The sequence below is a fragment of the Bacillus sp. CH140a_4T genome (assembly GCF_008923725.1).
Lineage (GTDB): Bacteria > Bacillota > Bacilli > Bacillales > Bacillaceae_G > Bacillus_A.
Map to the genome: position 1 here is coordinate 1 of NZ_WBPF01000022.1, position 56357 is coordinate 56357.

Consider the following 56357-nt stretch of genomic DNA (forward strand, 5'->3'; position numbering starts at 1 on the left):
AGCCAGGATCAAACTCTCCAATAAAGTTAGTTTGTCTAGCATCTAAAAATAAAAATTGACGTTTCACGTTGTTTGTTTCGTTCAGTTTTCAAAGAACTGCTTGGTCGCTCATTTGCGACTTCCTTATGTTAACATCTTCGTTTTTCGATGTCAACTAAGTTTTTCAATTTCTTTTTTGTCGTTTTCTGCGTTTCTGCATCAGCGACGGTTATTAATATATCATGGTGAAAAATGAAATGCAACACCTTTTATAAACTTTTTTTAAAATCACCCACATCTCTTTTTTAATATCATATACTTAAACGAATTATCTCTTTCATGTATAAATAATTTCTACATATATTCTATATAAAGTCACCCTACCCAAAAACATTTCTTTCTATAATAAATGTTTTATTCATATACCATATCATACAAGGAGGAATACATATGGACTATACCGATTTATTAATCAAACTAGGTCTCTCGGCTATTTTAGGGTTCGCTATCGGTTTAGAGCGCGAATTAAAACGGAAACCTCTTGGTTTAAAAACTTGTTTAGTTATTTCTATCATTAGTTGCCTCCTAACAATCGTTTCTATTAAAGCAGCTTACACCTTACCACATACCGATCATATAAATATGGATCCGCTTCGCCTTGCTGCTCAAATTGTTTCTGGCATTGGTTTTTTAGGTGCTGGTGTTATTTTACGTAGAGGAAATGATAGTATTGCGGGATTAACTACCGCAGCTATGATTTGGGGTGCTTCTGGTATTGGTATTGCCGTTGGAGCCGGATTTTATATCGAAGCAATTTTCGGGATGTTTTTCCTTATGATTAGTGTAGAACTTATACCATTAACAATGAAATATATAGGCCCTAGGTCATTTCGCCAACGTGATATCGCTGTGAAACTTGTTGTACGAAATATGGACAATATCCCAATTGTAATTGAAGAAATAAAAGAAATGGATATAAAGGTTAAGAATATGAAGCTCAAAACATTGGAGAATGGCTCGCACTATTTGCATTTGAAATTATGTATCGATCAAAAACAACATACTGCTGATGTTTACTACGCTCTCCAGCATCTGGAAAGTGTTCAACAAACTGAAGTGGAAAGTATGTAACGCAAAACAAACTCTCTTTTAAATTAGAGAGTTTTTCTTTTTTCTATAATGGTAACAATGAATGTAGTCCTGCAAAATAAGGAGGAATAAGAGTTTGAAATCCCGTCCAAATTTAGTAGAAACATTTCGTGATTCCATTATTTTTCGTTTAATCTGTTTTATCATTGTACTTACTGCTTTCTCCGGCTTTCTTATACATAGACTAGAGCCATCACACTTTACTACATGGTTTGATGGAATTTGGTGGTCAATCGTTACCATTTTCACTGTTGGCTATGGTGACTTTTCCCCTCATACAACAATAGGAAAACTTATCGGTATGGGTATTATTTTATTTGGAACCGGTTTTTGTTCTTATTATATGGTTTTATTCGCCACTGATATGATTAATAAACAATATATGAAAATTAAAGGAGAAGAAGCTGCAACTTCTAACAGTCATATGATTATCGTCGGTTGGAACGAACGGGCAAAGCGCGTTGTAAAACAAATGCATATCTTACAACCGAACCTTGATATCGTTTTAATTGATGAAACACTTTCTTTACTTCCGAAACCATTTCATCATTTAGAATTTATAAAGGGATGCCCCCATCACGATCAAATTTTATTAAAAGCTAATATTACAACAGCCCATACTATATTAATAACAGCTGACAAAGAAAAAAATGAAAGCTTAGCAGATACACAGTCCATTTTAAACATTTTAACTGCAAAAGGGCTCAATCCAAACATTCACTGCATCGCTGAACTTCTTACTTCTGAACAAATACAAAATGCAACGAGAGCTGGCGCATCAGAAATTATAGAAGGAAATAAATTAACGAGCTATGTCTTTACCGCTTCTCTCTTATTCCCTTCCATTTCAGGCGTACTATTCTCACTTTACAATGAAATCTCTGATAATAAATTACAGCTGATGGAGCTTTCTCCGGCCTGCACTGGACAAACTTTTGCAAATTGCAGCTATACTCTTTTAAAACAAAACATTCTCTTACTAGGTATAAAGCGTGACGAACAATATATGATTAATCCAGTCCATTCCTTTATTCTCATTGAAAGCGACATACTCATCGTTATTCACCATTAAGAAAATGTTTTTCTAGTTCCTGCATGAGCACTTTCCCAATATTGATATATTTTCTTTTCACATCTCCATCTGGATCTTTCGGCTCAGCAAATTGATCCATTCCACTTGTTCCGGCTGTTAAAGTATTTACATGATCATCTAGTTCGTCTTGATATACGTGCGAAAGAATATACGGCGTTTCAAGACGAACGATTACGCCCGGCACATCTAGTTCACCATTCACCGCTGTAAATGGTACTCGCAGAAATTGATAGCCATCTTCTTCATCGATTTTGTAATCAAAACATCCTTTATCATAATCCCAATTGCCACCAATGCTATATCCGAGTGGCTTCATTATTTCTTCTAACTTATATAACGCATATGTACGTCCTTCTAAATTGGATTGAATTGGAATCAAACCCATCCCTCCTAGACTTTTTCTTTAGCATACCCACTCTAGTTTGAATATACTGATGGACTTTTCCATAAAATAATAAAAAGCGACCGGAATCCGGTCGCTTTTTATTATTTTAAACGCTCTTCTAATTCTGCTTTTAACTCTTCAAATCCTGGTTTACCAAGTAAAGCAAACATGTTTTTCTTGTATGCTTCTACTCCTGGTTGGTCAAATGGATTTACGCCTAGTAAGTAGCCGCTCATCGCACATGCTTTTTCGAAGAAGTATACAAGGTAACCGAATGTGTACTCATTTAATTCAGGGATATTTACGATTAAGTTTGGTACTCCACCATCGCTATGTGCAAGTAATGTACCTTCGTATGCTTTTGTGTTTACGAAGTCTACAGTTTCACCAGCAAGGTAGTTTAATCCATCTAAATCATTTTCTTCTGATTCGATTGTTAGTTCATGTGTAGATTTACCTACTTTCAGAACTGTTTCAAATAAGTCACGACGACCTTCTTGAACGTATTGACCTAATGAGTGTAAGTCAGTTGAGAAGTTTGCTGAAGATGGGAAAATACCTTTTTGATCTTTTCCTTCACTTTCACCAAATAACTGTTTCCACCATTCAGAGAAGTATTGAAGCGCTGGCTCATAGTTAACAAGCATTTCAATTGTTTTTCCTTTATTGTATAAAGCATTACGAACTACTGCATATTGGTAAGCTGGGTTTTCTTCTAGTTCTGATGTACCGAAGTCACCATGACCAGCAGCTGCACCTTGCATCATCTCTTCAATATTTAAGCCACTAACTGCGATTGGTAATAAACCAACTGGCGTTAATACAGAGAAACGGCCTCCAACATCATCTGGAATAACGAATGTTTCGTAACCTTCGTTATCTGCTAATGTTTTTAATGCACCACGTGCTTTATCTGTCGTTGCATAAATACGTTTGCGAGCTTCTTCTTTTCCATATTTCTCTTCTAATAGCTTACGGAAAATACGGAATGCTAGTGCAGGCTCTGTTGTTGTACCTGATTTTGAAATAACGTTAATAGAGAAGTCTTTATCTTCTAATACGTCCATTAAATCTTTCATGTAAGTGGAGCTAATGTTTTGTCCAACAAATAGCACTTGTGGAGTTTTACGTTGTTCTTTAGAAAGTGTGTTGTAGAAAGAATGGTTTAACATTTCGATTGCTGCACGTGCTCCTAAGTAAGAACCACCGATACCTACAACAAGTAAAATGTCAGAGTCATTTTTAATTTTTTCTGCGCATTTTTGAATGCGAGCAAATTCTTCTTTGTCATATTGAAGCGGAAGGTCTACCCACCCAAGGAAATCGTTCCCAGCTCCAGTTTTTTCGTGGATTGCATGATGTGTTACTTTCACTGCATCACGTAAATAAGTGATTTCATGTTCACCGATGAAGGATAACGCTTTAGAATAGTCGAACGTTACATGTGTACTCATCTTTTTCCCTCCAATAATGTATATGTATTTCTGTATTCACTTTAGCGAAACTGAAGTTGTAAATCAAGCGATTCAACAATTGTAAACGTAACCAAAATATATTTTTTAGAAAAAGTTCATTTTTTGCATAAAAATTCGCATTTTTCGGTATAGATGTATATACATCCTTTTTCTTATATTTTTTATGTATAAAAACGACATAACTACACCATTCTATAAAAGAGTTAATTAACTCATCGCTTGCTCATGCTTCACAATTAAGGGGGGGCTTTTTCATGAGTACTCTGCAACGTATCGCATTAGTCTTTACCGTAATTGGTGCTGTGAACTGGGGGCTAATCGGGTTCTTCCAGTTTGACTTAGTGGCAGCCATTTTCGGTGGACAAAACTCAGCTCTGGCACGTATTATTTACGGCATCGTCGGTATTTCTGGGCTTATCAATCTTGGTTTACTCTTTAAACCATCAGAAAATCTTGGCACTCACCCAGAAACGAACGAAATCCACTAGTCAGTATGTCTGTATTTCACCTCCGACATACGAATATGATTGCATGCAATCATATTTGCAAATATATATCATAAGACAAAGTAAAAGAGGAACGCTCATATGCGTTCCTCTTTTACTTTGTTAACTCGGACTCTTCAATCCATTCTGTTAGCTTTTCTCGCAGCGTATTGAATCCGTTCTCAGATGGATTCGGTATAAGAATCCGTCCTTGTTTTCTTTTCGCCGCTTTTAACGATAAACTCATTTTTCTGTGTTCTTCATCAATTGAAAGTACTTTTACTTCTACTGTATCGCCGACTTTTAAAAAGTCATGAATATCCTTTACATATCCATTTGTAATTTCAGATATATGCACAAGCCCTTGTGTTTCCGCATCTAACGCTACAAATGCACCGTAATCTTGAATCCCAGTCACTTTCCCTGTTACAACTACTCCTGTTGTATATTGTTCTGACATATGAAACACTCCCATACGTTTACCATTTTCTCTACAATTGTAGATAGCAAAGCAGATGATTTATTGTTAAATATCCGATTAGTTAGTACGTACCCTAAGTAAAGCGACTCAAGATACGCATACCTTATATTAGTAAATTATACCACTATGACAGAACTCATTCAAAATTCATGAAAAATTTTCCTTAAGTAAGTATAATTCTCCAATATTAGGATAGAATACTAACACATGGCTTTCTAGTATTCCCCCCCTTTTATGGACAAAACGTATTGTGTTTTGTCCTTTTTTTATTCTCTATAAACCGTTCCATTCTCTTCATCGCTTCCATAAGCTGTTCAAGCGATGTTGCATACGAGCAACGAATAAACCCTTCACCACTTTCGCCAAATACACTTCCAGGTACAACAGCCACCTTTTCTTCTAATAATAACTGTTCTGCGAATTCTGCCGAAGATAGTCCAGTTGAAGAAATAGAAGGAAAGACATAAAATGCTCCGCCAGGCACATGACATGTTAATCCCATTTCATTGAAAGATGTCGTCATAAAATTACGGCGTTTCTTATAACTATCTCTCATCCGAATTACTTCATCATTCCCCGCGCGTAACGCTTCAAGAGCTGCGAACTGAGACATCGTCGGTGCACACATCATGGAATATTGGTGAATTTTGAGCATTAATTCTGAGAAATGAACAGGAGCTGCAATCATACCGAGGCGCCATCCTGTCATCGCAAATCCTTTTGAAAATCCTGAAATTAAAATCGTATGCTCGCGCATATTTTTAATACTCGCGAAACTTGTATATATTTCGTCGTATACAAGTTCTGCATAAATTTCATCAGATAATACGATTAAATTGTACTTCTCAACAATCACTGCTATTTCTTCAAGCTCAGATTTATTTAACATTGCACCTGTTGGGTTATTTGGTGAACAAAGTAAAATTGCCTTTGTTTTCGCTGTAATAGCTGCTTCAATTTGCTTTGGTTGTACTTTAAACTCATTTTCTAAAGTAGTCGCGACCGGAACCGGAACTCCTCCAGCTAATGTTACAAGCGGTGCATAAGAAACGAAACTCGGTTCAATAATGAGTACTTCATCATCAGGATTTATAATGGCACGCATCGCTACATCTAACGCCTGACTCGCTCCAACTGTAACAATGATTTCATCCTTTGGATCATAAGATACTGCAAATTGTTTTTTTAGATACTTTGCTATTTCTTGACGGAGCTCCAATAATCCTGCATTTGCTGTATATGACGTATATCCTTGTTCTAACGAACGGATACACGCTTGCCTTACATTCCAAGGTGTAACAAAGTCAGGCTCTCCTACTCCAAGAGAAATAACACCCTTCATATTTGCTGCTAAATCGAAAAACTTTCGAATACCAGATGGTTGTAAAGATTCTGCCGTTCTAGATAGTTCAAATTGCTTCATGGTGTCACCACAATGCGCTTATCATCATCGTTTTTTTCGTAGATAATTCCCTCATGTTTATACTTCTTCAAAATGAAATGCGTTGTTGTAGAAACGACAGATTCAATTGTTGCTAATTTCTCAGAAACAAACATCGCTACTTCTCCCATTGTCTTTCCTTCTAATGTAATAGAAAGATCGTATGTCCCTGACATTAAATACACAGATTTCACTTCTGAATAACGATAAATTTGTTCAGCAACCGCATCGAACCCAACGCCGCGCTTTGGCGTAACTTTCACATCGATCATCGCCGTTAAACCTGTATGTTCTTTCACCTTCGTCCAATCGATATGTGTTACATAATCCACAATAATCTTTTCCGCTTCTAATTTTTCAACCATTTTCTTTACTTCTTCTACTTCTATATTTAACAGCTTCGCTAATGTATCTACAGATAATCGACTACTTTTCTCAAGACAAGCTAATAATTCTAATTCTTTTTCTGTCACCATATAAATCATCCTTCCTTTTCGTTTGTGTCTAAATTATACAAATACCCTTTCCAGTTTGAAAAGAAGATTTTTTTAGTGAATTATGTAAAAATAGAGTGAAACTTTAATCCGCGGAAAAATGCGTGATAAAGCGAAAGGGGATGGAACCGTGAAACCAAAAGTTTATATTGCTGAACCAGTTCCAACATTTGTAGAAAACTATTTATTAGAACACTGTGATTATGAAAAATGGGAGCAAAATGAGAAGGTACCTCGCGATGTCCTATTGGAGAAAATACAAGATAAAGATGGTTTATTAAATTTTGGATCTACTATTAATGAAGAATTATTGGATGTAGCTCCTAACTTAAAAGTAGTGAGCAACATTTCTGTCGGTTACGATAATTTTGATTTACAAGCGATGAAAAAGCGAAATGTAATCGGAACGAACACACCATACGTACTAGATGATACAGTAGCTGACCTTGTTTTCGCTCTTATGTTATCTGCTGGTCGCCGCGTCTGCGAACTCGACTGCTACGTGAAAAATGGTGAATGGAACGACGAAATTAGAAAAGAGCACTTCGGACTGGATGTACACCATAGTACAATCGGTATTATCGGAATGGGCCGAATTGGAGAAGCCGTTGCAAAACGGGCAAAATTCGGATTTGATATGAATGTTCTTTATTATAACCGTCGCCGTAAAGAAGAAGCAGAGCAAAAATTTGGTGCTACATATTGTGATTTACAGGCGCTAATAAAGCAATCTGACTTTATTGTTCTTCTTACTCCATTAACAGATGAAACATATCACCTTATCGGAGAAAAGGAATTTTCATTAATGAAAGAGACAGCGATCTTCATTAATGCTTCTCGCGGGAAAACAGTAGATGAAGAAGCGTTAATCCATGCCTTAACAGAAAAGAAAATCTTTGCAGCAGGCATCGATACGTTTACACAAGAGCCAATTCAAAAAGATAATCCGCTCTTATTCTTACAAAATGTTGTGACTTTACCGCACATCGGATCTGCAACATTAAAGACTAGACAGCAAATGGCTATGACAGCCGCTGAAAATTTAGTTGCAGGGTTACAAGGAAAAACACCGCCTCATATTGTTCGTGGGTAATACTGAATAAGCGAAAAGCAAGATGACATCGTCATCTTGCCTTTTTTTGTTAACATATTTTTTTCTACCTTGGAGATGATATGAACAAAAATCAATGGAGTGACAAAAAATGAATCACGAATATACTTGTCCTTATTTCACTTTTTCCACTCGCGGCACTACTATTCATTACGAATTATATGAACATGACAACAAAACGGAACGTCCTACTTTCGTACTCGTTCACGGCTTTTTATCTTCCTCATTCAGTTACCGCCGCCTCATTCCTTTATTATCGAAAGCAGGAACAGTACTAGCTCTTGATTTGCCACCGTTCGGAAAAAGTGATAAGTCTCATCTCTTTAAGTATTCTTATCATAATTTAGCAACGGTTATTATTGATTTAATTGAACATTTATCTCTCTCAAATATTGTGTTAGTTGGGCATTCTATGGGTGGACAAATTTCTCTCTATGTAAACCGTATACGCCCTGAATTAATCTCAAAGACGATTTTACTATGTAGCTCTAGCTATTTAGCACGCGCAACCTTACCTTTACTGTACTCTTCTTATTTACCGTTCTTTCATTTATACGTAAAGAACTGGATTATACGGCGCGGGATTGTTCATAACTTAATGAATGTCGTTCATGATCACTCATTAATTGACGACGAAATGAAGGAAGGTTACTCCGCTCCTTTTTATGACAACCGTATATTCCCGGCTTTAACTCGTATGATACGAGACCGTGAAGGTGATTTATCTTCAACTGAATTACAAAAAATCGAAACACCTACGCTACTCATTTGGGGCGAAAAAGATCGCGTCGTCCCTGTACATGTAGGTCATCGGCTACACAAAGATTTACCAAATTCGAAATTTATTTCTTACGAAAATACAGGGCATTTACTACCTGAAGAAAAACCTGAACATGTTTATGAAGAAATTATCGCTTTTTCTGCGCAATAATATAAAGTGAAACTTTAATTAGTGGGGGGCTTCATCCTCCACTGATTATTAGTTGAACCAATCGGGTATTTACGGGCAGTGGATCTCCCCCTAACTTCTTTGCTCTACCCGAATTTTGAGGTGGGAGTTTTACTGCCCGTTAATGCGGGGCAAAAGGCTGTCGGAATATCCGACAGCCTATAATGAACAACTTCCGCCTTCTTTTATTACAAGTAATTCCACAGCTAACTTCTCACACTTTTCAAGCGCAGGTACTTCCTCAAAAGACATAAAGTATATATGTTGAATCTTCTTTGCGATGTATTTCGAATCATCAAACACACTTACGACGTTCACAACATCGCTCGCTTCTGTTTCATAAAACTCCGGTCCCATTTGAAACGGATCCCAATTCTTCACAACCTCTATCATCTTTTCATATGTACCCATTCGCTTCCCGCCTTTTCACTTTTTAATACTTTTCTTTATCCTATCACATCAGCTATTCTATAAGAAGAGAGAGAACTTTCATAACTTATCGGTTTTACAGAAGAAGGGGGCAAACTTATGCAACTATTTCATAAAACAGTCAATCGACGTGGAACTCATAGTACAAAATGGGATACGTATAAAAACGAAGAACTTCTCCACGCTTGGATTGCTGATATGGATTTTGAAGTACCACAACCAATTCAAGCCGCTTTAAAGAAACGTATCGCGCATCCTATTTTCGGTTATACACTTCCTCCCGAAAATATTGGAGATATTATTTGTAACTGGACAAAAAAACAGTACAACTGGGATATTCAAAAAGAATGGATTGTCTTTAGCGCTGGGATCGTTCCAGCTCTTAGTACGAGCATACAGGCCTTCACAAAGGAAAATGAATCTGTTCTCGTACAACCACCTATTTATCCCCCATTTTTCGAAATGGTCACAACAAACAATAGACAATTATGCGTCAGTCCATTACAGAAACAAAATGATACATATGTGATAGACTTCGAGCATTTAGAAAAGCAATTTCAACAAGGCATCAAACTCATGCTTCTTTGTAGTCCTCATAATCCAATCGGGCGTGTTTGGTCAAAAGAGGAACTCACACAACTTGGCACGTTATGTACAACATATAATGTAATCGTTGTCGCGGATGAAATTCATGCCGATATTATTTACGGAGATCGTACTCATACACCATTTGCTTCTTTATCTGAAGAATTAGCAGCGCGCACAATTACTTGTATGGCTCCGAGTAAAACATTTAATATCGCTGGATTACAAGCATCGATTATTATCATTCCAAACGAAAAACTCCGTCAAACCTTTACATCTATCCAATATAGACAAGGTTTCCACGGATTAAATACATTTGCCTATACAGCGATGCAAAGTGCCTATACAGAATGTAACGATTGGCTAAATGAAATTCGATTATATATAGAAGATAACGCTCAATTCGCTTGTGAATATATTAAAGACCACATACCCGCTCTTTCTGTAACGAAACCAGAAGGTAGCTTTTTATTATGGATTGATTGCTCTCGCCTACAGCTTTCTCAAAACGAACGCACCACATTGCTTGAGGGAAAAGGGAAAATCGTCGTTGAACCTGGTGAGAAGTACGGATTAGGCGGAGAAGAACATATTCGAATTAACATTGGCTGTCCAAGATCTGTTTTAGAAGAAATCTTAAAGAGACTGCGCCATACGTTTTCATAATAAGAGAGGAGGCCGTTTTGGGACAGCCTCCTTTGTCAGCTTTTGTCGGTAAATCGATATATTTTAAAAATCGCTGATATATTTTGAGTTATGGTCGATATATTCGAATAATCGCCGATATAATTTGAGTTGCAGTCGATATATTTCAATCTACGTTACACAAAAAAAGCTACCATGCACGGTAGCTTTTACTTTTTCTTCATATCCGATGCTTTTTTTACAATCACACCACAAGCAATTCGATCACCTGATTTACCTGCCGGTTGTGTCATACCATCATCAGCGTTTTCTGTAATAATAATAGACGCTCCATCTTTTCTATGAATCGTTGTTTTTCCTTCTTCAAGCGTTATGTGCGGCGCATCGATTTCTGCCTTGATCTTTCCAGAACCGTCTGCAATTACGTTCGGTAAATCACCGTTTTCTGCACCCTCCGGATTAAGAAGTCCATGTTTTTTATTATCAGGATTAAAATGATTCCCAGATGATTCAAAACGTGGTGCTTTACACTCACCAATTTCGTGTACATGTATGCCGTGCGAGCCTGGTGCAAAGCCTTCCCCTTTAATCGTAATTTTCACTCCGCTTGTTTGTTGCTCTACTTTCGCAGTCCCCACTTCATCGCCTGAAGCATTATGTAATTTCACGTCAATTTCTTTCGGCTTTCCTTGGTCACAACCTGCCATCAGAAATAATAAACAACAACTAAAAAAAAGCCGTTTTCTCATTCTATTCCCTCCAAAATATATTCTGCCCTTAGATTGTCCGAGCATAGAGGGAAACATACAAAAATGAGTTACTGTTTCTTTTCCGCTAAAAGTTTTTCTTCAACTTTCTGTAATCGCTCCGCTTCTCGTTTTGATACACGAATGAACATACGCCACGTAGCAACGGCACCAATGATAAATAGAACGCAAACAATCCCTGGAATAATATATTCTGTTTTATCTTCCGGAAAATATAAAGGCATCATACGGAACACTCCTTACTATAGGATTCAAAAAACCATCAGAATTTTCTGTTATATTATTTTAAATTATAGTTGAACCGATTCATATTCTCAAGGGGTCGTTCCGAAAGCGAATGATTTCTTTGACTCCGCCTCCTACTTTCCTTACTATAAACTTGAGGTGAAAAATATGAGAGAAACATTTGACATTGGAGAAATCGTTACTGGTATTTATAAAACTGGAAAATACATCGGCGAAGTTACAAATAGCCGCCCTGGCAGTTACGTCGTAAAAGTATTAGCTGTTTTAAAACATCCGGTGCAAGGTGACTTGCATAACGTAAAACAAGCTGACGTACCATTTTTCCATGAAAGACGTGCTCTAGCTTTCCGTGAACAGACGAACATTCCAGAGCAAATGGTGAAGAAATATGAAGGAGAAATTCCAGAGTATACAGAGTCACTCAAATTGGCATTAGAAACTCAAATGAATTCATTTTCTGAAGATGATTCACCTTTTGCGGTTCGTAGTCTAGAAACATTAGAGCAGTTAAAAAAAGACTACAAACTTTAAAAAACAAAACGACCAAATTACATACTGTGCAATTTGGTCGTTACTGTGTACTCACTTTCTTTAACACTTTTGAAAAATCAACGAGTTCTCCTAATGTTGGAGGTGCTGGTTTCACTAAATACTCTTTATCTTTTTCTACTAATTTAAAAATATTATACGTCGTCATCGCATCATCTAGCGCACAATGATGCTTACCCGTCCCTGCTTTTCCATACGCCTCAATTGCTTTCCACAATCCTGTTTGATTTCTCTCCCCAAAAAACTTCTTATACTCAAGTGATAAATCACGACACTGTCCTAAGAACGGAAAGTCTACTCTCGCCATTTCACAATTATGCTTCAACACTTTCATATCCATATTTCCCCACGTAACAATGGTTGGTTTACATCTCCTTTCATATTCTGCAAGTTTTTCAACGAGTTCCGGAAACGAAATTCCTTTATCTACGACTTCTTGTTTAATTCCTAAAAATTTCTTACATCGATCCGTTAAAGAAGGAAAAGTTTTCGGCCTAACATAAGCTGAATACGTGTCTTCTACCTTACAGCCAACAACCGAAACGAGTCCTACCTCAATGATTTCTGGGAAAAATCCTTTTGGTTTTTTTCTGTGCTGAGGCATCGTAAACTCAAAATCCAAAAATAAAAATCGTTGTTCATCCATACAATCCCTTCCTTATCATCTTTGTCATTCCTTTCTATTTGACACTCTTACACGAACAAGCTCGAATGCTAATTCCATTTTAAATATTCAGATTGGATGTATCTTATATATATGTCAAATGCCCACAAATATTTTTAAAAATACGAAAAAATGACCTTTGCAGAAAATATAACAAAATAAGCCCTTTCATTTACATCCGACATTTTTCTACTTTATAATGACGTTATGTGTGTTTCATCTAGTTAATTTTTTGACACACTAAGAAAAGTGAATGAAAGGAGATGAGAGTTTTGCACGAAACAACGCAAGAGCTCGCAAACTGGCAGTATTATTTTGCTATCGCAGTCTTTTTAGTTACATATGCCATTATTATTTCTGAAAAAATTAATCGCGCTGTCATCGCACTTCTTGGTGCAGCACTCATGGTAATTATGGGGGTCGTTGATTTACACAACGCCTTTACGAAACATATTGAATGGGGGACGATTACACTACTCATCGGTATGATGATTCTGGTAAACATTACGAGTAAATCGGGCGTCTTCCAATACGTTGCCATTAAAGCAGCAAAAGGAGCACAAGGAAATCCAATTAAAATTTTAATTTCCCTTTCCTTACTTACTGCGCTTGGTTCCGCATTTTTAGATAACGTTACAACTGTACTTCTTGTTGTTCCAGTTACTTTATCTATTACGCGCATACTGCAAGTAAATCCTGTTCCTTATTTACTTGCTGAAATTATTTTTTCAAACATTGGAGGAACAGCAACATTAATTGGTGATCCACCTAACATTATGATTGGTTCTGCAAATAAGCATTTAGATTTCAATGCGTTCCTAATCAATCTAGCTCCAATCGTAATTATTATTATTGCAGTGACAGCGACAATACTTTACTTCATGTACCGTAAACAATTAATTGCTGATCCTGTACAAATTAAAAAATTAATGAGTTTAGATGAAAAGCAATACATTAAAGATCCAGTATTAATGAAAAAATCTTTAACAGTACTTGGTCTTACAATCGTAGGTTTCATGACTCATTCGATCTTCCATGTTGATGCAGCTATCATCGCTTTAACTGGTGCTACTGTACTTATGCTAATTGGTGTGAAAGAACACGAAATTGAAGAAGTATTCGCAAGTGTAGAGTGGGTAACAATCTTCTTCTTCGCAGGACTATTCGTACTCGTTGGAGGACTGATCGATATCGGGCTTATCAAAACATTAGCTCAAAAAGTAATTGGGATAACGGGCGGAGATATTTCTCAAGCATCTATCCTTATTCTATGGGTATCTGGTATCGCCTCGGCAACAATTGATAACATCCCATTCGTTGCAACAATGATCCCACTTATTAACGATATGGCAGTTGGACTAGGTTTATCACCTTCTGACGCACAAATCGACGTATTATGGTGGGCATTAGCATTAGGTGCTTGTCTAGGTGGAAACGGAACATTAATCGGAGCTTCTGCTAACGTAATTGTTGCAGGTATCGCAAGTCGTGAGGGCCATAAATTTAGCTACATGGAATTCCTTAAAGTCGGCTTCCCAATTATGATCGTTTCATTAATCATTTCTCATATTTATATTTATTTACGCTACCTTATGTAGTAGAAAAAGGGCTGTCACATGTGACGGCCCTTTTTTTGTTCAATACAATTATATGAACGATTTTTCAAATATATCTACTCGTTATACCTCACCGGCTCATTCCGAATAATAAACAAATGAATCGGCAAGAAAACCGAAAATGTGATTGTATGAATAATCGTAAACAATATAGAATTCGTTCCGTATCTATCTAAAATTGCGTAGATAAGATAAATAGACAGCACAATCGATACAGCTGTTGCTAATAAATATAGAATTGGTACGAAGTTAAAGATGAAGCATGCGACATATATGCCAAATACTTTCCATCCTGCTTCTTCTTTTAAGAAATCTGGTAATTTGTCTTTTGCTAAATCCCCCCACGTCTTACTATTTATAAAAGGAATAAACGCAAGAGCACCATCCGTTGCACCATCATTTTTCGCCATCGTATACAGTGCAAAAGCCGTTAACAAATACGAAATAATTGCCCAAATCAATATAACAAGAATAAACGCAAAACTAAGAGCAAAGAAACCTGCTAGTACGCCTTGATCTTCCATCTTATCCTCTCCTCTCTACTCTCAACATATTTCATTACATGGCAAGTTATGTTTTAAAATTCAACCAAACTCTCTGTATAATAATAGGAGCAAGATAATAAGAGAGGAGAACGCAATTATGCATCCATTTGTACAAACATTGCAAGAGCATTTCATAGCTCATAAAAACCTTGAAAAAGCGGAACCGATGGCACGTTATATGAAAAATCACTTCCCATTTCTCGGTATTCAAACACCTGAAAGAAGACAACTATTGAAAGACGTCATCCAAATACATACTCTCCCAGATCAAAAAGATTTCCAAGTTATCGTACGTGAGCTTTGGAATTTACCAGAACGTGAATTTCAAGCGGCTGCACTTGATATTATGCAAAAATATAAAAAGCATATAAACGAAACACATATCCCCTTCTTAGAAGAACTTATTGTCACAAAATCTTGGTGGGATTCTGTTGATAGCATCGTCCCTACATTTTTAGGGAATATCTTTTTAAAACATCCGGAATTAATTTCTGCCTATATTCCAAAATGGATTGCATCAGATAACATATGGTTACAACGCGCCGCTATTTTGTTCCAGCTAAAATATAAACAAAAGATGGATGAAGAACTTCTTTTCTGGATTATTGGACAACTACATTCTTCAAAAGAATTTTTCATTCAAAAAGCGATTGGCTGGGTCCTTCGCGAATATGCAAAAACAAAGCCCGATGTCGTTTGGGAATACGTGCAAAATAACGAGCTTGCCTCGCTTAGTAAACGTGAAGCAATTAAGCACATTAAACAAAATTACGGAATAAATAACGAAAAAATAGGCGAGACTCTATCATAGATAGACGCGTTCCTCTATTGAGATTTAAAAAAGAACGTGTTAGAATATGTTCATTATTATTAATATAAGTAGCGATGACGGACTTATAAGTACTTGCACAAAAAGCGATTCAGGGATAGTGAAAGCCTGAAGCCGCAAGGAAACGGCAGTCCCGAGCAATACGTGATAAAGTGGATGCACCTACTGTGTATCAACTAGGGTGGAACCGCGGGCAAACGCTCGTCCCTAGGCAATTAAGCCTTGGGATGAGCGTTTTTTTATGTTTTCTAAAGCATATACTGCTCGTTTCATAAGTTACCTGAGCACGTCATCGCCAATACGTTAACTTTCAAAAGGAGGATTTTCTTATGTATTCAATGGAACAAGTTGTAAACTTAGCGAAACATCGCGGTTTTGTTTTCCCTGGTTCTGAAATTTACGGTGGTCTTGCAAACACTTGGGATTACGGTCCACTTGGAATCGAATTAAAAAATAACGTTAAAAAAGCTTGGTGGAAAAAATTCATTCAAGAATCTCCACATAACGTTGGTTTAGACGCAGCTATTTTAATGAACCCAAAAACTTGGATCGCTTCTGGTCACGTTGGTAACTTCAACGATCCAATGATCGACTGTAAAAAATGTAAAGCGCGTCACCGTGCTGACAAATTAATTGAAGATGCATTAGATGCAAAAGGCATCGAAATGGTTGTTGACGGTCTTACTTTCGACCAAATGGCTGACTTAATGAAAGAACACGAAGTAAAATGTCCTGATTGCGGTAGCCAAGAGTTCACTGAAATTCGTCAGTTCAACTTAATGTTCAAAACATTCCAAGGTGTTACAGAGTCTAGCACAAACGAAATCTTCCTTCGTCCTGAAACAGCACAAGGTATTTTCGTAAACTTCAAAAACGTACAACGCTCTATGCGTAAAAAGCTTCCATTTGGTATTGGCCAAATCGGTAAGAGCTTCCGTAACGAAATCACGCCTGGTAACTTCACATTCCGTACACGTGAATTCGAACAAATGGAACTTGAATTCTTCTGTAAGCCTGGTGAAGATTTAGAGTGGTTTGCATTCTGGCGTGAAACTTGTAAGAACTGGTTACTTTCACTTGGTATGACTGAAGAAAGCATGCGTCTTCGTGACCACGGTGAAGAGGAACTATCTCACTACAGTAACGCAACAACTGATATTGAATTCAGATTCCCATTCGGTTGGGGCGAACTATGGGGCGTAGCATCTCGTACAGACTTCGATTTAAAACGTCACATGGAACACTCTAATGAAGACTTTAACTATATCGATCCACAAACGAATGAGCGTTACGTACCGTACTGCATCGAGCCATCTTTAGGTGCTGACCGCGTAACATTAGCATTCTTATGTGATGCATACGAAGAAGAGCAATTAGAAAACGATTCTCGTACAGTTCTTCGTTTCCACCCTGCTTTAGCACCATACAAAGCAGCTATTTTACCATTATCTAAAAAGCTATCTGAAGGTGCTACTGAGGTATTCGCAGAATTAGCTAAAGACTTCATGGTAGACTTTGACGAAACTGGTTCTATCGGTAAACGTTACCGTCGTCAAGACGAAATTGGTACACCATTCTGTATCACTTATGACTTCGACTCAGTTGAAGACAAAGCTGTTACAGTACGTGACCGTGACACAATGGAACAAGTTCGTATGCCAATTAGCGAACTAAAAGGTTTCTTAGAGAAGAAAATCCAGTTCTAATTATAAGAAAAAGAGGCGCTCTATTGAGCGCCTCTTTTTACTTTTCACGTTTTTCTTTAATTGCTACTGTACATCTTGATATGCATAGTAAATCATCATTCTCATCAATGATACGCACATCCCAAACCATCGTTGAATGTCCTCTATGTATCGGTGTCCCGATCGCTGTTACAATTCCATCTTTCTTTGAGCGAATGTGATTTGCATTAATTTCTAAACCGAAACAAATACATTTCTCTTGATCAATTAAATTGTATGAACCAACGCTTGCTACTGTTTCCGCTAGCGCAAGAGATGCACCACCGTGTAAAAAACCAAATGGCTGATGCGTACGCTCATCTACAGGCATCGTAGCAACCACCTTATCTTCTGTCATCTCTAACAACTCAATTCCAAGTGAATCCATTAAAGTTTTTGCCATATCGCTTCCCCCTTCTCTTACTTTAATTAAATGTATAATTTTACCTGTTTATTTTCAAACTACTTATAACACTTATATAAGGAGGTTTCACCTAAATGAAACAGAAATTTTGTATACTATTGCTTATGCTCTCCTTGCTGACTATTGTACCAAATTGTGCACTAGCAGCCAAAGCATCCAACCTGACAATCGATGTTCAGACTGTAACACAAAAAGGTAAGAAACCTTATATAGAATATCAAATTAACAGACCTTCGTTTCACAATTTTTCCGATTCTAAATTTCAAAATAAGCTCAATTTCTATTACAAAAAGTCTACTGACAAATTTAAAACGAAATTAGAAAAAGACGCAAAAAAATATTATAAAGAAACAGAAGGATCTAGTACACCATTTCATCCGTACGTGGCGAATGTTGATTATAAAGTCTCCTTAAATAAATTACCGTTTCTCAGCCTATATGTGAATTACTATCAATATACAGGCGGAGCACACGGTCTTTATACGTGGAAGGCAAACACATTTGATTTAAAAGAAAAAAAGTTACTACACTTAGACGATTTATTTCAACAAGAAGATACATATAAAGAAGTAATCCGTGCTGAGATTGTAAGACAAATTAAACGAAATGAAAGCATTTATTTTCCCGATGCAACTGAAAAGGTCATGAGTACGAAAAAGTTCCACTTCTTTTTAGAACCAGATAATCTCGTCATTTATTTCCCTTTATATGAGATTGCTCCTTATTCAAGTGGAATTCCTCAATTTCGTATTCCGTATACGTTGCTAAGAGAGTATTTGAAGCCTTCTTATCAAAATATTTTAATTGACAACAAGTAAATATTTTCGCTACGATAATGTTAACCTAAAAACAACATGAGGTTAACATTATGAGGGGATTTCATGTTTTAGATTTAGCATTAGCTGCCATGTTCGTTGCACTTATGGCCATTGGTGCAAATATTGTATCTTGGGCACCATTCCTGCAGGTAGCGGGAGTCCCATTATCTATGCAACCATTTTTCGCAATTTTAGCAGGGCTTCTTCTTGGAAGTAGACTTGGCGCATTATCAATGACAGTTTACATGCTTGTCGGAGTAGCAGGTGCGCCAATCTTCGCTAACTTCAAAGCTGGATTGGGGGCACTTTTAGATCCTACTGGTGGTTTTATTATCGCATTTATTATTGTTGCTTACGTATCCGGAAAACTAGTAGAACAAAATGAAAAACCAACATTTCGTACATTTGCACTTGCCTCTTTCACAGGAATCATTTTAACGTATATTATCGGTACTACTTATATGTACGGGGCAGTCAATATTTTCATGGGTGGTAATATGAGTTATAAAACAGCTTGGATGATTATGATGTGGTTCGCAGTAAAAGATATTGTGTTTACAATTATCGGTGCTATTATCGCACCTCGCATATACTATGCTGTACGTCGTTCCGCTTATCAGCATTCTCACTCGACGATTTCATAATAAAAAAGAGTTATTTCAGTGTACTGAAATAACTCCTTTTTTATATTAAGACTCTTGATTCGTATGTTTGTCTAAAATTTTCTGCATCATCGTAACCATGTCATCACGTAATTCTGGGTGTTGCAGAGCCATTTCAATTGTCGTTTGAACGAATCCTAACTTTTCACCTACATCGTAGCGCGTTCCTTCGAAATCGTAAGCGAATACACGTTGAATTTCGTTTAAGTTTTGGATTGCATCTGTTAACTGAATTTCGCCACCAGCACCAACATGTTGCTGTTCTAAGAACATGAAGATTTCAGGTGTTAAAACGTAACGTCCCATAATTGCTAAGTTTGAAGGCGCTGTACCTGCTGCTGGTTTCTCAACGAAATTGCGAACTTGATAACGACGTCCTTCTTGCTCTAATGGATCAATAATTCCATAACGGTGTGTTTCATCTTCTGGAACCGTTTGTACACCAATAACAGAAGAAAGCGTTTTATCATATTCTTCAATTAATTGACGTAAACATGGTTTTTCAGCTTGAACGATATCATCACCTAATAAAACAGCGAATGGCTCATCACCGATGAATTTACGCGCACACCAAACTGCATGCCCTAATCCTTTTGGTTCTTTTTGACGAATATAGTGAATATCTACCATTTTTGAAGAAGCCTGTACTTTTTCAAGTAACTCATACTTTTTCTTTTCTAATAAGTTTTGCTCTAACTCAAATGCATTATCAAAATGATCTTCAATAGAGCGCTTCGTTTTACCAGTAACGATAATAATATCTTCGATTCCTGATTTTATTGCTTCTTCTACAATGTATTGAATAGTTGGTTTATCTACTATCGGTAACATTTCTTTTGGCATTGCTTTTGTAGCTGGTAAAAAACGTGTTCCTAATCCAGCTGCTGGGATTATCGCTTTTCTTACTCTTTTCATCACAAAATACCCTCTCTTCTGTCAGAATCAATAACGATTATTTCCTTACATAGAATAAAAGGGAGGTTTCACTCCCTTTTGTTCTCTACTACTTAAAATTACTTTATATTATAAACGATTCATAATATCTTCTTTAATAGTAAGTAACTTTTGTTCACTATTTTGTAAAGAACTATCTTGTACACCAAAGTAGAATTTGATCTTCGGTTCAGTTCCAGATGGACGTAGGCAGAACCAAGAACCATCTTCTAACTGATATTTTAACACATTTGATTTCGGTAAGTGAATCTCTTCTTTATGTCCATCTTGTAAAGATGTAACGATGCTCGCTTTATAGTCTTCAACTGCTACAACTATTAAGCCCGCTACTTCTTTCGGAGGGTTTTCACGGAATGTTGCCATCATCTCTTGGATTTGTTCCGCTCCATCTTTTCCTTTTAGCGTTAACGATACAAGATCTTCACGGAAGAAACCGTACTTCGTAAATACTTCTAATAGACCATCGTATAACGTTTTACCTTGTGATTTGTAGTATGCAGCTACTTCACATGCAAATAGAACAGATTGTACTGCATCTTTATCACGGCAGAATGGACGGATTAAATAACCATAGCTTTCCTCATAACCGAATTGGAATTCGTATTGTCCGCTTTCTTCATACTGTTTAATTTTCTCACCGATAAATTTAAACCCAGTTAACGTATCAACTGTATCTAAACCGTATGCTTTCGCGATTGTACGACCAATTTCAGACGTTACGATTGTTTTTAATACAACACCGTTCTCTGGAAGCGTTCCGTTTTCTTTCTTTTGAGATAATAAGTAATCAAGCATTAATGCACCTGTTTGGTTACCAGTTAATACTTGGAACTCACCATCGTGATTACGAACTGCTACGCCTAGGCGGTCTGCGTCAGGATCCGTTGCGATTAATACATCTGCGCCTACCTTCTCACCGTCACGAATTGCATACTCAAACGCTGCATGCTCTTCTGGGTTCGGTGATTTTACTGTAGAGAAGTTTGGATCTGGTAACTCTTGCTCTTTTACAACTGTTACATCTGTAAATCCAACTTCTTCTAAACCACGGCGTACAGAAATATTTGATGTTCCATGTAGTGGTGTAAAGACGATTTTTAAGTCTTTCCCAACATTTTGTACCATTTCTTTATTAATAATGACATTGTTCAATTCTGCAGCATATGCATCATCTACTTCTTGTCCAATAATATGTAATAAACCGTCAGCTTTTAATTGCTCCACATCGGCAACCTCAACTGTTAACTCATCTTCTACTGCATTTACGTAGCTAATTAACTCATCAGCTTCTTTTGGAGGCAACTGCCCACCATCTTCACCGTATACTTTATAACCGTTATATTCCGGCGGATTATGGCTTGCCGTAAGAACGATTCCACTTACTGTATGTAAATAACGAACTGCGAAAGAAAGCACTGGCGTTGGACGTAAGCTTTCAAACACATATGTTGTAATACCGTGTGCACCAAGTGTAGCAGCTACTTCCATTGCAAATTCAGGTGATTTATGACGAGAATCGTACGCAACAACAACACCGCGTTTTTTCGCTTCTTCACCTAATTTTTCAATAAATTTCGCTAATCCTTGCGTTGCTTTACGAACTGTATATACGTTTAAACGGTTCGTACCAGCACCAAGTTCACCACGCATACCACCTGTGCCGAATTCTAGATTTTTATAAAAGCTGTCCTCGATTTTTTTCTCATCTTGCTTCATGTTTTCTAGCTGTTCTTTTAATTCTGCATCTAATTCTGCATAGGAAAGCCAGCGACTAAATTCTTGTTTCCAGTTCATGTTTCTATCTCCTCTCGCTTGTCTTACCTTTATTATATGAAAAAAACAACCTGTATCTCAATATTTTTTACAATCTAACAGGATTTTACTAGTAATATTTGTATACACTATGGTTAAATACTCCACTAAAGGGAATGAGGATTATGCAAGAATGGGGCTTGTCAGAAGAGCTCAAAATACAAACAAAGCAAATGATTGAAATCGCTGAGAAAGAATTATCAATTATGAGGCAAGCAATTGATAAAGAAGATGAATGTATTTTGTGCAAAATGGAAGATATTCATCATATGTTAGCAAACGTACAAACATTGGCAGCTACGTACTATATTCAAGCGTATTTATCACCTTATACGGAAAGCTCACATTCTATTACAGCAACTGTCCAACATTTAAGCGCCCGAAAACACGGGGCTCTTATTGTTGTGGAAAGAAACGAGCCGCTTGACTCTCTCATTCAAACTGGAACAACACTACATGCTCATTTAACCTCACCGTTACTTGAATCCATTTTCTATCCAGGTAACCCTCTTCATGACGGAGCCGTTCTCGTTAAAAATAATCATATCGTTTCAGCTGCCAATATTCTTCCGCTGACGAAAAGCACAGAAGTTGATCCTGAGCTAGGGACACGGCATAGAGCTGCAATTGGCTTATCAGAAAAAAGCGATGCCCTTATTTTAGTTGTCTCTGAAGAAACAGGTCGCACTTCATTCGCTTTAAATGGGACGTTATATACGATTTCTTTATAGGGTTAATCTTTTACTATAGAACAGTACAATAGGAAGTGAAATTATATCGACTTACCGACAAAAGCTTCCCATAGTCATACTAATAAAAAAGGCTGTTCCATAATGTTGGAACAGCCTTCTCTTATGATTTTATTCTTCTCCGAAACGTTCAACAAGTGTTGCAAGTGTACGCACCATTGCACCTGTTGCTCCAGCTGGTCCTAAATCATGCGCTCCTGATGTTTCAGATGTTCCAGCGATGTCTAAGTGTACCCACGGTGTATCTTCAGCGAATTCACCTAGGAATGTACCTGCCATAACTGCATGCCCTTCACGGCCTGGTGAGTTATTTAAATCAGCAAATTTACTGTTTCGAACGCGTTCTTTATCACGGTCAAAAATCGGTAATTGCCAAATTGATTCATCTGTTTCCATAGATGCCTCTAGCACTTGCTCAAACAACTCTTCATTGTTTGTCATTGCGCCTGTCGTATGATTTCCAAGTGCAACAATTACACCACCTGTTAATGTCGCAACATCAATTAGATAGTTTGCACCTAATTTTTTAGCATACGTAATACCGTCAGCTAACGCTAGGCGACCTTCTGCATCTGTATTTAATACTTCAATTGTTTTTCCGCTCATAGATGTAATTACATCGTCTGGCTTAAATGCTGTACCACTTACAACGTTATCAGTTGATGGAATAACAGCGATCACATTTTGCTCTGGGCGAAGTTCACCGATAATTTCCATCGCACCTAATACAGACGCAGCACCGCCCATATCACCTTTCATACCGACCATGCCTTCACGCGGTTTTAAAGAATAACCACCTGTATCGTATGTGATTCCTTTTCCAACGAATCCAATAACATCTGTCCACTCTTCTTTTCCTTTATAAATAAGAGCGATCATTTTTGGTGGCTCTGTACTACCTTGGTTTACTGCAAGTAACGCACCCATACCAAGCTCTTCCATCTCTTCTTTCTCAAGAACTTTATAATCCATATCATACTTCTCCGCTAACTCAACAGCATACTCAGCAAGCTTTGTCGCTGTTAATACGTTTGGCGGCATATTTACAAGTGTACGAGCTGAATTTGTTGCATGTCCATGTACGTAGCCAACTGTTAATGCAGCTTCAATTTCTTGTACATCTTCCGCTGTAATAGCCGTGAACTTCTCTAATTCCACACGATCCTTTTTATCTGATTTATACGTTTCTAATTCATATGTACCAAGACCTTGTACTTCTGCTGCAATATGCGCTACATCAATCGCATCTAGTTTCTCTGTTACGAAAGAATCAAGTAAGATTGCTGCATCTTGTACTTTTGCTACTTGTAACGTTTTAAACGCCTTACCAAGAGCCGCACGCAATGTTTCTGTCGTGTAAGACTCTTTCTTACCTAAACCAACGAAATAATAACGTTTCACATTTGTTTTTCCTAAACTATGTACTTTTGAAATAGCTTTCTTCTTAGTAGAAAGTTCTTTCTCTTCTAATAAAACTTGTAGTTGTCCTTCAAACGCTTTGTCCAGTTCTTGTACAAAACTACTCGTTTTCTCTTCTTCAAATAAGGCAACAATTACCGCTTCATGGCTTGCTAATTCTTTTTGTACTTGAAACATGTTCAGACCCCCTAAATTTCTCTACTCTGCCTTTATTATAACTTTATTTTCGATAAAATGCGACAATTCTAACTTCTGTTACATCCTATATAATCCATATTTCTTCTATTTATGAAATAAAAAAGTCTAGCGTAATTACCACTAGACTATCTTTGTTTTAAATATTGACCGCGAAACACTTGCATCGTTTCGTCTTCATTTAACATCGTTAACTCTTCTTCTGTAAACTTACCATTTCCTATTTTCACTACGTATACATTTACCTTTTTCTTCCCCCACTGGCTATAAACATCTTTCACCGTATCATAATATAAATCAAGACGGTTTCCTTTTATAGCACCGCCCTTATCAGCTACTACACCATACCCGTAATCTGGCACGAATAGAATCGTTCCGATCGGGAATACGCGTAAGTCCGCAGCGATTGTGGAATATAAATCCCTTTTCGCCTTAACACCTGAATATGTAATACCATACTCCGGATGTCCCGGCCTCTTGCCAGTTGACTCAATTCCCGACGTATAACCTGTTGCCGTCATTTCAATTGAACGATATTTAGACCAGTCATTTGCCTGCTCTAAAGCATTTATCACTTCTTTACTCGGAGCAACATTTCTCTTAACTTCTGCTGCATGTACTTCTTTTGCACTCGTTCCCTCATATTTCTTTACAATCTCTAATAAAGAAACTCCTGTGAAAGCATTCCATGTTACGCATAATGCGGATACAAGTAAACAAGTCATCATAATGCGAATACAATATCGTTTTAACATTTTTATATTCCACACTCCTTCATCGTTAATCATTCCCTATACAATGAAGGACTATGCAAAAAAATAATCTCCAAATGAATTGGAGATTAAAACATTTGATATCCGCTTTTCCGAAGTTTCTTAATTACAATTCCAGCTAAGGCAGCACCTACTAATCCAGTAGATAGAATAAACACATCTGCTTGTCCTAAATGCGATACACTTGTCCCAAATGAAGAGAATGTTTCTTTCGGCTTTGAAAAATAATCCCACACACTCGCCTTATTAATAATAAGTATACAAACAATTGGATACACAATAACCATTACCCACGTAGCTCGCAATATCATGTTGAGTAAAAATCCAATTCCAAAAAACAAAATAAAAAATAACATCATTGAAATAAGTAGTACCGGTATACTCACTCTTTCTCCCTCTCCTTCGCATGCGCCGTAAATACATGATAGGCTGTATAACCAAATTGCTCTCCTGGATCTAATGTTTTGTTCATATCAAGATGTAGTTCTGACCTTCCTTCAAACAAATATTTGATAAGTAAAGACGTATTTGGATCGTCTGCAATCGTATCTGGATGTAAAAATGCTACTTCAGACAATTCCTTCTCCTGTACAATAATATTTTCTCCTTCAGGCTCCAAAAGGAAAATAATCATATTATCACTAATCTCATTGCGAATCACGCCCGATCGAACACCAATGATTCCCTTCACATGAGAGACAATGCCTGTTTCTTCTAACACTTCACGTTTCACAGCTTCATCAACCGTCTCACCTTCATTTACAAAACCAGCCGGTAAAGACCATTTTCCTTTTAATCCACTGTATTTTTTCTTAACGAACAGCCACCTGCCATCTTTTGTAGCAACTAAGCCACTGACAGCTAACCACACTTTCCCTCGCTTTTCCATGATGTAATACCCTCCTCTACTAGAACGGACAGAATATTCTTTCTTTTTTATATATTATACTATATTTTTTAAATGAAAAAAGCAGAAACAGCTCTTAGCCGTTTCTGCTTTTTCTCCTATATATTAAAAGAACTTTAATTTACCTTTTTTAAGAACTAATAAAGGTCCACCTAATAAGAATAGGTAACGGTTATCGATAACTTTCTTCATGAAGGAAGCTTTCCAACCTGTTAACTTTTTGCCCATAACAACGCCCATTGCATCGTCATGACCTAAAGAACATACAGATCCTTTATTATCGAATGCGAATTTCTTCATTTCACCTTTACCACGAACTAACACAGTTACGTTGTGTGCAATGTTGTAACCTTGTTGAATTGCGATTTGTGCTGTTGGTGGGTATGGACGGTTAATTTCTTCGTTAATGATTAACGCTGCGTCACCAACCATGAATACATCTTCGTATCCTGGAGCGTGCATGTACTCATCAACTTTTACACGGCCGCGCATTGCTTCAAAGCCAGACTCTTCCACAATACCGTTACCACGAACACCTGCAGCCCAAACTACTGTTTCAGACTTCAGTAATTCAGTATCATCACCGTTTGCAACGATAATACCTTCTTCAGTTGCTTCTTTAATTGCTGTACCGATGCGGAATTCTACGCCTTTTTTCTCAAGTTGTTTTACAGCGTATTCTACTAATGCTGGATCGAAACCTGGAAGTGCTGTTGGAGCAGCTTCTACACAGATGATACGTGCTTTTTCACGTGGTACATTGTACTCTTTGCAAAGTTCAGGAACACGGTTTGCAAGCTCACCTACGTACTCGATACCAGTAAATCCAGCACCACCAACAACGATTGTTACTAACTCATCACGTTGTTCAGTTGCATATTTAGCGAAACTAGCTTCCATATGCTCACGAATTTCACGAGTTGCATTAATGTTAGCGATTGAGAATGCATGTTCTTTTAATCCTGTAATTCCGAATGTTTCTGATTCGAAACCAAGACCGATTACTAAGTAGTCATACTCTAACTCGCCGTCTTTTAAGATAATACGTTTTTCAGCAGCTTTAATTTCTACTACTGTATCTTGTACAAAGTTTACTTTATTTGTATCAATAACGTCTTGAATATCTAGACAGATTTTTTCATCTTGTAATGTACCAGCTGCGCTCTCGTGTAACCAAGTCGCTTGGTAGTGATAGCTGTTGTTGTTTACTAACGTAATTTCAGCTTCATTTACAGATAATGCTTTTTGCAGACGAACAGTCGTAATCATCCCGCCATAACCTGCACCTAAAACTACGATTTTTGGAGTCTTCACCAAATCACAACCCTTTTCTTTATATAATAGTAATGAAAAATAATACCAAGTACTAACAAATCTATTTGTCAAGAATGTGGAATTTCTCACATTCTATATCATAACAAAACGCAGTCAAAAAATCGTACGAATTTTGTCATAGAAATTTAACATAATACTTCCCTATATTAGTCGGTTTTATTCCAGAATTCAAGCGTCTGGAGAATTATCAATATTTTAAAATAACATAGCGTTTTCAAGGGTTTTTCAGCCTTTTTTTCATGTATTTTCCTTTCACCATATTTTATACAATTAAAAAAGCACCTATGCGAAAACTTACACACAATTCAGTCGTTTCCAGAAGTATTATGAACGCAAATATGCTATCATTTATTTGAAAGTGTCATCATTTGCAGGATTTTCGTGTACATATGAACAATATATGAAATCAATATCAAAATTCCATCTATAGGGGGCATGAAAGTGGCAGAAAATCAAAAAGTTTACGACATAACAATTATTGGTGGTGGTCCAACAGGACTGTTCACAGCATTTTATGGCGGCATGAGACAAGCAAGTGTAAAAATCATTGAAAGCTTACCTCAACTTGGAGGACAATTATCCGCACTCTACCCTGAAAAATACATTTATGATGTAGCTGGATTCCCGAAAGTGCGTGCACAAGAATTAGTTGATAACTTAAAAGAGCAAATGAAGAAATTTGACCCAACCGTTTGTTTAGAAGAAGCTGTTGATACGCTTGAGAAACAAGCTGACGGTATATTTAAACTTGTTACGAATAAGCAAACTCACTATTCTAAATCAGTTATTATTACTGCTGGCAATGGTGCTTTCCAACCACGCCGCTTAGAATTAGAAGGTACAACAAAGTACGAAAAGAAAAACTTACATTATTTCGTTGATGATATGAATAAATTTGCTGGTAAGCGCGTCGTAGTATTTGGCGGCGGCGACTCAGCTGTTGATTGGACAATGATGTTAGAGCCGATCGCTGACAAAGTTACAATCGTTCATCGCCGTGATAAATTCCGTGCGCATGAACATAGCGTAGAAAGCTTAATGAATTCTCGTGCAGAAGTAAGCACACCGTACGTTCCAGTAGAACTCATTGGCGATGACCACATTGAACAAGTCGTTCTTCAGCACGTAAAAACGGAAGAAAAAATTATCATCGATGTCGATGACGTAATTGTAAACTACGGATTCGTTTCCTCTCTTGGTCCAATTAAAAACTGGGGCTTAGATATACAAAAAAACAGCATTCTCGTAAACTCGAAAATGGAAACAAATATTCCTGGCATTTACGCTGCTGGTGACATTTGTACATATGAAGGAAAAGTAAAACTCATTGCTTGCGGCTTCGGTGAAGCACCAACAGCAGTAAACAATGCAAAAGCTTACTTCGATCCAAGTGCAAAACTTCAACCAATGCATAGCTCTAGTATGTTTTAATATAGAAATGATAAGAACTCCTTTTACGCAAAAGGAGTTCTTTTATTATTGTGGTACCTTCTCCTTCCAAAATATGTTACACTAAAACAGAACGTACGTTCCGATTAATAAGGGGGAGATTTTAAAATGAAAGAACCGATTATCGTAAAAAAAGAAGCTTTCCAAGCAATCGGCGTTTCAATTACGACGACAAACAAAACAGAGGCATCTACTGAGGGGAAAATTCCACAGCTTTGGAACCGATACTTCCAAGAACAAATGATGCACCACATCCCAAATCAACAAACGAAAGAAACATTCGCTTTTTACTCAAATTACGAATCAGATGAAACTGGTACATATCAATTTACAATCGGCATGCCCGTTTCCTCATTAGAAGACGTTCCTGAAAATATGACAACTGTAGCAATACCTGCTGCTACGTATGCGGTATTTACAACGAGAAAGGGACCAGTTGCTGAAGTCATTTGCGAAGCTTGGGAATATATTTGGAAATGGTCAAAAGAAAACAAGCGTGCTTTTACAACAGACTTTGAGCTTTATGATGAAAAAGCAACAGATCCAACCAACGTACAATTAGATATTTACATTGCATTAGCCTAAACGACAAAAAAGAAGATACCAAATGGTATCTTCTTTTTTGTCGTTAAATAGCCACTGTGCAAATTCATTATTATTGTCTACAATGAGAAAGTGCAGTATAGAAATATTAGAAACTGTATAAAACGATTGTTAATAGGTTTTTTAGTTTAAATTTGTCACATAGAAAGGAAGCAATATGGAGGAACTACAACAAAATAAATCTGCTTTAGAGGGAAGCGGAAAACCGTTATTAAAAAATACGAATTTCCTTTTTCTTTGGGCAGCTACTCTTTTTTCAAGTTTTGCTTTAGCCTTTTTTACTTTTTCACAAACGTGGTACATAGCAAAAACATTAAACCTTGAAGCTTCACTCGGTGTTGTTTTCGTAGCTCTTAGTGTTCCAAGGCTTATTTTTATGATTATCGGCGGCGCTGTAGCTGATAAATTCCCGAAAAAAAACATTATGTTTTACTCTAATATTATTCGTGCCATTCTTGTCGCAACCATCCTCACATGGTTCATCGTAGGTGATGTAACACTATATACATTTGCTTTATTCGCTTTATTCTTTGGGCTTGCTGATGCTTTTTTCTGGTCAGCTGATGGATCTATCTTGCCTGAACTTGTAGAAAAAAGCCGTTTAACACAAGCAAATTCACTTACACAAATGTCAAACCAAGCATCGGTTATCTTAGGCCCTGTACTTGGCGGCATTCTTATCAAATTTACGAACTATGAAACGATCTTTTCAATCACAATTTTATTACTGATCGTCGCAGCCATACTCGTTCAAAAAATACAATTTACGATGCCAGAGCAGCAAAATACAGACAAAGGCATGTTCACTTCTATTAAAGAAGGAATTTTATACGTAAAGGAATCACCATTTCTTTCAACTTTCCTTCTTTGTAGCGCCTTTCTAAACTTATTTTTAATCGGTCCAATGCAAGTCGGTTTCCCGCTTTTCGTTAAAAATGTTCTGCACGGTGATTCTCTTCAGTTTAGTTACTTAGAAGCATCTGTAGGTGGCGGAATGGCAATAGGCGCTGTCATTGTCGGTTTAAAAAATATTAATCGTAGACGTGGTCTATTTTGCATTATCATGATGCTACTGTCTGGTGTGTTCTTCTTATCCATTAACTTTAGCACCGTACTTTGGCAAGCATTATTAGCTGGCATGTTTTACGGTATTACAATCGCAATGGCTATCGTTCCGCTTATGGCGATGATTCAATCGACAGTAAAAGAAGAAATGATGGGACGCGTAATGAGTCTACTTATGCTATCATCCATGGGCTTTATCCCGCTTTCTTATGCATTCACATCAATTGCGCTTGCAATAGGAATTCCGATCGTAACCGTTATGAAAAGCGGTGCAATCGCCGTTATCGTCTTCGTACTATTTGTAGCGATTCGTGTTCCAGTTGTAAGAAAGTTTGATTAACGACTTGGAGTCATGTATTATACGCATGACTCCTTTTTAAACGGATCAAATAACGGTATCCCCTTACTTCTTCTCACAGCTGCTCCCCATTCTAGTCCAACCTCTAAAAATAAATCCCGCACTGTACTATATAAAAGTGCCCTAACATTTTTACGGATTTCCCCGTATTTATACGCTCTCACAACACTCTTTACTCGCCAAATGAAATTTCCATACACTTCTTCATCAGCTAATATTTGCTCCAGTAACACACCTTGCTCTAGTAACCCGCTCTTTTTATATGCAAGTTCCACCTTACTCCAAAATATATTAATCTTCTTCGGATTACGCGTCATCGGCACAAGTGCGTATATAAAAGGCTTCGGTATATCGTGACGGCAATACGTTTCATCAAGCTCGTACGTTACTTTTCTATTCTCTTTTATTTGTGGAATGTTTTTAGAAAGAATTGTTTCCCCCTCATATTTTTGCTCATTTTTACTACAGTCAGCTGCATCATCCTCACTTTCACATGCGGACAGTTTCATACGGTCATCCATGCGGTCAATTGCAGATATAAGAAATACATATAAGTTCGCACTATATCCACCGCGTTTATGTCTTTCTTTTGTCGCAACACGCTTTATAATTCCTAGTTCCTCTAACTTTGCAATTGAGCGGCGTACTGTACGAATACTCTTTCCAACATTCGTCGCAATCGTCTCCATTAACGGACAAGCAACTCCCACTGTTTTCTGTTTCTCATTCACTGCATACTTTCCTAAAAAATGAATAATAGTAGCATCCGTCTTATTTAATTGAAATCGATAGCACTTCAAAACTTGTTTTTGATATGTATTAAACTCTTCTTTACTTCGAAATTCACTATATGGTTTCATTAAGTTATATAAGCTTCCCATTTTTATCACCTCATTTATAGGTAAGAGTCAGGAAGCAAAATTGGCGTGATATTTTAATTTTTTTTGGAGGTGACAATATGATCGTAGTAAGTGCTTGTTTAGGTGGCATCGCTTGTCGGTATGATGGAAATGACAATCTCGTTTCAAAAATAGAAGAGTTACTGCAACAAAAAGATACAGTCCTCATTTGTCCTGAAGTATTAGGAGGATTGCCAACGCCTCGTCCCTCAGCTGAAATTATTGGTGGGAATGGCGATGATGTTTTAGATGGAAAAGCGAAAGTGATGACAAAAGACGGTGAAGATGTTACAGAAGCTTTCGTGAGCGGTGCTTATAAAGCTCTAGAACAAATTAAGAATTTACATCCAGAATATATTATTTCAAAAGAACGTAGTCCATCTTGTGGTAGTTCTACGATTTACACTGGAGAATTTAACGGGACTAAACAAACTGGTTACGGGGTAACAACTGCTTTATTCAAAAGACACGGATTGAAAGTCATTTCAGAAGAGGATTTTGAGAAAGAAAAAAGGAATTGACCCTGTTCGTCAATTCCTTTTTCTTTCTTATTTCGCACCTAATTTTTCTTTCACTTTCGCAGGAAGCTCATCTTTCTTTACTTCTTCCCAAGCTGTTACACCTTTTTTATCTGAGTGATATACACGTAAGAATGCATCTTTACGTAAGTTTTTTTGTGCAGTAAATTCTAATTCTTTCTCTTTACCTTCTTTATCAAAACCTTTTAATTTATATTGGTAATCTTTATACGGCTCACCATTATCAGATTTACCATTATACTCTTTTCCATCTACTGTAATTTGAACATAATACTCGTCTTTACCCATACGATTTAAATCACAACCAACTAATAGGCTTGCAAATACAACTAAAATGCTAAAAAGTGCAATATATCTTTTCATTTCCTTCACCTCATGTGTTTTTCTTATATTGTTATCTTAAAGCCTTAGCTTTAAAGAAAAAATTCAAAAACATGACATGAACATTACACTTTTGTAAGATAATAATTATTTCTTCACTTTAGAAACCGTCATTCCGTCACCAATTGGAATGAGTACGGATTCTAACCTTGGATGCGTTGCTACTACTTCGTTAAACTTCTTCATAACTTCTGTATAACGTTTTTGTTTCGTACTTTCATCAACTACACTACCACCAGCTAAAACATTATCTGTAACAATTACCGCACCTGGCTTCGCAAGCTTAATGCAGTACGTTAAGTAATTTTCATAATTCTCTTTATCAGCGTCGATAAAGAAGAAATCAAATCGCTTATTACCTGCGGTTAATTTTTCAAGACTTTGTAAGGCAGCACCAGTCATATACGACACTTGTTTTCCAAATCCCGCTTTATGTAGATTATGATGTGCTATCTCTGCATATTTCTCTTCTAATTCAAGAGAAGTTAACGTACCTTCTTCTCCAAAACCTCTTGCAAGACAAATGCCGCTATACCCACCTAATGCACCTATTTCTAAAATATCTTTCGTTCCAGAAATGGAAACTAACATCGTTAAAAGTTTACCCGAAGAAGGCGATACCGATATTGGTGGCATTTCGTTTTCTTTTATGGAAGCAATCACTTCATCCAAAAGAGCATCTTGACCACAAAATACTGAATCGATATAACGATTAATTTGTTTCATCAGATGCAGTCCCTTGCTCTAAATTTGCCTTCTCATCTAATGCAGGCGCTTCTTCTGTTTCACTCTCATGTATTTCAAATAGTTGTGTAAACTCATTAATAACCATATCAATTGCCTTTAATTCCCCGATTAAAATTTGCTGAATAGACTGGAATTCTGGCTCACTTAACTGTTGTTTAATTGTCGCTCGTTTCAAATTCATCATTTCTAAAAAGGCGATTGCTCTCCCGCGGCGAAATGTTTTCGGTCCGCGATGATGCGATCCGTCTCTTCCTTTATGACGCTCACCACGGTGGTGTCCTTCTTTCATGAACTTATCTTTTCTCATTTCAAATCCCCTTTGTATACAAAATGTCAAAATAAAAAAGCCATAAGGGGAATGAATTTTATAATCCATCTCTCTTAAGGCTTTTATCCTCTATCTTTTTACTGCTAATTTTTTTTATGTACCTATTACCGCCAATAACGTCTTTCACGCCAGTTTCGCCACTTATCACGGATTTTATCACGTAATTTCCTTATACCGTTTATTACACCTTCTATTATGCATTCTATTATAATATCTATCACAAGGTATCTTATAAATCTAAAAATAGAACCTATAACGTACTTCAATATAAATTCAAAAATATCTTCCAGCATATATCCCCTCTTTCTACCCTTCAATTATAACTGGAAAACAGAGAACTTGAAGCTCAAATAAATGATAAAGAAATTAGAAGTCAATAGATGAAAAGGGATTTCTAAATGATGAATTGAATATATATTTATTGTTTTGTAGCTTTTGAGAGGAGAAATACTATGAATCCTATTTTATTAGATGTTCCGTTACAAATAGAAACAGACAGACTCATTCTTCGAGCACCACTTCAAGCTGGTGAAGGGAATGTAGTACATGAAGCTATTAAAGATTCAATTCATGAATTAAAGCAATGGTTGTCTCTATTCCAGTCCATTCCTACTGTTGAAGAAACGGAAATTCTCCTGAGAAATGCGCATATAGATTTTTTGAAAAGAGAAAGCTTTCGCTATCTTATCTACCATAAGGAGACGAATGATTTTATTGGAACGGCTAGCCTTCACGGAATTGATTGGAAGGTTTCTAAATGTGAAATTGGATACTGGATTAACACCCAATTTAGTGGAAATGGATATATGACAGAAGTAGTAAGTACGTTAATAAACCTTGGATTTCAGTTATTCAAATTTAGAAGGATTGAAATACGATGTGAACGTAATAACACGAAAAGTCGTGCAATCCCTGAAAAACTAGGTTTTGAGCTTGAAGGGATATTACGTAATGAAGATCTTTCAGCTGACGGCAAACAACTAGCTGATACTTGCATCTATGCAAAAATAAATTAGATTTAAACATTCGTTGTGCAACATATCTTGAGGTCGGGTTCTAAATTTGAAAGGCGACGTTTTTGATTTTTTACGACAAAAAAAACCTCCTTAACGATTTTATTTCATCGCTAAAAAGGTCTTTCTCTATTTCTGCTAAAAACTTAGCACTCTTCCGGCTTACCAGCATTCGATGCTGTACGGAAAGATGATCCACATCCGCATGATGCGATTGCGTTTGGATTGTCAATTGTAAATCCGCCGCCAAGCATAGATTGTTTATAATCAATCTTTACTCCTTTAACAATTGGAGCACTTTCTGTATCGATAACAAATTCAACACCGAAAAATTCAAGAACTGTGTCGTCTTCTTTTGGTTCTACTTCAAATCCTAATCCGTAAGAAAGGCCAGTACATCCGCCGCCATGTACAGCAAGGCGCACGTACTTCTCTCCATCTTCAGCATCTTTTAACATATCTTTAATTTGAAAAGCTGCTTGTTCTGTTACTTCAATCATGAAATACACCATCCTTTCTGTTCCCATTCTATTATACATCTTTACGCTTCTATCTTGTACTCATACACTCCGCGGCAAATTACTTCCGCCGGTCCTTTCATTAGCACATTGCCTTCTTCTGTCCATGCAATCATTAAATCGCCGCCAGCTAAATGAACTATAATTTCCTTACCACGTTCCATTTTTCCATTTAAAATAGAGGCTACAACTGCAGCACACGCCCCTGTTCCGCAAGCTTGTGTTACACCAGATCCACGTTCCCAAACGCGGAAGTTCATCTCAGCATCATTCAAAATCTCGATGAATTCAACATTTACTCGCTCTGGGAACATTTCATGTGTCTCCAGGACTGGACCAAGTGTTGTAAGAGGCGCTTGTTCTACATCATCCACAAAAATAACCGCATGCGGATTCCCCATTGAAACAGCTGTAAATGCATAACGATGATTATTGTATAAGAAGTTTTCACGAATATATGGTGTTTCACCTTCACCAAGCATCGGTATTTCTGCACGTGTTAAACGCGGTGCTCCCATATCGATTTTCGCTAACGTAACTTTCCCTTCTTCTACCGTTACTTCCGCCGTCACAATGCCAGCTAACGTTTCAATTGTGAAAACTGTTCCTTCTACTAGTTTATGCTCATACGCATATTTCGCTACGCAGCGTAAACCGTTACCGCAGCTCTTTCCTTCTGAACCATCATTATTAAACATGCGCATTTTCACCGGAGCTACGTCAGATGGACAAATTAAAATCATTCCATCTGCTCCAATACCAGTATTAATATTTGAAACCTTTTCCGCCACAAGAACTAAATCTTCTTCAGGAATTTGTTCTTCAAACATATTTACATATATATAACTATTGCCAAGACCATGCATTTTTGTAAAAGAAAATTGGCTCATTTGTATTCACTCCAAAAATAGTTTGTTATTTTAAGTATAAAATGCACGCTTTTAGAACACAATATGAATGTCCCCCGTTTCTCATATTTGACAACATTTGGCGATGAGCCATTCTTGCACAAATTGTGTAAGAAAAAAGCCCTTCTACAAGGGCCTTTTTTTATTTATATACAATATTATCCTCCCCCGCGAAAGAAGATTTTATCTAATAGAAAAAGAAAAAGGAGTTGCTGATTGCAACACCTTAAAACATTGGATTTTCATCCAAATAATCATATACATTATTAACAAGTTCTTCTACTGTAGCACCTTGTACTACTTCACCATTTACAAGTGCAAACGGTCCTTCAAAACAAATGCCACAATATCCTAAACAACCATACTCCATTACATCTAAATTCGGATCTTTTTCTAATTTCTCTAAAGCTGCTTGTGAGCCACTCGCAAGGTTACCTACACAAAATTCAATTAATGGTTTAATCAAAATTCTCCCCCCTGTACTACAAAACAAATTACCTTCTGACTTTATCCCGATTGGTGCGGACTGATAATCAGTGGATATGGACAAAACCTCCACTGATTAAAGTTTCACTTTATCTATAAGAAGAAAACTAAGCTGTTTCTTGTTGTTTTCGTTATACCTTCTAAACTATTTAGTTACTTCACTATTTCACTTCAAGGTAGATGGTTTTATTTTATATAACATGCTACTCGCAATGAAATAGTAACTAAAAAGGAAAAACAGTTTACTTTACTTTTCTTCTTATTGTACAACAGAGTATTCATTCATGCATTGTTATTTGTTCACAAATTCGATATAATTTGATTGAGTAAAGTCGAAATATTTTATTAATATAAAATTGTGTGATTAGGGGATATTTCAACAGAAAAGGGGTAATCCATCATGAAACACCTCGTAATACTAGGTGGCGGCTACGGTGGAATGAGAATTCTGCAGCGGCTACTTCCAAGCAACCAACTTCCAGATGATGTACAAGTGACATTAATCGACAAAGTACCGTATCATTGCTTCAAAACTGAATATTATGCATTAGTTGCGGGTACTATTTCAGAAACGCATATTCGTATACCGTTTCCCGAGCACCCACGCCTCAATATTCAATACGGCACAATAACAAATATTGATCTCGAAGAAAAAGCTGTTCATCTCGATGGCGGCGAAGCAATCCAATATGATGATTTAATTATCGGTCTTGGCTGTGAAGATAAATACCATAACGTTCCTGGAGCGAAGGAATATACACATAGCCTACAATCGATTGAACAAACACGTAAGACATATGAACAATTAAATAGCCTAGAACCAAACGCAACAGTAGCTGTCGTTGGTGCTGGATTAAGTGGCGTTGAAGTTGCAAGTGAACTTCGCGAAAGCCGTTCTGATTTAAAAATTTACTTATTTGATCGAAAAGATAGAATTCTATTCCCATATCCAGAGAAATTAAGTAGATATGTAGAAGAATGGTTCGTAAAACATAAAGTTACTATTATACGAAACGCTAACATTACAAAAGTAGAACCAAATATTGTGTACAACCACGATGAACCACTTGAATGTGATGCAATCGTCTGGACAGCTGGTATTCAAGCAAATGAAGTTGTTCGAAACCTTCCAGTTGAACAAGATGGTAGCGGACGGGTTGTTTTAACAAAATATCACAATATTCCAAATAACGAGAACGTTTATGTTGTAGGAGATTGCGCAGCACTTCCACACGCACCATCTGCCCAACTCGCTGAAGGTCAAGGAGAACAAATTGTCCAAATATTATTAAAACGTTGGAATAATGAACCACTACCTGATGAACTACCTGTAATTAAATTAAAAGGTGTTCTCGGCTCTCTTGGCAAAAAGCATGGATTTGGTTTACTAGCAAATCAACCATTAATGGGACGTGTACCGAGATTATTAAAATCCGGTCTTCTTTGGATGTACAAATATCATAAGGGTTAATACTTTACAAGCTGTCTACTAAGTAGGCAGCCTCTTTTATGAGTTAAAATATAATTATCTGACACATCTTTCTCAATATGGAGGATGATTTATTTTTCATTTTTATATTAAAAACTATTGATAAACAGTGTATGCTATTTATAAGTTGTTTTATTATTTCCTTTAAGACCGAAGTCATTCGGTCTTATTTTTTTATGTTGTAAATACTTTTACAGGAGGCATTCCATTTCATTTATGAACGTAACGAATCTAAACGATCGAATAGAAGCGAAGAAGCAAGAATTGATCTATCTCGTTGAACAATACGGATTCACTCATCATAAAGTAATTTCTTTCAGCCAAGAATTAGATCATTTACTTAACTTATTAATAGAACTCAAGACGAAGAAAAAACGTTGCTCTTTATAACCGTTATCTTCTCTTTTTTGATACGATATAAAGTGAAACTTTAATCAGCCCTCACCAATCGGGCTTTTACGGGCAGTTGATCCCCCACCTAACTTCTTTGCTTTCGCTGAATTTTGAGGTGGGGGGCTTACTGCCCGGTGAATAGCGGGATAACTAGAATCAGAAAGGAGCTATTTATGTTTATATTAAAAGACGTTACATATAAAGATATACTACACATTCCTTATTTACAGATTCAAAAAGAAAAAATCACATGTATTATCGGTGAGAGTGGGAGCGGAAAAAGTACATTGCTCCGCATGCTAAATGATTTGCAATCTCCAACATCCGGTACAATTGAATATAACGGAAAACTAATTTCTGACTATCCTCCTATGCAATTACGACGTGACGTAGTCATGCTTGGGCAAACACCACCTATTTTTGATGGAACGATTAAAGACAATCTATTACTGGGACTTCGTCTTTCTGAAAAACCATTTCCAAATGATGATGCCTTGCTTAGCGCATTAACGACTGTTAGCTTAGAAAAAAATTTAGAAGACAACGCCGATTCCTTATCAGGCGGGGAAAAACAACGACTTGCTTTTGCACGTATCGTACTTATGGATCCACCTGTTTATTTATTAGATGAACCAACCTCGGCGCTAGATAGCGATACAGAACGCCGCGTTATGAAACAATTTACTACGCTAGCAAGAGAAAAGAAAAAAACAGTTATCTTCATTACACACTCACAACAACTTCCAGAAGAAATTGCAGACGATATTATTGAAATTAGTAAAACAAACGGTGCAACTAGAAAGGAAGTGCTCTCAGTTGAAGGGCGTTATTGAACTCCAAATTTGGCAACTTGCCGCTGCATACATTTTTATTCTTATATTAATTGGACTTGTAAAATTAAAAGGAATACCGCGTGAAAAACAAATTGCACTCGCAACATTCCGTATGACGATTCAGCTCGTACTTGTTGCATATGTCCTTACATACGTATTTGAAAATAGTAATCCATTTTATACAATTGCTCTTATTACTTCTATTACTACCTTTGCAATTTTTAATATTTATAAACGAGTCAATATCCCGATGTCAAAAGACTTAAAACGGGTAGCCGCTCTTTCCATGGTTGCCGGATCAATTGGGCCACTTCTACTATTTATCTTTGTTATTATCGGGCACGACCCTTGGTATGCGCCGCAATATATCGTTCCTATTACGGGAATGTTAGTTGGGAATGCGATGACAGGTGTTTCTCTCGGGGCAAATACGTTCTTAAACAATATGAAATCGCAAAGAGGTCAAATCGAAGGAGCACTTATGCTCGGCGCAACACCGAAAGAAGCCGCTGCTCCACTCATACGCGACGCTTTTGACTCTGCTATTTTACCAACGATCAATTCCATGGTCGGAATGGGAATTATAAGCCTACCAGGCATGATGACAGGACAAATCTTATCTGGTGTATCACCATTTACAGCCATTCAATATCAAATTGCCATTATACTCGGTATTTCTGGAAGTACTGCCTTTGCTGTTATTATCTTCTTGCAGCTTGGATATAAAACATTCTTTAATAAGCGGTGTCAGTTGAAAGAGGTTGACTATAATGCACGGTAAATGAGGCACTGTTCATGGTAAATGAAATTATATCGACTTACCGACAAAAAATGACAATAAAAAAGAGTAGGCTACCCGCCTCCTCTTTTTCCTTACGCCTTCTTAACGAATTGTGATTTTAACTTCATAGCTCCGAAACCGTCGATTTTGCAATCAATATCGTGATCGCCATCAACTAGACGGATACTCTTTACTTTCGTACCAATCTTCACAACTGAAGACGTTCCTTTTACTTTTAAATCTTTAATGACAGTAACAGCATCGCCGTCTTGAAGAACGTTTCCGTTCGCATCTTTTACAACTTTTGCACCATCATTATTTTCTGCTTCTGCTTCTTGGCCCCACTCATGAGCACATTCTGGACATACGAAAAGAACGCCATCCTCATACGTATATTCTGAATTACATTTTGGACAATTTGGTAAAGTAGCCATAAATTCATTTCCTCCGTTCATTATTTATACGTAAAAATCAAAATTGATGTTTACATCTCGATAAATAAAATTTGTACAGCATTTCTTTATACTGCCATAGTCTCACGTTATTGACAACCCTACCTGGAATTCTCATTTTTTATTGTATTTTACAAAATTTCAATTCATATGCCGTTTCCAATGAAAAAAGAAGAACTTTCACAAGATTCTTCTTTTCAAAATAAACGAGCTCTCACTAGAAACTCCAACTATTTTCTTCAATATAAAATTGATACTCTTCTAACTCTTCTTCACTTAACTTCTTATTATTTTCATATACCTCTTGCCACTCGAAATAATCTTCATCGAAATAAACAGCAAATTTAATTTTCACGTTTTTCTTCTCTGTATAATCATAACCAGTAAATTCTACTACGTCATAATCTTGTTCTTTCTTCACAAACTTCCACGTTGGATTATCTGTCATAACCTCTAAAGTAAATCCTTCATCACTTGAACGAACAACATTTTTAATATTCGGCTCAGTTGGTAAAAGAGAAAGTCCAAACATAGCGCCACCAAATACTATCGTCACTATAACTTGTAAACCAATCATGCCAGCAAAGCTAGCACCACCCTTTGATTGTAAGTAATACGCCTTCTCATGATCAGGCATATTTTCTCCCTTATGTAAAACACGAACAGCGTGCTTATAATATAAACGATTTCCTTGCCATCCAGTAAATATCATCATTCCTAATTGAAAAACTAAACTAATTGATAAAAAAATCCCATCTGAAATGTCTATAAAAGGGGGTATAAGTATACTAGGCACTGATAATAACGTAAGTATAATAAATAACTTATACATTTTACGATAAGCTAACCAAAAAGTCGGGAAGAAAAAGGCTACCCAATTCCACGTATTCCCTTGCGCTGGATTTTCTACTTTGCCCCACTTAAATTCATAATACGCCGTATTCTTTTGAACGACTGTATGTAACTGTTGCGGAGAAATTGTTTCTTGTAAAACAGTGTCCTTCACGTACATCATCCTTTTCTTATTTCTACATACATGTATTTTATAGAAATAAAAAGAAGGAATCTAACAAAAAGTGCATATATTTCATAAAAATAAACGGAAATCGAATATATTCCGACAATTCCCCTTTTATTATTCCATTTTACTTTTAAATATATTAGAATACTTATGAATGATACGTTTAATACACTAAGTTAAACTTTATATATATTTAATACTAAAAATGTTTCACATGAAACTATCTATATTTCGTATTATCTTCCCCTACAAAATAAGAAAGACGCCCTATTCAAAAAGGCGTCTTTTTATAGTTGAAAATTTATTAATATAAAAAATGCATTATTTAATAAATGAATTCCCCATGGGACGAGTAAGTTATTTGTTTTCTTATACGTATAAGCTAAACATATACCGCCACCAAAAATATATAAAACACTCCCTACTGTAAGGGGATGACCTAAAGTAAATATAGAAGCACTTATAACGGCACTACTAAGTGTAGAGAAGCGCTGAGATAATTTCATAAAAAACATACCTCGGAATACAAGCTCTTCCCAAATCGGTGCGAAAATTGTGAGTACAACTACATATACAATGATTTCACTTTTAGTAGGCTCTATTACTAGATTAGATTCATCCACACCAAGCCCATGTGGTAAAACTAAATTTAATACCGCAAGATATATAAGCAGTACGATCATCGTCATTACTATCGTTACATAATGCTTAAAATTATTGAACTGTATTGATTTTAATAAATGCACACAGTAATTTCTTGCTGGTGAATATATTAAGATGATAGTAAGAAATGTTAAAGGCGGAATAAGGTGGTCTACATACCATGGATATAATGAGGCGTCATATAAAAAGTTCAAAAAATCAATTCCATATATGACTCCAAAAATAATTACTATTATACTGATTACTTCGAGCATACTCATTTTTACATTCTTTTCTTTATATGTAACTAATTCCGTGTCCATCATATCCCTCCAGTATAATTAAACCTTTTTAACCATTATATACCAATTGCAACATAAAAAGAGACGATACAATCTACTGTATCGTCTCTTTTTTCCCTACCATTTCTCTTTACATGTTTCAATTAAATGCAGTAAGTACTTTCCCGTCATATCTGCTCTTCTCCACCTTGAGAGCATTCGCTTTTCTTTTGGATTCTGCCGTATTCTCGCTACTTCTTTTAATAAAAGCTCCCATTCTTCCCCTGAACGTTCTAACAAGTATTGCAATCCTCTATCTTTTGAAACGATTGTTTTATGATCCAGTGTATATAAAATGCGACCCATTGTAACGACAGCTGATTCTACCCACTCTTCTATAAAAAATAAATATGGTTGCTTCGCTTTTTCACTCCAGTACTGTTCTACGTTGTATTTCATCGTATTGACTACATCATCCCATCTTATTTGAAACGGAAGATCCTCCGCTTCTTTCCCGATAACTGTAATGCCTTGATTTTTCAATGTCCACCATGTAACCGCGTTAATATCCCAATGACCTACATTCGCTTTACCATCTGCACAATACACGTACTCATTCATTTCATCATTGTATTTCCCTAAATCAGCAAACGGAATATACATACCATCCATTCTTTTACCTAACGTACTACTCTTAAGTTTCTTATGAAGTTCTACAAGTTGCTGTTTTTCAGCTTCATTCACGGAATCACTTATTACCGTAACAAAATCAACATCGCTCGTTTCTGCATGAAATGCACCGAGTGCGATGGAGCCGTAAATATATATCCCGATTATTTTTTCATCTAAAAAAATTTCTTTTAATTCTACTGTGTACCGCTCCATTAACTGTTGTACTTCCGTTGGTAACGCATGCTTTACAACATTCTCCACATCTATCCCTCCAATTAAAAAGAGCCTTTGCGAATTCGCAAAGGCTTCCTGCTTTATAAATATTTCTCGATTTCTTCGTAAACATCCTTCAAACGAGGATTTCCTTCTCCAACAACTTCTCCATTTACAAGAACGACTGGATAAAATAGATCTTCCTCCACTACGCGCTCTGCAAATGCTTTTTTATCTTCATCTTCTTGTTCTTCTTGAAAATCAATATACTCGAAATTAAATTTATTTTCTTGACCTTCATATTTACGACCAATCGCTGCTTGTAACCACTCAAACGTTTCTGTTGAAGATGGCATTCCAACGCAGCTCGCACAAATTACTTTCGTCCCATACACTTGAACATTAACCATTTCTTCTTCCCCCACCTCTTGTTTCAACAGCATATTCAGATGTCCTATTGCATAAGCACATCATTTTACAAACTTATTCCCTACCCCTATACTGAAAAAACACGATAAAATATTTCGACAATAAAACAAGAAGAGAAAAAATAGATTTTCCCCTCTATCTTGATTATAATAAAACTGATGAAAGGAGTCGATAAAAATGGAAAACCCACATATGCAAGAACAAGTATTAGAAGTATTAGATAAATTACGTCCATTCTTACTTCGCGACGGCGGAGACGTTGAATTAGTAGACATTGAAGAAGGTATCGTAAAATTACGCCTTATGGGTGCATGCGGAAGCTGCCCAAGTTCTACAATCACACTAAAAGCTGGTATCGAACGCGCATTACTAGAAGAAGTACCTGGCGTTATTGAAGTAGAACAAGTATTTTAATTAAAAGCGGAAGCGGCTCGTTCAGAACAGAAGGTCATTGGAGCTCCTGACGAAGAGGCGCTTTTTGCCTCACAGGAAGGTGCGAAATGGCCGACTGTTCTAGCCGCTGGAGCTGGATATTAATCTAAAAGCCGAAGCGGCATCGCTTCCTAGAAAGAGACCCAAATGGGTCTCTTTTTTTATTCAAACAACACTTCCCCTTTAACATCATAAAACAAAATTGGAAATCCTTCTCAAAAAATGAGATAATTAATAATATAGAATCGTTCACACATATACAGAAAAAAACATAGGGGGACGACACATGCCAAGAATGGGAAACACTTTTTTAACAATTCAAGAACTAGAAAAGAAAAAAGAGTATTTATTAGATCTTTCATCCGTTATACCAACGTGGAATGCGAGCTATCAGTTTTTATTTAAAGAAATCCAGCAAGAATTATTGAGTAAGGTAAATGAAAAAATCGAAAGACATCAATTCATTTTAAATATATGTGCAGATCAACAGGTAGGGGCATAATGTATTACATACAATTGTAGTATGAAAAAAGAGACCTCAATCGGTCTCTTTTTTCATTTTAGGACAACCAATCTAATTTCCTAATGCCTAACTTATCAACCGGTAAACGAAGTGATCCATAAAAATGCTTCATAAATTGCTCTGAACGGTTCACATCATGTAAAATGGCTTCTAAGCGGTCTCTATATATGCTTTTTTGTTCTTCGTTTCCCGTTTGGTAATATCGTTCGACTGTTTCAAAGTAGTGAAGTGGGAACAGGAGCCTTGCAAATAATAAGCGCCAACCAAATGAAGATAGTGAATAATTTCGTTCGTAATCTGTAACAAATTGAACGATTGTTTGCTCCCAGTCTTTCTTTTTTTCTATCATCATATAGCGGATTAATTCTGCTATATCTCGAGTGGGGTGATCATACACCCAATCAAAAGGAAGTTTGAGACGCTTCGTTTTATGCCATAATAAAGGTGTGAATCGTTCTTGGCAAATTGTTGCTGCATCAGTCATTTGCGGCGTATCATCCATCTCTGTATCAACAACATACTGAATTGCATTTTCTGCGACTCCTAAGTAATACGGGAAGGATTCAATAAACAATTGATCGAATACGTCTGTAGGGTGGTTCATCACTTGTGATTGCCAAAACTTTTCTAATTGATCGAGCCGTTTTTCCCATAACGCTTTCCATTCACCAATGCGGCTTAATTGCTCGATTTCTTCTGGAAAGAATGCACCTCGTTTATGGAATATAGAAAGCTCACTTCCTAATGATGTAGCATGTCGTTCTAACACACGCATACCTTTTAATAAGCAGTAATTTTGTTCTTCTACCTCACTTACATAGTAGCCGTGTATAGTCGGAACGAAAGTCGCTACAGTTATATCCCCTTGCTGGTTCATATAGTCACTGAGCTTTTTCATCTCTACAAGTACTTCTTCCTCCATTTCTCCAATTGGAACAAGTACATAAATTTTGTTGCGAATCCAAAAGCTTTTATAGGGGCCAAGGGGGATTAATTCTTTAACATGCATGTGATAATGCTCATAAATATGATGAATCATCGCAGTCGCCACCTATGGTTTTTCTTTATATATATGAGCTTGTGCTCGCCTTTCATTCCTATGCACATGATAAAGCAACGAAACGTATACAAATACTAAAAAGAAAAAAAGGTGATAAACATGAAAGAATCAAATCAACTACAAGAAAGAGCATTACAACTATTACAAGAGCGCGGTGTAACAATTGACGATATTGCTGAGCTTGTTCATTTTCTTCAAAAGAAATATCATACAAATTTAGAAATGTCAGAATGCCGCTATAACGTTGAGCGTGTACTATCAAAACGTGAAGTACAAAACGCACTTATTACAGGCATTGAGCTTGATGTCCTTGCCGAAAAAGGAATGTTAAGTCAACCGTTACAAGATATCGTAAAACGTGATGAAGGCTTATACGGAATTGATGAAGTTATCGCACTTTCTATCGTTAACGTGTACGGCTCTATCGGTTTCACGAACTTTGGATATATCGATAAATTAAAACCTGGTATTTTAGAATACTTAAATGATAAATCATCTGGAAAGGTGCATACATTCCTTGATGATATCGTTGGCGGAATTGCTGCCGCTGCTTCAAGCCGTTTAGCGCACAGGGCTGAGCATTCGGAATAAAATATGAAAGACCGTCAGTTTCATACTGACGGTCTTTCATATTCCATAAGCATAAATTCTCTTCCGCGGCTCACAAAAATAGGGCCCTGCTGAAAACCTATGTCTTTATATAGCGTAATTGCTCTTGTATTAAACGTCGCTACACTCAGTCGAAACATCTTCGGCTTATATTCTTTCGCTGCAAAGGCTATCCCAGCTTGAAAAAATATGTTCCCCAGCCCTTTCCCTGTTAACGCTGGCTTCATGCCAAGTCCGATATCAATTACATCTTCTCCACCATATAAATGAGCATCTCTTCCCCCTGGCACTTGTGCATTTTCCCCAAAACAAAAGTAGCCGATAAACTCCCCATTATCGTCACAACAGCCATAATACGTCCCATCTAATAATTCTTCTATTACTTCTTTCTCACCTGAAAAATCATACAAATTATAAGGTTCTTCGTACGTCCACGTATTTATCTCATTTGCTTCTTCTACCGTTAACTTATGTATATCCATCCTTCTCTCCCCTTATCAAGTATTCTATATATACTCATTCATTTTTCGTGCCTCATTTCCCTCTAATTGCAATATGCAGAATTACATACGCACAGCCATTAAACAAGTGGTACAATTTATTTGAATCGCTGTTGCTACACTTCTTGATTAGAGAAAAGGCGTTAACACGGAAATTAGCGTCTTATCAACCTCAAGCAATTGGCACATTTTGTCATCTTAAAAGACACTCGAAAGAGTGTCTTTTTTTCTATATCCAACAAGGACTTACTCATTTCAAAGTATAAATACATAAAATAATGTAAATCATTACACGCATGAATCACTTTCTAAAAGTTATAAAGTAGATTCAAAATAAAAAAGCACTCTTAACTAGAGTGCTTTTTACTTTCAAACAAGGAGGCTACATATATGGATAGTACTCTCGTATTTAACTTCGGCATTGGTATTGTTATCATTCTATTTGTTTTCTTTGTTCTTTGTATGAGCGGGGTATAGCAATCTTTTATGCTGACAATTCCTTTAAAGTATCACTTAATTTAAACTTTCTTAATTGTAAGGAAGCAATCAACGCTGCCCCTGCTCCAAGTATCACACTAGCTAGAGCTAATATGAAAACTTGATTATACGGAATGATAATAACTGTTAGTTCTAGACTTGATAACACAATATAACTAAACAAAATCCCGCCAAAAATCCCTATGCAACCAGCTATCGCTCCAAGTAAAGTTCCCTCTAATAAAACGATCCGTCTCATTTGCTTCGGAATAGCTCCTACCGCACGAATCATACTAATTTCAGCACGTCTTTCATGTAAGCTGGCAACAATCGCATTCATTAATCCTATACCAGAAATAATGAAAACAATTACAACTAACAAGCGAATTAACATCATCATTTGCGATAATAACTGCTCTTGTTCTTTCAATAAATCATAACTGTTTATAACTTCTACATTCTCTTTATTATTTGTAATTTCTTTCACTTGCTTCTTAATCGCTTCAAATGATTGATTAGAATTTGTCATAATTTGAATCGCTTCATATCCTTGTACGTGAAACTTATCGCGAGCCCATTGTTCATTTACAAAAATATCTAACCCTCTTAACCTTAATCCTTGCTCAATAATCGAAACGACTTTAATCGTTTGTTTTTCTTTCCCTTTTCCTTGTACTTCAATCGTATCATGCAACTGAAGTCCTAAATTTTTAGCCACTTCCTTCGTAATGACTCCTTCACCATCTTGTAATGGCTTACTTAAAGTTTGCCCTGCAATCACTTTCGCTTTTGTTACTTTCTGGTACGCTACAATATCGTTACCGACAACTTCCATTGAATCGTAGTTCAAATTATTTTTTTTCGCAAATTCATACCATTCTTGATTCGCTTTTTTAAAGTCATAATTCACAAGCCTTGCTGTAACGTCAGTAGCATTCCCAACACTCGCCTCTACACCATCAATTTTTCTAACCTTCTCCATCCAACTAAACGGTAATGTTTCTATTCCTTGCGACTCTACTGGAATTCTTATTACTAAGTCCGCTGGTAAATGTTTTTGTAACCCTTTTTTCATACCTTCATACATAGAATTTACATACATCGTTCCAACAAGCGCTAACATAAAGCCAAATGCTAATATAGCAACTGACACAGCTGCCTTATTCCGATAACGAATTACATTCCGGCTACTAATCGTCGTTTCAATTCGTAATATCATTTGAAACGGTTTTGCAATCACCGGTGCTATCACGCGAATAAATAACTTAATTGCCAATAACAAACCAACTGCAAATAACAGCGCTCCTATCGCACTTGGATTAAAACCGATATACTGCTCTAATATGCTTCCCGTGAGTCCAATAACGGTACCAATGATTAAAATGCTAAGGCTAAAAGCACTCCATCTTTTTTCTTTTTTCTCATTACTAGGAAGACCTGGGCGAAGCGCTTGAACTGGTGGAATCTTTCTAACCATGAAAGCTGGTATAATGGCCCCTATGATAGACATAACAATCCCTAATAAAAAAGTAATGAGTAGAACCTCACCTGATATCGAGAATGATGCTTTCCCTGCCCCCTCAATATTCACCCATTTGTTAATGAATGATGCCGCGATTGTTTGCGTACCTACCCCAAGAATAACCCCCGCTAGCGATCCGATTGCTCCGATGCATAAAGCCTCTAATAAAACGACTAAGATAATTTGATTTGGGTTGCTACCGAGTGCACGTAATAATGCCCACTGCTTAAATCGACTTCTAACAGATAAGAAGAAACTTCCCATTATTAAAAGAGCTACAACAAATAAAGCAATACCACCTAAACTAAAAATTAACGGCTTCATTACATTTAGTCGTTCAAATGCCTTATCAACATAAGTACGTTGATCGACCTTTATATTTTCTATTTTCTTATTTACATCTAAAGCAATTGCTCTTTTCACATTTACATCGGCCGTTTTCACTTGAACGAGATTGAATTGATTTGATAAATTTAATTCTTTTTGAAGCCAATGGATTGGAAAATAAGCACTATGTCCCATTGCTGCCATTAACGGCGGATTTAAAATACCGACGACTTTCACATTCTTTTCTCCATGTTGCGGGAATGGCAACTGAATCGTATCTCCTACCCGTATATTTTCACGATCTGTATATCCTTTTGTCAGCGCTACTTCAGCCCCTTCTTTCGGATATCGACCTTCTAATATTTTATAAGAATGCATTTCTGGAGAATCTTGCTCCACACCCCAATAGGACGGTTTTCCCGATAACTCTTTATAATTTGGAAAAGGATATGGTATAAGTACTTTTGATATTTTCTCAGCATTTTCTAAGCCATCTATTCCTTTTAAACTTTCATTATTTAAGTACATATCATTTTTTATATAACCAAATTGCAAATTATAATCTCCATACCGACTTACTACTTGTTCCTTCACACTTTTCTCTACTGATTGATTTCCTAGTAATAACATCGTCGCTAACATAACACCTAAAGCTGCACCGAGGGCAATCAACATATTTCGCAACCAATTTTGTTTCATCGATTTTATCGCATACTTAATTACCCATCGCATCACCTTTACCTCCTACTTTAAAGTGGCGATTCATAATCTCTTGAATGTGGGTAACTTGTTGCGGGATATTTCGAAATTTCCACCCTTTACTTTCAGCATGTTCATGAATCACTTCACCATCTAATAAGAAAACAACTTTATCCGCATGGGCCGCTACGAACGGGTCGTGCGTTACAATGACAGCTGTTTGTCCTAACTCATCACACGCATTGCGAAGTGCCGCGATTATATTTTTGCTATTTTCTGAATCTAATGCCCCTGTTGGTTCATCAGCTAATATAATAGCCGGCTCATTTGCAAAAGCTCTTGCGATCGCAACCCTTTGCTGTTGCCCGCCTGATAACTGCGCTGGTAAATGTTTTTCTTTTCCCTTTAGCCCGACGAGATTTAATAAACGATTCGCTGTCGCCGTCGCCTTCTTTTGCGAGATATTATCTAACAGTAACGGCAATCCTACATTTTCCTCCGCACTAAACACTGGAATCAAATTAAACTGCTGAAAAATAAAACCGATTTTATGCCTTCTAAATAAAGCGAGCTCTTTTTCTTTTAATGTTGAAATCTCTGTACCATCAACGCGAATACTACCTACCGATGGAATATCTAATCCACCTAATAGCTGCAATAACGTCGTTTTCCCTGAACCACTTGCCCCCATAATACAGACAAAGTCTCCTTTTTGAATTTGAAGATTAATGCCTTTTAATATTTTTACTTTACTATCCCCAATATTAAACGATTTTTCTAACCTTTCAATTTCAATAATATTCATCCCCATATCCCCTTCTCTCTCTATTTACCAATCTATATATTCTATCCATAATGCAAAATCCCTACTTTTTTGTATTTTTTTGTCACATACTAACATGTATTCCATATTAGCTAATTACATTTCTGCTTTATTTCTCACGTCAAAAAAGTTGACTCTTACAACAGAAGTAACCATAATAGTTACATAATAAAAAAAACTATTCACATATCCACAAATAGGAGGAAGAACAATGAAACATGTAATCGTTTATGCACACCCAAATACAGAAAGCTTCAACCATGCAATTTTAGAAACAGTAAAAAGTGAATTAGAAGAAAAAGGTCATGAAGTACGTGTTCGCGATCTATACGAATTAAACTTCAATCCAGTATTAGGCGCTTCCGATTTCATCTCATTTTCTCAAGGAAACACACCAGAAGATATTAAAGAAGAGCAAGAGCATATCTCTTGGGCTGATAGCATTACATTCATTTACCCAGTTTGGTGGGCGGGACTTCCTGCTATTTTAAAAGGATACGTTGACCGTGTATTTAGCCACGGCTTCGCTTATGCTTACGGTGAAAATGGTATCGAGAAGTTATTAAGCGGTAAAAAAGGCTTATTACTATCTACAATGGGAAATACGAAAGAGGCGTACACAGCAGGCGGTATGTTTGAAGCAATGAAGAAAACAGCAGATGTTGGTATGTTTGAATTTACAGGCATCGAAACAATTGAGCATACATTCTATACGAGTGTTCCTTCCGTGGATGATAATGTGCGTAAACAATATCTTGAAGAAGTGAAAGAAGTAGTGAATCGTGCATTCTAATAAAAAACTCCGGTTGTTAAAACCGGAGTTTTTTATTTCATCATTAATCTCGGAATATATCTTTGAAGAATGCTTTCTAATTCATTCATATCTTCCTGTCTAATAAATAAATTCACATTGTCATTCATTTTTTCTCGCCCGCGATATAAAAATATATTTTCTTTTGGATTTTCCCATGTCGACGTTTTATAGCCTTTTAATTCTTCGTATGAATAAAAGTTTAATCCGTCTACTACACCTTTTTCATGTATTTGTACACTTTTAATAAGATGGATAGCTATTAAAGTCATAAAACAACTTGCTACAACATAACTACCCGACTGAACAAGAAACTGTTCAACTGTATCAATATCTCCACTTACGTACTGAGCATATATATACATACATTGTCCAATGAAATATGCTGGTCCAAGTAATGCAATCCAACGTCTCTTCACTCGTGGATATGTTGCAATAAGTTTTCCCGCACTTTTTTTCATTTCATTTATTATATATATCTTCCATAGAACAAAAAATAAAATACATAATGTAAAAACAAACATAATACATGACATCCAGTACACTCTGATTCCCCCCTTCAATATCATTACATATAAATTTTACATTTTATATAACAACAGCACATATGCAATTATGCATAAAAAAACAGGTAACCTCTTCCGGTTACCTGCATTTCATTACATCTTCTCAATCCACTCCGTCAAGTTATGCACAACTTGCGTTGGTTGTACTTCATATTCTGTTAACTTCTCCACAGTTGTTACTCCAGTGTGGACAAGAAGGGTATGCATACCAGCATTTATTCCAGCTAAAATGTCTGTATCGTAGTTATCCCCAACCATTAATGCTTCATTTTTTTCTATACCCAGTACTTTTAAAGCTTGTTCCATAATGATTGATTCTGGTTTTCCGATGAAGATTGGATCCACACCTGTTGATACTGTTACAACTGATGTTAATGAACCGTTACCTGGTAATAATCCGCGCTCTGTCGGAATGGCAATGTCTCCATTTGTAGAAATAAACGTTGCGCCGTTACGCACAGCAAGACAAGCTTTTGCTAATTTTTCATATGTGATGTCACGATCTAAACCAACAACAACGAAATCAGGATTTTCATCCACAAGTTCAAATCCTTTTTCCACAAGCGCATCATGTAAGCCTTCTTCACCAATCATATATACAGTTGCGTCTTGTTTACGTTCATAAATAAAGTTTGCAGTCGCCATACTCGTTGTGAATACTTGCTCTGCTTCTGCTGGAATATCGAAACGAACAAGCTTTTCTGCCACTTGTTCTGGTTTACGCGTTGAGTTATTCGTAACGAATAAATAAGGAATGCCGCGCTCTCCTAATGCTTTTACGAAGTCGCTCGCTTCTTCAATTTGTTCTTCTCCGCGATACATCGTGCCGTCTAAATCAATTAAGTAACCTTTATACATCATTATGTCTCTCCTTCTATGCTAACGTTCTCACCTATCATACCACTCTTATATTACCCGCTTTTTCCAAAGAAAAAAACGCTTTACCTTAAAGCGCCCCATAACGTTCATTTTTTCTCTTTTACTTGGTAAGAACAACTACAATCGCCCTCACACATGTTTGCTAACGTCTTTACATCTGCTCCTGCAAATAAACGATTATACATCTCTTTTTCATCTTCGCATACTTGCGGGAATCTCTCTGCAATTTCCTTTAACGGACAGTTTTGTTTTTCAATTACGAAAGAGTTTTCTCCATCTCTCTTTATTTGAACCATATAACCATTTTTCTCTTGCATAGCTGCTATCTCTTGCACTTTATATGCTAAACTCTTCTGATTACTCACTCGCTTTTGCAACTGGTCTTCCATTCGCTTCGTTCTCTCTTTTAAAACGTGACTAAGTATTTTTTCATCACCCATTCGAGCTAAATCTTCTAGCATATCAATCGCAAATTGCTTATACTCCTTCGGGAATGTATCTTCTCCCTTTTCGCTTAATCCATACAAATAAGTTGGTCTTCCGACATGTTGTCTTACCATCTTAGAATAAATGAAACCATCTTTCTCAAGATTACTTAAATGTCTTCGGATCGCCATTTCGGTAATCTCTAAAACGTCAGCTAGTTCTGCTACTGTGTGCTCTCCCTTTACTTTCAACAATTGGACAATTTCATCTTTCGTCGTACGTGCTTCCCCCATGCTTAACCCTTCTCCCTTTTCCCTTACTTTCTCACATACAATATAAGATCCCCAAAAAGGCACCTTGGGGATCTTATAAGCATAATTATTCTGGTACAAATGCAGATACAGGTCCTAATTCCTTCTCTAAATAACTGCGGATATTTGCTGGGTATTTCTCTACCACTGCAATATGTTTTTGAATCGTCTTATATAATTCATCATGATTCATTTGAATATAATCTTGCGTAAGCATTTTTCGAAGAAGAATCACTTCCTTCATTCCTTGTCCTTCTTCTGCACTTATCACTCGCTCGTCCATCAAAATATCGATAATATCTTCATAACTTCCTGGATCGCGCATAATAAATCCATCAATCATTGCATTCCCTACATCTAATACAGTATCAATCATTAGATGAGCTATGCGTTCTAATGCGTAAAATTCAAACTCGGTTTCATATATCTTTTTCTCTTGAAATGTACTTGTTGCTCGTTCTAAACATACTAGCATTTGTTCTATTTTCTTTCTGTTTACAAAATACATGAATGTCACCTACCTGGAAATTAAAGCATTTACATTTTAATTGTAACGCTTTCTTCTGAAAAAATCGACAATTTTTCGAATTCACCTTTTCTCCGTTATTTGTTATAGTTATATTTGTATGATTTTTGAAATTGGAGGAATGGAATCTTGGAACGTGAACTCGCACTAGAAATTGTCCGTGTAACAGAAGCAGCAGCATTAGCATCCGCACAGTGGATGGGCCGCGGAAAGAAAAACGAAGCAGATGATGCAGCAACTACAGCAATGCGTGATATGTTTGATTCAGTAAACATGGCAGGTACAGTTGTAATTGGTGAAGGAGAACTTGATGAAGCACCGATGTTATATATTGGTGAAGAACTAGGAACAGGTGACGGTCCAGAAGTAGATATCGCCGTTGATCCATTAGAAGGTACTAACATCGTTGCAAAAGGTCTTGCAAATGCAATGGCAGTTATCGCAATCGCAGATAAAGGAAACCTTCTTCATGCTCCTGATATGTACATGGAAAAAATCGCGGTTGGTCCAAAAGCAGCTGGTAAAATTAGCTTAGATGATCCAATTGAAAAAACAATCGAAATTGTAGCAGAAGCTAACAATAAAAAGATTCGCGATCTAACAGTTATCGTGCAAGAACGTGAACGTCATCAAGATATTATTGACCGTGTTCGTGCAAAAGGTGCACGCGTAAAATTATTTGGTGATGGTGATGTTGGTGCGTCAATCGCAACAGCACTACCTGGAACGGGTATTGATTTATTCGTAGGTACTGGCGGAGCTCCAGAAGGTGTTATTTCTGCAGCAGCATTAAAATGCCTTGAAGGTGAAATGCAAGCTCGCTTAGTTCCAATGAACGAAGAAGAAGAAGCTCGTTGTCGTGAAATGGGATTAGAAGATCCTCGTCAACTTCTTATGTTAGATGACTTAGTATCTGGGGATGATGCAATCTTCTCAGCAACTGGTGTATCTGCTGGTGAGTTATTAGACGGCGTGAAATTCCTTGGCGGAGATTTAGCTGAAACATATTCTATCGTTATGCGTTACAAAACAAGAACGGTACGATTCATTAAAACGCACCACCATTTAGATCATAAACCACACTTAAACTTAGATATTTAATAAAGGAGCCATGTGTATGGAAGAACGTTTCTTTCTGTACGACGATACAGTCGCTACAAGAACTCGTTTCGTTAGCTTTATGGGAGAAAATGAGCGTCATGATTTAGCGCTTTTATACTCCGATCGTCATTACGGTAAAACAATTGTCCTTGATATGCAGCGTAATAAATTTGCAATCATCGGTCCTGACGATTTAAACGAACCAGGCTACTTAGAGCATGCATTTTCTATGACTGAAGAAATTGCAGAAGAATTACGCTCATTTTTATTTGAACTTATATAATTTATCGTGAGCACCAGCTATGTTAGCTGGTGTTTTTTTGTTTTAAGTATTTTGAATTTTCAAACCAACATGTTATAATTGAGAATAAATCTATTTGGATAGAAAGGACGTTATCTACGTATGCCGACATTTACTTTGTAATGGACCAGCAATTGGATAGCATTACTCCCAAAAAAGCACCGTGCTTTTTCAAGGGAGTAGTCTGCCCATTCCCATTACAAGGAACGTAACGCATCTGTAGTATGATGTTTACGGAGGTTCCTCTTTGGGGAACCTCCTTTTATTTTTGTCTA

67 protein-coding genes are annotated in these 56357 nt (G+C 36.7%); 28 read left to right on the top strand and 39 right to left on the bottom strand.

The genetic code is table 11. The features are described 5' to 3' along the window. Nucleotides 1-429 precede the first annotated feature (429 nt). Both F8162_RS26195 and F8162_RS26200 read left to right on the top strand, forming a co-directional pair. Entirely contained in the window at nucleotides 430-1110 is a 681-nt protein-coding gene (locus F8162_RS26195) for an MgtC/SapB family protein (RefSeq protein ID WP_151632430.1), read from the top strand. A gap of 94 nt (nucleotides 1111-1204) precedes the next feature. After that, complete coding sequence (locus tag F8162_RS26200; protein ID WP_151632428.1) at nucleotides 1205-2200, top strand: potassium channel family protein; 996 nt, start codon at nucleotides 1205-1207, stop codon at nucleotides 2198-2200. On the opposite strand, the gene F8162_RS26205 is transcribed toward F8162_RS26200, so the two are convergent. Beyond that, nucleotides 2187-2600, bottom strand: a complete 414-nt coding sequence (locus F8162_RS26205; RefSeq protein ID WP_140392583.1) for a YugN-like family protein — start codon at nucleotides 2598-2600, stop codon at nucleotides 2187-2189. The genes F8162_RS26200 and F8162_RS26205 overlap by 14 nt on opposite strands. Nucleotides 2601-2707: 107 nt before the next feature. Then, nucleotides 2708-4060 carry a glucose-6-phosphate isomerase gene (locus tag F8162_RS26210; RefSeq protein WP_151632426.1) on the bottom strand — a complete coding sequence of 451 codons (1353 nt, stop codon included), beginning with the start codon at nucleotides 4058-4060 and terminating at the stop codon, nucleotides 2708-2710. A 275-nt stretch (nucleotides 4061-4335) separates the two neighbouring features. Here F8162_RS26210 and F8162_RS26220 point away from each other — a divergent pair, with 275 nt between their 5' ends. After that, nucleotides 4336-4569 carry a DUF378 domain-containing protein gene (locus tag F8162_RS26220; protein WP_000105787.1) on the top strand — a complete coding sequence of 78 codons (234 nt, stop codon included), beginning with the start codon at nucleotides 4336-4338 and terminating at the stop codon, nucleotides 4567-4569. Nucleotides 4570-4681: 112 nt separating this feature from the next. On the opposite strand, the gene yugI is transcribed toward F8162_RS26220, so the two are convergent. The 3 genes from yugI to F8162_RS26235 form a co-directional block, all read right to left on the bottom strand. Next, nucleotides 4682-5026, bottom strand: coding sequence for a S1 domain-containing post-transcriptional regulator GSP13 (gene yugI / locus F8162_RS26225; protein WP_000003765.1), 345 nt, complete (start codon nucleotides 5024-5026; stop codon nucleotides 4682-4684). A gap of 253 nt (nucleotides 5027-5279) precedes the next feature. After that, nucleotides 5280-6470 carry an aminotransferase gene (locus F8162_RS26230; RefSeq protein WP_151632424.1) on the bottom strand — a complete coding sequence of 397 codons (1191 nt, stop codon included), beginning with the start codon at nucleotides 6468-6470 and terminating at the stop codon, nucleotides 5280-5282. After that, complete coding sequence (locus F8162_RS26235) at nucleotides 6467-6964, bottom strand: Lrp/AsnC family transcriptional regulator (RefSeq protein WP_000255701.1); 498 nt, start codon at nucleotides 6962-6964, stop codon at nucleotides 6467-6469. Before F8162_RS26235 ends, F8162_RS26230 begins: the two co-directional genes overlap by 4 nt. Nucleotides 6965-7082: 118 nt before the next feature. Between F8162_RS26235 and F8162_RS26240 the strand changes: the two genes are divergently transcribed. Both F8162_RS26240 and F8162_RS26245 read left to right on the top strand, forming a co-directional pair. Next, a complete protein-coding gene (locus tag F8162_RS26240) occupies nucleotides 7083-8075 on the top strand; it encodes a 2-hydroxyacid dehydrogenase (protein ID WP_151632422.1) in 993 nt (330 codons plus the stop codon). A 109-nt stretch (nucleotides 8076-8184) separates the two neighbouring features. Continuing rightward, complete coding sequence (locus tag F8162_RS26245) at nucleotides 8185-9024, top strand: alpha/beta fold hydrolase (RefSeq protein WP_001015206.1); 840 nt, start codon at nucleotides 8185-8187, stop codon at nucleotides 9022-9024. 177 nt (nucleotides 9025-9201) lie between these two features. Here the strand turns inward: F8162_RS26245 and F8162_RS26250 are convergent, their stop codons facing one another. Continuing rightward, entirely contained in the window at nucleotides 9202-9453 is a 252-nt protein-coding gene (locus tag F8162_RS26250) for a YugE family protein (protein ID WP_000537644.1), read from the bottom strand. A 117-nt stretch (nucleotides 9454-9570) separates the two neighbouring features. Here F8162_RS26250 and F8162_RS26255 point away from each other — a divergent pair, with 117 nt between their 5' ends. Continuing rightward, complete coding sequence (locus tag F8162_RS26255; RefSeq protein ID WP_151632420.1) at nucleotides 9571-10722, top strand: MalY/PatB family protein; 1152 nt, start codon at nucleotides 9571-9573, stop codon at nucleotides 10720-10722. 188 nt (nucleotides 10723-10910) lie between these two features. Here the strand turns inward: F8162_RS26255 and sodC are convergent, their stop codons facing one another. Together sodC and F8162_RS28930 are read right to left on the bottom strand one after the other, a co-directional pair. After that, complete coding sequence (sodC, locus tag F8162_RS26260; RefSeq protein ID WP_151632418.1) at nucleotides 10911-11450, bottom strand: superoxide dismutase [Cu-Zn]; 540 nt, start codon at nucleotides 11448-11450, stop codon at nucleotides 10911-10913. Nucleotides 11451-11518: 68 nt separating this feature from the next. After that, the gene (locus tag F8162_RS28930; RefSeq protein ID WP_000982763.1) at nucleotides 11519-11695 is read right to left on the bottom strand and encodes a hypothetical protein; all 177 of its coding nucleotides are present in this window, start codon (nucleotides 11693-11695) and stop codon (nucleotides 11519-11521) included. Between the two features lie 166 nt (nucleotides 11696-11861). Here F8162_RS28930 and F8162_RS26265 point away from each other — a divergent pair, with 166 nt between their 5' ends. After that, nucleotides 11862-12245, top strand: a complete 384-nt coding sequence (locus tag F8162_RS26265; RefSeq protein ID WP_151632416.1) for a kinase-associated lipoprotein B — start codon at nucleotides 11862-11864, stop codon at nucleotides 12243-12245. A gap of 40 nt (nucleotides 12246-12285) precedes the next feature. On the opposite strand, the gene kapD is transcribed toward F8162_RS26265, so the two are convergent. Beyond that, entirely contained in the window at nucleotides 12286-12909 is a 624-nt protein-coding gene (gene kapD / locus F8162_RS26270) for a 3'-5' exonuclease KapD (protein ID WP_151632414.1), read from the bottom strand. Nucleotides 12910-13199: 290 nt separating this feature from the next. Between kapD and F8162_RS26275 the strand changes: the two genes are divergently transcribed. Beyond that, nucleotides 13200-14525: an ArsB/NhaD family transporter gene (locus F8162_RS26275; RefSeq protein WP_151632412.1), complete on the top strand. Its 1326-nt coding sequence runs from the start codon at nucleotides 13200-13202 to the stop codon at nucleotides 14523-14525. A 74-nt stretch (nucleotides 14526-14599) separates the two neighbouring features. Here F8162_RS26275 and F8162_RS26280 read toward each other — a convergent pair whose 3' ends face one another. Continuing rightward, a complete protein-coding gene (locus F8162_RS26280; protein ID WP_151632410.1) occupies nucleotides 14600-15067 on the bottom strand; it encodes a hypothetical protein in 468 nt (155 codons plus the stop codon). Between the two features lie 118 nt (nucleotides 15068-15185). Between F8162_RS26280 and F8162_RS26285 the strand changes: the two genes are divergently transcribed. After that, the gene (locus tag F8162_RS26285) at nucleotides 15186-15899 is read left to right on the top strand and encodes a DNA alkylation repair protein (protein WP_151632408.1); all 714 of its coding nucleotides are present in this window, start codon (nucleotides 15186-15188) and stop codon (nucleotides 15897-15899) included. A 347-nt stretch (nucleotides 15900-16246) separates the two neighbouring features. Next, entirely contained in the window at nucleotides 16247-17623 is a 1377-nt protein-coding gene (locus F8162_RS26290) for a glycine--tRNA ligase (protein WP_060488162.1), read from the top strand. A 37-nt stretch (nucleotides 17624-17660) separates the two neighbouring features. Here the strand turns inward: F8162_RS26290 and F8162_RS26295 are convergent, their stop codons facing one another. Further along, nucleotides 17661-18044, bottom strand: coding sequence for a hotdog fold thioesterase (locus F8162_RS26295; RefSeq protein WP_001140606.1), 384 nt, complete (start codon nucleotides 18042-18044; stop codon nucleotides 17661-17663). Nucleotides 18045-18139: 95 nt separating this feature from the next. Here F8162_RS26295 and F8162_RS26300 point away from each other — a divergent pair, with 95 nt between their 5' ends. Then, on the top strand, nucleotides 18140-18883 hold the full coding sequence (locus F8162_RS26300) for a DUF3298 and DUF4163 domain-containing protein (protein WP_151632406.1): 744 nt from the start codon (nucleotides 18140-18142) through the stop codon (nucleotides 18881-18883). A 50-nt stretch (nucleotides 18884-18933) separates the two neighbouring features. Beyond that, nucleotides 18934-19527 (top strand): biotin transporter BioY, encoded by a 594-nt coding sequence (locus F8162_RS26305; RefSeq protein WP_151632404.1) that lies wholly within the window; start codon nucleotides 18934-18936, stop codon nucleotides 19525-19527. A 45-nt stretch (nucleotides 19528-19572) separates the two neighbouring features. Here the strand turns inward: F8162_RS26305 and galU are convergent, their stop codons facing one another. Together galU and F8162_RS26315 are read right to left on the bottom strand one after the other, a co-directional pair. Next, nucleotides 19573-20460 carry a UTP--glucose-1-phosphate uridylyltransferase GalU gene (gene galU / locus F8162_RS26310; RefSeq protein ID WP_151632446.1) on the bottom strand — a complete coding sequence of 296 codons (888 nt, stop codon included), beginning with the start codon at nucleotides 20458-20460 and terminating at the stop codon, nucleotides 19573-19575. Nucleotides 20461-20568: 108 nt separating this feature from the next. Continuing rightward, the gene (locus tag F8162_RS26315; protein ID WP_151632402.1) at nucleotides 20569-22293 is read right to left on the bottom strand and encodes a phospho-sugar mutase; all 1725 of its coding nucleotides are present in this window, start codon (nucleotides 22291-22293) and stop codon (nucleotides 20569-20571) included. A 143-nt stretch (nucleotides 22294-22436) separates the two neighbouring features. Between F8162_RS26315 and cdaS the strand changes: the two genes are divergently transcribed. Beyond that, complete coding sequence (cdaS, locus tag F8162_RS26320) at nucleotides 22437-23042, top strand: sporulation-specific diadenylate cyclase CdaS (protein WP_001158734.1); 606 nt, start codon at nucleotides 22437-22439, stop codon at nucleotides 23040-23042. Between the two features lie 129 nt (nucleotides 23043-23171). Here the strand turns inward: cdaS and pepA are convergent, their stop codons facing one another. The 5 genes from pepA to F8162_RS26345 form a co-directional block, all read right to left on the bottom strand. After that, a complete protein-coding gene (gene pepA / locus F8162_RS26325; RefSeq protein WP_151632400.1) occupies nucleotides 23172-24656 on the bottom strand; it encodes a cytosol aminopeptidase in 1485 nt (494 codons plus the stop codon). A 146-nt stretch (nucleotides 24657-24802) separates the two neighbouring features. After that, nucleotides 24803-25429, bottom strand: a complete 627-nt coding sequence (locus tag F8162_RS26330) for a 3D domain-containing protein (protein WP_140386927.1) — start codon at nucleotides 25427-25429, stop codon at nucleotides 24803-24805. Between the two features lie 86 nt (nucleotides 25430-25515). Next, nucleotides 25516-25833: a YuiB family protein gene (locus F8162_RS26335; protein ID WP_000027007.1), complete on the bottom strand. Its 318-nt coding sequence runs from the start codon at nucleotides 25831-25833 to the stop codon at nucleotides 25516-25518. Further along, the gene (locus F8162_RS26340; RefSeq protein WP_151632398.1) at nucleotides 25830-26336 is read right to left on the bottom strand and encodes an NUDIX hydrolase; all 507 of its coding nucleotides are present in this window, start codon (nucleotides 26334-26336) and stop codon (nucleotides 25830-25832) included. The genes F8162_RS26335 and F8162_RS26340 overlap by 4 nt, the downstream gene beginning before the upstream one ends. Before the next feature lie 123 nt (nucleotides 26337-26459). Further along, a complete protein-coding gene (locus F8162_RS26345) occupies nucleotides 26460-27668 on the bottom strand; it encodes an NAD(P)/FAD-dependent oxidoreductase (protein ID WP_151632396.1) in 1209 nt (402 codons plus the stop codon). Nucleotides 27669-28130: 462 nt separating this feature from the next. Between F8162_RS26345 and F8162_RS26350 the strand changes: the two genes are divergently transcribed. The 3 genes from F8162_RS26350 (at nucleotide 28131) to F8162_RS26360 (ending at nucleotide 31146) form a co-directional block, all read left to right on the top strand. Next, the gene (locus tag F8162_RS26350) at nucleotides 28131-29120 is read left to right on the top strand and encodes an NAD(P)/FAD-dependent oxidoreductase (RefSeq protein WP_151632394.1); all 990 of its coding nucleotides are present in this window, start codon (nucleotides 28131-28133) and stop codon (nucleotides 29118-29120) included. Between the two features lie 126 nt (nucleotides 29121-29246). Then, nucleotides 29247-29723, top strand: a complete 477-nt coding sequence (locus F8162_RS26355) for a GyrI-like domain-containing protein (RefSeq protein WP_151632392.1) — start codon at nucleotides 29247-29249, stop codon at nucleotides 29721-29723. Nucleotides 29724-29898: 175 nt separating this feature from the next. Next, nucleotides 29899-31146: an MFS transporter gene (locus F8162_RS26360; protein ID WP_151632390.1), complete on the top strand. Its 1248-nt coding sequence runs from the start codon at nucleotides 29899-29901 to the stop codon at nucleotides 31144-31146. 17 nt (nucleotides 31147-31163) lie between these two features. Here F8162_RS26360 and F8162_RS26365 read toward each other — a convergent pair whose 3' ends face one another. Then, nucleotides 31164-32045, bottom strand: a complete 882-nt coding sequence (locus F8162_RS26365; protein WP_087959439.1) for a helix-turn-helix domain-containing protein — start codon at nucleotides 32043-32045, stop codon at nucleotides 31164-31166. A 77-nt stretch (nucleotides 32046-32122) separates the two neighbouring features. On the opposite strand from F8162_RS26365, the gene F8162_RS26370 reads away from it, so the two are divergent. After that, nucleotides 32123-32584 (top strand): DUF523 domain-containing protein, encoded by a 462-nt coding sequence (locus tag F8162_RS26370; RefSeq protein WP_151632388.1) that lies wholly within the window; start codon nucleotides 32123-32125, stop codon nucleotides 32582-32584. A gap of 27 nt (nucleotides 32585-32611) precedes the next feature. On the opposite strand, the gene F8162_RS26375 is transcribed toward F8162_RS26370, so the two are convergent. The 4 genes from F8162_RS26375 to F8162_RS26390 form a co-directional block, all read right to left on the bottom strand. Further along, the gene (locus F8162_RS26375; RefSeq protein ID WP_087959437.1) at nucleotides 32612-32965 is read right to left on the bottom strand and encodes a YxeA family protein; all 354 of its coding nucleotides are present in this window, start codon (nucleotides 32963-32965) and stop codon (nucleotides 32612-32614) included. A gap of 105 nt (nucleotides 32966-33070) precedes the next feature. Next, complete coding sequence (locus F8162_RS26380; protein WP_151632386.1) at nucleotides 33071-33709, bottom strand: O-methyltransferase; 639 nt, start codon at nucleotides 33707-33709, stop codon at nucleotides 33071-33073. Next, nucleotides 33696-34037 carry a hypothetical protein gene (locus tag F8162_RS26385; RefSeq protein ID WP_151632384.1) on the bottom strand — a complete coding sequence of 114 codons (342 nt, stop codon included), beginning with the start codon at nucleotides 34035-34037 and terminating at the stop codon, nucleotides 33696-33698. The genes F8162_RS26380 and F8162_RS26385 overlap by 14 nt, the downstream gene beginning before the upstream one ends. A gap of 125 nt (nucleotides 34038-34162) precedes the next feature. Continuing rightward, nucleotides 34163-34351 (bottom strand): hypothetical protein, encoded by a 189-nt coding sequence (locus F8162_RS26390; protein ID WP_151632382.1) that lies wholly within the window; start codon nucleotides 34349-34351, stop codon nucleotides 34163-34165. Between the two features lie 159 nt (nucleotides 34352-34510). Here F8162_RS26390 and F8162_RS26395 point away from each other — a divergent pair, with 159 nt between their 5' ends. Further along, nucleotides 34511-35074 (top strand): GNAT family N-acetyltransferase, encoded by a 564-nt coding sequence (locus F8162_RS26395; protein WP_151632380.1) that lies wholly within the window; start codon nucleotides 34511-34513, stop codon nucleotides 35072-35074. Nucleotides 35075-35217: 143 nt separating this feature from the next. On the opposite strand, the gene F8162_RS26400 is transcribed toward F8162_RS26395, so the two are convergent. From F8162_RS26400 to F8162_RS26410, 3 genes are all read right to left on the bottom strand, one after another. Then, a complete protein-coding gene (locus F8162_RS26400; protein ID WP_000573829.1) occupies nucleotides 35218-35571 on the bottom strand; it encodes a HesB/IscA family protein in 354 nt (117 codons plus the stop codon). Nucleotides 35572-35612: 41 nt separating this feature from the next. Then, the gene (gene dapF, locus F8162_RS26405; protein ID WP_151632378.1) at nucleotides 35613-36479 is read right to left on the bottom strand and encodes a diaminopimelate epimerase; all 867 of its coding nucleotides are present in this window, start codon (nucleotides 36477-36479) and stop codon (nucleotides 35613-35615) included. A 244-nt stretch (nucleotides 36480-36723) separates the two neighbouring features. Beyond that, the gene (locus F8162_RS26410; protein WP_000595025.1) at nucleotides 36724-36963 is read right to left on the bottom strand and encodes a YuzB family protein; all 240 of its coding nucleotides are present in this window, start codon (nucleotides 36961-36963) and stop codon (nucleotides 36724-36726) included. A gap of 420 nt (nucleotides 36964-37383) precedes the next feature. On the opposite strand from F8162_RS26410, the gene F8162_RS26415 reads away from it, so the two are divergent. The 4 genes from F8162_RS26415 to F8162_RS26435 all read left to right on the top strand — a co-directional run bounded on the left by F8162_RS26415 (nucleotide 37384) and on the right by F8162_RS26435 (nucleotide 40479). After that, nucleotides 37384-38454, top strand: a complete 1071-nt coding sequence (locus F8162_RS26415; protein WP_151632376.1) for an NAD(P)/FAD-dependent oxidoreductase — start codon at nucleotides 37384-37386, stop codon at nucleotides 38452-38454. A 234-nt stretch (nucleotides 38455-38688) separates the two neighbouring features. Beyond that, entirely contained in the window at nucleotides 38689-38862 is a 174-nt protein-coding gene (locus tag F8162_RS26420; RefSeq protein ID WP_151632374.1) for an aspartyl-phosphate phosphatase Spo0E family protein, read from the top strand. Between the two features lie 176 nt (nucleotides 38863-39038). Beyond that, on the top strand, nucleotides 39039-39698 hold the full coding sequence (locus F8162_RS26430) for an ATP-binding cassette domain-containing protein (protein ID WP_151632372.1): 660 nt from the start codon (nucleotides 39039-39041) through the stop codon (nucleotides 39696-39698). Further along, nucleotides 39682-40479 (top strand): ABC transporter permease, encoded by a 798-nt coding sequence (locus F8162_RS26435; RefSeq protein WP_151632370.1) that lies wholly within the window; start codon nucleotides 39682-39684, stop codon nucleotides 40477-40479. Before F8162_RS26430 ends, F8162_RS26435 begins: the two co-directional genes overlap by 17 nt. 92 nt (nucleotides 40480-40571) lie before the next feature. Here F8162_RS26435 and phnA read toward each other — a convergent pair whose 3' ends face one another. From phnA to F8162_RS26460, 5 genes are all read right to left on the bottom strand, one after another. Beyond that, nucleotides 40572-40913, bottom strand: coding sequence for an alkylphosphonate utilization operon protein PhnA (phnA, locus tag F8162_RS26440; RefSeq protein ID WP_000212737.1), 342 nt, complete (start codon nucleotides 40911-40913; stop codon nucleotides 40572-40574). Between the two features lie 235 nt (nucleotides 40914-41148). After that, a complete protein-coding gene (locus tag F8162_RS26445; RefSeq protein ID WP_151632444.1) occupies nucleotides 41149-41943 on the bottom strand; it encodes a DUF2628 domain-containing protein in 795 nt (264 codons plus the stop codon). A 296-nt stretch (nucleotides 41944-42239) separates the two neighbouring features. Continuing rightward, nucleotides 42240-42917 carry a CPBP family intramembrane glutamic endopeptidase gene (locus tag F8162_RS26450; protein WP_151632368.1) on the bottom strand — a complete coding sequence of 226 codons (678 nt, stop codon included), beginning with the start codon at nucleotides 42915-42917 and terminating at the stop codon, nucleotides 42240-42242. A 96-nt stretch (nucleotides 42918-43013) separates the two neighbouring features. Continuing rightward, on the bottom strand, nucleotides 43014-43808 hold the full coding sequence (locus F8162_RS26455; protein ID WP_151632366.1) for a nucleotidyltransferase domain-containing protein: 795 nt from the start codon (nucleotides 43806-43808) through the stop codon (nucleotides 43014-43016). Between the two features lie 53 nt (nucleotides 43809-43861). Beyond that, nucleotides 43862-44170: a YuzD family protein gene (locus F8162_RS26460; RefSeq protein WP_000248591.1), complete on the bottom strand. Its 309-nt coding sequence runs from the start codon at nucleotides 44168-44170 to the stop codon at nucleotides 43862-43864. A 196-nt stretch (nucleotides 44171-44366) separates the two neighbouring features. Here F8162_RS26460 and F8162_RS26465 point away from each other — a divergent pair, with 196 nt between their 5' ends. Further along, nucleotides 44367-44603 (top strand): NifU family protein, encoded by a 237-nt coding sequence (locus tag F8162_RS26465; RefSeq protein WP_000431159.1) that lies wholly within the window; start codon nucleotides 44367-44369, stop codon nucleotides 44601-44603. A 304-nt stretch (nucleotides 44604-44907) separates the two neighbouring features. Continuing rightward, a complete protein-coding gene (locus F8162_RS26470) occupies nucleotides 44908-45123 on the top strand; it encodes a hypothetical protein (protein ID WP_001137788.1) in 216 nt (71 codons plus the stop codon). A gap of 58 nt (nucleotides 45124-45181) precedes the next feature. Here F8162_RS26470 and yutH read toward each other — a convergent pair whose 3' ends face one another. Continuing rightward, on the bottom strand, nucleotides 45182-46183 hold the full coding sequence (gene yutH, locus F8162_RS26475; RefSeq protein ID WP_151632364.1) for a spore coat putative kinase YutH: 1002 nt from the start codon (nucleotides 46181-46183) through the stop codon (nucleotides 45182-45184). 120 nt (nucleotides 46184-46303) lie between these two features. Here yutH and F8162_RS26480 point away from each other — a divergent pair, with 120 nt between their 5' ends. After that, entirely contained in the window at nucleotides 46304-46795 is a 492-nt protein-coding gene (locus F8162_RS26480) for a phosphatidylglycerophosphatase A (RefSeq protein WP_000665105.1), read from the top strand. Nucleotides 46796-46815: 20 nt separating this feature from the next. Here the strand turns inward: F8162_RS26480 and F8162_RS26485 are convergent, their stop codons facing one another. The 3 genes from F8162_RS26485 to F8162_RS26500 all read right to left on the bottom strand — a co-directional run bounded on the left by F8162_RS26485 (nucleotide 46816) and on the right by F8162_RS26500 (nucleotide 51143). After that, nucleotides 46816-47295 (bottom strand): GNAT family N-acetyltransferase, encoded by a 480-nt coding sequence (locus tag F8162_RS26485; protein WP_151632362.1) that lies wholly within the window; start codon nucleotides 47293-47295, stop codon nucleotides 46816-46818. Nucleotides 47296-47797: 502 nt separating this feature from the next. Continuing rightward, on the bottom strand, nucleotides 47798-50371 hold the full coding sequence (locus tag F8162_RS26495) for an FtsX-like permease family protein (protein ID WP_151632360.1): 2574 nt from the start codon (nucleotides 50369-50371) through the stop codon (nucleotides 47798-47800). Then, on the bottom strand, nucleotides 50355-51143 hold the full coding sequence (locus tag F8162_RS26500; RefSeq protein ID WP_151632358.1) for an ABC transporter ATP-binding protein: 789 nt from the start codon (nucleotides 51141-51143) through the stop codon (nucleotides 50355-50357). Before F8162_RS26500 ends, F8162_RS26495 begins: the two co-directional genes overlap by 17 nt. A 229-nt stretch (nucleotides 51144-51372) precedes the next feature. Here F8162_RS26500 and F8162_RS26505 point away from each other — a divergent pair, with 229 nt between their 5' ends. Beyond that, entirely contained in the window at nucleotides 51373-51954 is a 582-nt protein-coding gene (locus F8162_RS26505; protein WP_151632356.1) for an NAD(P)H-dependent oxidoreductase, read from the top strand. Between the two features lie 32 nt (nucleotides 51955-51986). Here F8162_RS26505 and F8162_RS26510 read toward each other — a convergent pair whose 3' ends face one another. The 4 genes from F8162_RS26510 to F8162_RS26525 form a co-directional block, all read right to left on the bottom strand. Next, a complete protein-coding gene (locus tag F8162_RS26510) occupies nucleotides 51987-52517 on the bottom strand; it encodes an iron ABC transporter substrate-binding protein (protein ID WP_151632354.1) in 531 nt (176 codons plus the stop codon). A 114-nt stretch (nucleotides 52518-52631) separates the two neighbouring features. Then, nucleotides 52632-53396, bottom strand: a complete 765-nt coding sequence (locus tag F8162_RS26515; RefSeq protein ID WP_071736696.1) for a TIGR01457 family HAD-type hydrolase — start codon at nucleotides 53394-53396, stop codon at nucleotides 52632-52634. A 107-nt stretch (nucleotides 53397-53503) separates the two neighbouring features. Next, nucleotides 53504-54136 (bottom strand): helix-turn-helix transcriptional regulator, encoded by a 633-nt coding sequence (locus F8162_RS26520; RefSeq protein WP_048561659.1) that lies wholly within the window; start codon nucleotides 54134-54136, stop codon nucleotides 53504-53506. 85 nt (nucleotides 54137-54221) lie between these two features. Next, the gene (locus tag F8162_RS26525) at nucleotides 54222-54662 is read right to left on the bottom strand and encodes a DUF86 domain-containing protein (RefSeq protein ID WP_151632352.1); all 441 of its coding nucleotides are present in this window, start codon (nucleotides 54660-54662) and stop codon (nucleotides 54222-54224) included. Nucleotides 54663-54809: 147 nt separating this feature from the next. Here F8162_RS26525 and glpX point away from each other — a divergent pair, with 147 nt between their 5' ends. Beyond that, complete coding sequence (glpX, locus tag F8162_RS26530) at nucleotides 54810-55781, top strand: class II fructose-bisphosphatase (protein WP_151632350.1); 972 nt, start codon at nucleotides 54810-54812, stop codon at nucleotides 55779-55781. Nucleotides 55782-55797: 16 nt separating this feature from the next. Beyond that, on the top strand, nucleotides 55798-56064 hold the full coding sequence (locus F8162_RS26535) for a DUF3055 domain-containing protein (protein WP_000392615.1): 267 nt from the start codon (nucleotides 55798-55800) through the stop codon (nucleotides 56062-56064). The last annotated feature ends 293 nt before the right edge of the window (nucleotides 56065-56357 follow it).

What these genes read in the sequence shown, in the direction of transcription:
- F8162_RS26195 (WP_151632430.1), top strand. Translation starts at nt 430, where the DNA reads ATGGACTATACCGATTTATTAATCAAACTAGGTCTCTCGGCTATTTTA.
- F8162_RS26210 (WP_151632426.1), bottom strand. Translation starts at nt 4,060, where the DNA reads ATGAGTACACATGTAACGTTCGACTATTCTAAAGCGTTATCCTTCATC.
- F8162_RS26220 (WP_000105787.1), top strand. Translation starts at nt 4,336, where the DNA reads ATGAGTACTCTGCAACGTATCGCATTAGTCTTTACCGTAATTGGTGCT.
- yugI (WP_000003765.1), bottom strand. Translation starts at nt 5,026, where the DNA reads ATGTCAGAACAATATACAACAGGAGTAGTTGTAACAGGGAAAGTGACT.
- F8162_RS26230 (WP_151632424.1), bottom strand. Translation starts at nt 6,470, where the DNA reads ATGAAGCAATTTGAACTATCTAGAACGGCAGAATCTTTACAACCATCT.
- F8162_RS26235 (WP_000255701.1), bottom strand. Translation starts at nt 6,964, where the DNA reads ATGGTGACAGAAAAAGAATTAGAATTATTAGCTTGTCTTGAGAAAAGT.
- F8162_RS26240 (WP_151632422.1), top strand. Translation starts at nt 7,083, where the DNA reads ATGCGTGATAAAGCGAAAGGGGATGGAACCGTGAAACCAAAAGTTTAT.
- F8162_RS26245 (WP_001015206.1), top strand. Translation starts at nt 8,185, where the DNA reads ATGAATCACGAATATACTTGTCCTTATTTCACTTTTTCCACTCGCGGC.
- F8162_RS26250 (WP_000537644.1), bottom strand. Translation starts at nt 9,453, where the DNA reads ATGGGTACATATGAAAAGATGATAGAGGTTGTGAAGAATTGGGATCCG.
- F8162_RS26255 (WP_151632420.1), top strand. Translation starts at nt 9,571, where the DNA reads ATGCAACTATTTCATAAAACAGTCAATCGACGTGGAACTCATAGTACA.
- sodC (WP_151632418.1), bottom strand. Translation starts at nt 11,450, where the DNA reads ATGAGAAAACGGCTTTTTTTTAGTTGTTGTTTATTATTTCTGATGGCA.
- F8162_RS28930 (WP_000982763.1), bottom strand. Translation starts at nt 11,695, where the DNA reads ATGATGCCTTTATATTTTCCGGAAGATAAAACAGAATATATTATTCCA.
- F8162_RS26265 (WP_151632416.1), top strand. Translation starts at nt 11,862, where the DNA reads ATGAGAGAAACATTTGACATTGGAGAAATCGTTACTGGTATTTATAAA.
- kapD (WP_151632414.1), bottom strand. Translation starts at nt 12,909, where the DNA reads ATGGATGAACAACGATTTTTATTTTTGGATTTTGAGTTTACGATGCCT.
- F8162_RS26280 (WP_151632410.1), bottom strand. Translation starts at nt 15,067, where the DNA reads ATGGAAGATCAAGGCGTACTAGCAGGTTTCTTTGCTCTTAGTTTTGCG.
- F8162_RS26285 (WP_151632408.1), top strand. Translation starts at nt 15,186, where the DNA reads ATGCATCCATTTGTACAAACATTGCAAGAGCATTTCATAGCTCATAAA.
- F8162_RS26290 (WP_060488162.1), top strand. Translation starts at nt 16,247, where the DNA reads ATGTATTCAATGGAACAAGTTGTAAACTTAGCGAAACATCGCGGTTTT.
- F8162_RS26295 (WP_001140606.1), bottom strand. Translation starts at nt 18,044, where the DNA reads ATGGCAAAAACTTTAATGGATTCACTTGGAATTGAGTTGTTAGAGATG.
- F8162_RS26300 (WP_151632406.1), top strand. Translation starts at nt 18,140, where the DNA reads ATGAAACAGAAATTTTGTATACTATTGCTTATGCTCTCCTTGCTGACT.
- F8162_RS26305 (WP_151632404.1), top strand. Translation starts at nt 18,934, where the DNA reads ATGAGGGGATTTCATGTTTTAGATTTAGCATTAGCTGCCATGTTCGTT.
- galU (WP_151632446.1), bottom strand. Translation starts at nt 20,460, where the DNA reads ATGAAAAGAGTAAGAAAAGCGATAATCCCAGCAGCTGGATTAGGAACA.
- F8162_RS26315 (WP_151632402.1), bottom strand. Translation starts at nt 22,293, where the DNA reads ATGAACTGGAAACAAGAATTTAGTCGCTGGCTTTCCTATGCAGAATTA.
- cdaS (WP_001158734.1), top strand. Translation starts at nt 22,437, where the DNA reads ATGCAAGAATGGGGCTTGTCAGAAGAGCTCAAAATACAAACAAAGCAA.
- pepA (WP_151632400.1), bottom strand. Translation starts at nt 24,656, where the DNA reads ATGTTTCAAGTACAAAAAGAATTAGCAAGCCATGAAGCGGTAATTGTT.
- F8162_RS26330 (WP_140386927.1), bottom strand. Translation starts at nt 25,429, where the DNA reads ATGTTAAAACGATATTGTATTCGCATTATGATGACTTGTTTACTTGTA.
- F8162_RS26340 (WP_151632398.1), bottom strand. Translation starts at nt 26,336, where the DNA reads ATGGAAAAGCGAGGGAAAGTGTGGTTAGCTGTCAGTGGCTTAGTTGCT.
- F8162_RS26355 (WP_151632392.1), top strand. Translation starts at nt 29,247, where the DNA reads ATGAAAGAACCGATTATCGTAAAAAAAGAAGCTTTCCAAGCAATCGGC.
- F8162_RS26360 (WP_151632390.1), top strand. Translation starts at nt 29,899, where the DNA reads ATGGAGGAACTACAACAAAATAAATCTGCTTTAGAGGGAAGCGGAAAA.
- F8162_RS26365 (WP_087959439.1), bottom strand. Translation starts at nt 32,045, where the DNA reads ATGGGAAGCTTATATAACTTAATGAAACCATATAGTGAATTTCGAAGT.
- F8162_RS26370 (WP_151632388.1), top strand. Translation starts at nt 32,123, where the DNA reads ATGATCGTAGTAAGTGCTTGTTTAGGTGGCATCGCTTGTCGGTATGAT.
- F8162_RS26375 (WP_087959437.1), bottom strand. Translation starts at nt 32,965, where the DNA reads ATGAAAAGATATATTGCACTTTTTAGCATTTTAGTTGTATTTGCAAGC.
- F8162_RS26380 (WP_151632386.1), bottom strand. Translation starts at nt 33,709, where the DNA reads ATGAAACAAATTAATCGTTATATCGATTCAGTATTTTGTGGTCAAGAT.
- F8162_RS26385 (WP_151632384.1), bottom strand. Translation starts at nt 34,037, where the DNA reads ATGAGAAAAGATAAGTTCATGAAAGAAGGACACCACCGTGGTGAGCGT.
- F8162_RS26390 (WP_151632382.1), bottom strand. Translation starts at nt 34,351, where the DNA reads ATGCTGGAAGATATTTTTGAATTTATATTGAAGTACGTTATAGGTTCT.
- F8162_RS26395 (WP_151632380.1), top strand. Translation starts at nt 34,511, where the DNA reads ATGAATCCTATTTTATTAGATGTTCCGTTACAAATAGAAACAGACAGA.
- F8162_RS26400 (WP_000573829.1), bottom strand. Translation starts at nt 35,571, where the DNA reads ATGATTGAAGTAACAGAACAAGCAGCTTTTCAAATTAAAGATATGTTA.
- dapF (WP_151632378.1), bottom strand. Translation starts at nt 36,479, where the DNA reads ATGAGCCAATTTTCTTTTACAAAAATGCATGGTCTTGGCAATAGTTAT.
- F8162_RS26415 (WP_151632376.1), top strand. Translation starts at nt 37,384, where the DNA reads ATGAAACACCTCGTAATACTAGGTGGCGGCTACGGTGGAATGAGAATT.
- F8162_RS26420 (WP_151632374.1), top strand. Translation starts at nt 38,689, where the DNA reads ATGAACGTAACGAATCTAAACGATCGAATAGAAGCGAAGAAGCAAGAA.
- F8162_RS26430 (WP_151632372.1), top strand. Translation starts at nt 39,039, where the DNA reads ATGTTTATATTAAAAGACGTTACATATAAAGATATACTACACATTCCT.
- phnA (WP_000212737.1), bottom strand. Translation starts at nt 40,913, where the DNA reads ATGGCTACTTTACCAAATTGTCCAAAATGTAATTCAGAATATACGTAT.
- F8162_RS26445 (WP_151632444.1), bottom strand. Translation starts at nt 41,943, where the DNA reads ATGTACGTGAAGGACACTGTTTTACAAGAAACAATTTCTCCGCAACAG.
- F8162_RS26450 (WP_151632368.1), bottom strand. Translation starts at nt 42,917, where the DNA reads ATGGACACGGAATTAGTTACATATAAAGAAAAGAATGTAAAAATGAGT.
- F8162_RS26460 (WP_000248591.1), bottom strand. Translation starts at nt 44,170, where the DNA reads ATGGTTAATGTTCAAGTGTATGGGACGAAAGTAATTTGTGCGAGCTGC.
- F8162_RS26465 (WP_000431159.1), top strand. Translation starts at nt 44,367, where the DNA reads ATGGAAAACCCACATATGCAAGAACAAGTATTAGAAGTATTAGATAAA.
- F8162_RS26470 (WP_001137788.1), top strand. Translation starts at nt 44,908, where the DNA reads ATGCCAAGAATGGGAAACACTTTTTTAACAATTCAAGAACTAGAAAAG.
- yutH (WP_151632364.1), bottom strand. Translation starts at nt 46,183, where the DNA reads ATGATTCATCATATTTATGAGCATTATCACATGCATGTTAAAGAATTA.
- F8162_RS26480 (WP_000665105.1), top strand. Translation starts at nt 46,304, where the DNA reads ATGAAAGAATCAAATCAACTACAAGAAAGAGCATTACAACTATTACAA.
- F8162_RS26485 (WP_151632362.1), bottom strand. Translation starts at nt 47,295, where the DNA reads ATGGATATACATAAGTTAACGGTAGAAGAAGCAAATGAGATAAATACG.
- F8162_RS26495 (WP_151632360.1), bottom strand. Translation starts at nt 50,371, where the DNA reads ATGCGATGGGTAATTAAGTATGCGATAAAATCGATGAAACAAAATTGG.
- F8162_RS26500 (WP_151632358.1), bottom strand. Translation starts at nt 51,143, where the DNA reads ATGAATATTATTGAAATTGAAAGGTTAGAAAAATCGTTTAATATTGGG.
- F8162_RS26505 (WP_151632356.1), top strand. Translation starts at nt 51,373, where the DNA reads ATGAAACATGTAATCGTTTATGCACACCCAAATACAGAAAGCTTCAAC.
- F8162_RS26515 (WP_071736696.1), bottom strand. Translation starts at nt 53,396, where the DNA reads ATGTATAAAGGTTACTTAATTGATTTAGACGGCACGATGTATCGCGGA.
- F8162_RS26520 (WP_048561659.1), bottom strand. Translation starts at nt 54,136, where the DNA reads ATGGGGGAAGCACGTACGACGAAAGATGAAATTGTCCAATTGTTGAAA.
- F8162_RS26525 (WP_151632352.1), bottom strand. Translation starts at nt 54,662, where the DNA reads ATGTATTTTGTAAACAGAAAGAAAATAGAACAAATGCTAGTATGTTTA.
- F8162_RS26535 (WP_000392615.1), top strand. Translation starts at nt 55,798, where the DNA reads ATGGAAGAACGTTTCTTTCTGTACGACGATACAGTCGCTACAAGAACT.